The following is a 53904-nucleotide window of genomic DNA, read 5'->3' as shown; positions in this document are numbered from 1 at the left end:
GGTGCGGGTGTGCCAGTCGGTGTGCAACTGGTACTGGTGCGCCACATTGAGCAGGCGGCCTTCCTGGAAATACGGGGCGAGCAATTGCACGCCCACCGGCAGGCCATCGACGAAACCGGCAGGCATGGACAAGCCCGGCAGGCCCGCGAGGTTGGCGGTGATGGTGTACAAGTCTTCGAGGTACGCAGCCACCGGGTCGCCATTTTTGGCGCCGAGCTTCCAGGCCGGGTTCGGCGTGGTGGGGCCGAGGATCACGTCGACTTCATTAAAGGCAGCCATGAAGTCGTTCTTCACCAGGCGACGGATCTTTTGCGCCTTGAGGTAGTACGCGTCGTAGTAGCCGGCCGACAGGGCGTAGGCACCGACCATGATGCGGCGTTGTACTTCGGCACCGAAGCCTTCGCCACGGGAGCGTTTGTACAGGTCGGTCAAGTCTTTCGGGTTTTCACAGCGATAGCCGAAGCGCACGCCGTCGAAACGCGACAGGTTGGAAGAGGCTTCAGCCGGGGCGATCACATAGTAGGCAGGGATTGCGTGCTGATTGTTCGGCAGGCTGATTTCCTTGATCACCGCACCGAGCTTTTCCAGCTCCTTGACGCTGTTGTGCACCAGTTCGGCGATGCGTGGGTCGAGACCGGCGCTGAAGTACTCCTTCGGCACGCCGATGCGCAGGCCCTTGATCGACGTGTTGAGGCTGGCGCTGTAGTCCGGCACTGGCTCATCGATGCTGGTGGAGTCCTGTTGATCGAACCCGGCCATGCCTTGTAACAAAATCGCGCAGTCTTCGGCAGTGCGTGCCAACGGGCCGCCCTGATCGAGGCTGGAGGCGTAGGCGATCATGCCCCAGCGGGAAACGCGACCGTAGGTCGGCTTCAGGCCGGTGAGGTTGGTGAACGCCGCTGGCTGGCGGATCGAACCGCCGGTGTCGGTGGCGGTGGCCGCCGGCAGGAAGCGCGCGGCAACGGCTGCAGCCGAACCGCCGGACGAGCCGCCGGGCACGTGCTCCAGGTTCCACGGGTTTTTCACCGCGCCGTAGTAGCTCGATTCGTTGGCCGAACCCATGGCGAATTCATCCATGTTGGTCTTGCCCAGGGTCACGGCCCCGGCGGCAGCCAGCTTGGACACCACGGTGGCGTCATAGGGCGCTTTGAAGTTGTCGAGCATCTTCGAGCCGCAGCTGGTGCGAATACCCTGGGTGCAGAACAAGTCCTTGTGGGCGATTGGAGCGCCCAGCAGTGCGCCATTCTCACCGTTGGCGCGACGTGCGTCGGCGGCCTTGGCCTGGCTCAGGGCCAGCTCTTCGGTGAGGCTGATGAAGCTGTTGACCTGCGGGTCCAGTGCGGCGATACGCGCCAGCAGGGTCCTGGTCAGCTCTTCGGAAGAAAACTTTTTGTCGGCGAGACCGCGGGCGATCTCGGCCAGAGTCATGTGATGCATGAAAGGCTCTTTCCCTTTAGTCGATGACTTTCGGAACCAGATACAGGCCGTTTTCGACCGCTGGTGCGATGGACTGGTAGGCCTCGCGATTATTACGTTCGGTCACGACGTCTGCGCGCAGGCGCTGGCTGGCTTCCAGTGGGTGAGCCAGGGGCTCGATGCCGTCGGTATTCACGGCCTGCATTTGGTCAACCAGCCCGAGAATGCTGTTCAGGGCTGCGGTGGTTTGTGGAATTTCGCTTTCAACCAGGTCCAGGTGGGCCAGGTGAGCGATTTTTTCCACGTCGGAGCGTTCAAGCGCCATGGGATTCTCCAGTGGAAAGGCGTCCGTGTGTTAGATTGTCGGAACACTACCGCATTTCTACGGTCATATGGCCGCGATTGTGGGGGTTGGTGCGTAGAAAGTCGGCCAATTTAGCACATTGGCGCCTTGCCCAAAATCCCTGTCGTTGTTAGAGTTTGCCGCACTTTTTTACCCACGCGTTGCCTAGGGTCCTTTCCCCATGTTCAAGAAACTGCGTGGCATGTTTTCCAGCGATCTTTCCATTGACCTGGGCACTGCCAACACCCTTATTTACGTGCGCGAGCGCGGTATCGTTCTGAATGAGCCATCGGTTGTGGCCATTCGGACCCATGGTAATCAGAAAAGTGTCGTTGCCGTCGGCACCGAGGCCAAGCGCATGCTCGGCCGTACACCAGGCAATATTGCCGCCATCCGTCCGATGAAAGACGGCGTGATCGCCGACTTCAGCGTCTGCGAGAAGATGCTGCAGTACTTCATCAACAAGGTTCACGAAAACAGTTTCCTGCAGCCCAGCCCGCGTGTGCTGATCTGCGTTCCGTGCAAGTCCACCCAGGTGGAGCGTCGTGCCATCCGTGAATCGGCCCTTGGTGCCGGTGCTCGCGAAGTCTTCCTGATCGAAGAGCCAATGGCCGCTGCGATCGGTGCCGGCCTGCCGGTTGAAGAAGCCCGCGGTTCGATGGTGGTGGATATCGGTGGTGGTACTACCGAAATCGCCCTGATCTCCCTGAACGGTGTGGTGTATGCCGAATCCGTCCGCGTCGGCGGCGACCGCTTCGATGAAGCGATCATCACCTATGTGCGCCGTAACTACGGCAGCCTGATCGGTGAATCCACCGCAGAGCGCATCAAGCAGGAAATCGGCACCGCCTACCCGGGCGGCGAAGTGCGCGAAGTCGATGTTCGCGGTCGCAACCTGGCCGAAGGTGTTCCACGTGCCTTCACCCTGAACTCCAATGAAGTGCTGGAAGCTCTGCAAGAGTCCCTGGCCACCATCGTTCAGGCTGTGAAGAGCGCCCTGGAGCAATCGCCGCCGGAACTGGCTTCCGACATCGCCGAGCGTGGCCTGGTGCTGACCGGCGGTGGCGCCTTGCTGCGCGACCTGGACAAGTTGCTGGCCCAGGAAACCGGCCTGCCGGTGATCGTTGCCGAAGACCCGCTGACCTGCGTTGCCCGTGGCGGTGGTCGTGCACTGGAAATGATGGATAAACACACCATGGACCTGCTCTCCAGCGAATAAGCTTCGTTGGTCGGTTCATGCGTCGCCAACAGGCAGCACTTTGCAGTGCTGCCTGTTGGCGTTTATCTTCTTCAACCTGCATCCAGGCCGGTTAGATGCCGTATGAGTAAAGAGAACATTTGCCTGGGAGGAGCGGCCTATTAAACCGCTTTTCGCCAAAGGCCCCTCATTGGGCGTGCGCTTGTTGGTGCTGGTCGTGCTTTCGGTCGCGCTGATGGTGGTCGATGCCCGTTTCGCACTGCTCAAGCCCGTGCGCAGCCAGATGTCGCTGGTGTTGATGCAGACTTACTGGATCACCGACCTGCCGCAACGGCTGTTCCAGGGCGTGGCCAGCCAATTCGGCAGCCGCACCGAGCTGGTCGCCGAGAACGAAAAACTCAAGACTGAAAACCTGCTGCTGCAGGGGCGCATGCAAAAGCTGGCGGCCCTCACCGAGCAGAACGTTCGGCTGCGCGAGTTGCTCAACTCTTCCGCGCTGGTCAACGAGAAGGTCGAAGTCGCCGAGTTGATCGGCATGGACCCCAACCCCTTCACCCATCGCATCATCATCAACAAAGGTGAGCGCGACGGTGTGGTCCTCGGCCAACCGGTGCTCGATGCCCGTGGCTTGATGGGCCAGGTGGTCGAGTTGATGCCCTACACCTCGCGCGTACTGTTGCTGACGGACACGACCCATAGCATTCCGGTGCAGGTCAACCGCAACGGCCTGCGTGCGATTGCCAGCGGCACCGGCAACCCGGAACGCCTGGAATTGCGTCATGTGGCCGATACCGCCGACATCAAGGAAGGCGACCTGTTGGTCAGCTCCGGCCTGGGTCAACGGTTCCCGGCGGGTTATCCGGTGGCGACGGTCAAGGAAGTGATCCACGACTCCGGCCAGCCATTCGCCATCGTCCGTGCCGTGCCGACTGCCGCCTTGAACCGCAGCCGCTATCTGCTGCTGGTGTTCAGCGACAACCGCACCCCGGAAGAGCGCGCCAACGATGCCGCCCAAGCCCAGGAAGCCGAAGACAAGCAGAACGGCACCACGCCGATCGTCCCTGCGACGGTGCCCAAGCCTGCCGCTGCGCCATCGGCCACACCTGCGGCCGCTCCCGCTGCCGCGGCGCCGGTCGCAACGCCGGTCAAGCCAGCTGCGCACAACGCGCACGCGGTCAAGCCGGCGGCCACCAAACCACCTGCTTCGGCGCCCGCGACTGCCACGCCTGCGACCAAACCGCCTGCTGCAACGCCGGCTGCCCGTCCAGCGGCAACGGCCCCGGCAACCACGCGGCAGAGGGAGGAATAATGGCCGGTACTCATTCGCGCAATGGCTGGATCGTCTGGTTGACCTTCGCGGTCGGCTTGCTGCTCAGCGTTTCTCCGTTGCCGCAATTCATGGAAATCCTGCGTCCGCTCTGGCTGGCATTGCTGCTGGCCTTCTGGTCGCTGAACCTGCCGCACAAGATCGGCATGGTCACCGCGCTGTTCCTGGGCTTGGCGGAAGACGTGCTGTATGGCACCTTGCTGGGCCAGAACGCGCTGATCCTGACGCTGATCACGTTCCTGGTGCTGTCGTTGCAGCAGCGTTTGCGCATGTTTCCGATGTGGCAGCAGTGCCTGGTGATCCTGGTGATCTTCGGCCTGGCGCAGTTGGTGCAGCTATGGCTCAGTGCCCTGACGGGCAACCGCCAGCCGACGCTAGCGTTGGTATTGCCGGCGCTGGTCAGTGCGCTGCTGTGGCCCTGGATCAGCTTTGGCCTGCGTGGGTTACGTCGTCGCTATAAAATCAATTGAATGGATTGCGAGGCTCTGCCTGGTTATCGAGTCCTACAGGGAGAGTCTGCATGAATTCGCTTTATCTGGCCTCGGGCTCCCCGAGGCGACGTGAGTTGCTGACCCAGATCGGTGTGCCCTTCACCGTGGTCAGCGCCGCGATTGATGAAACTCCTCTTACCCACGAATCCGCCGTTTCCTACGTCGAGCGTCTGGCGCGCGGCAAGGCTGCGGCGGGTTTGGCTGCGCTTAAACACGCCTCGGGTGCCTGTGTGCTGGGGGCCGACACCGCCGTCATTGTCGACGGCCAGATCCTCGGCAAACCCGTGGATCAAGCCGATGCCCTGGCCATGTTGATGGCCCTGGCGGGGCGTGAACATGACGTGCTCACTGCCATTGCCGTTACCGATGGGCAGCGCTGCGAAACTGTTTGTGTAAGCAGTCGTGTACGGTTTCGCAGTATTTCTGTCGAGGAAGCTACAACCTACTGGCACAGTGGCGAACCCCAGGACAAGGCGGGCGGCTATGCTATTCAAGGGCTTGGATCGGTGTTTGTCGCCGGGCTCAATGGCAGTTATTCCGCCGTGGTAGGCCTGCCGGTGTGCGAAACCGCGCAACTGCTCGGTCAATTCGGCATACCCTGTTGGCAACACCTTACCGCGCGCTGAACGCCTAACCCCAGCGCCCAGCCCTAAGCGATCGGTCACTATTGTGAAAACGCCTGAACGAGACCCAGCCATGAGTGAAGAGATTCTGATCAATATCACGCCGATGGAATCACGCGTGGCGGTGGTAGAGAACGGTGTTCTGCAAGAAGTGCACGTCGAGCGCACCCAAAAGCGCGGGATCGTTGGCAATATCTATAAAGGCAAGGTGGTGCGTGTATTGCCGGGCATGCAGGCGGCATTCGTCGACATCGGCCTGGACCGTGCAGCGTTTATCCACGCATCGGAAATCTCCCTGCGCGAAGGCCCGGCGGTAGAGAGCATCAGCGCGCTGGTGCACGAAGGGCAGAGCCTGGTGGTGCAAGTCACCAAGGACCCCATCGGCTCCAAAGGCGCGCGCCTGACCACGCAGCTGTCGATTCCGTCGCGCTATCTGGTGTACATGCCGCGTACTGCCCACGTCGGCATTTCCCTGAAGATCGAAGATGAAGCCGAGCGTGAGCGCCTGAAGAAGGTGGTCAGCGACTGTGTGGCGGCCGAAGGCATCAAGGAGGCCGGTGGTTTCATCCTGCGCACTGCCGCCGAGGGTGCCGGTGCCGATGAAATCCTCATGGACATCCGTTACCTGCGGCGCCTGTGGGACCAGATCGGCGCACAGATCAAGACCATCGGCGCACCCAGTGTCATCTACGAAGACCTGGGCCTGGCCCTACGTACCCTGCGCGATCTGGTCAGCCCCAAGATTGAGAAAATTCGCATCGACTCGCGGGAAACCTTCCAGCGCACCACGCAATTTGTTGCCGAGCTGATGCCGGAAATTGCCGATCGCCTGGAGCACTATCCTGGCGAGCGGCCGATCTTTGACCTGTATGGCGTTGAAGATGAAATCCAGAAAGCCCTGGAACGCAAAGTGCCACTGAAGTCCGGTGGCTATCTGGTGGTGGACCCTGCGGAGGCCATGACCACCATCGACGTCAACACTGGCGCGTTCGTGGGGCATCGCAATCTCGAAGAAACCATCTTCAAGACCAACCTCGAAGCGGCCACTGCGATTGCCCGTCAACTGCGCCTGCGCAACCTGGGCGGGATCATCATCATCGACTTCATCGACATGGAAGATGAAGAGCACCAGCGCCAGGTGCTGCGCACCCTCGAGAAGCAACTGGAGCGTGACCACGCCAAGACGAACATTATCGGCATCACCGAGCTGGGCCTAGTGCAGATGACCCGCAAGCGCACCCGCGAAAGCCTTGAGCAAGTGCTGTGCGAGCCGTGCAGCAGTTGCCAGGGGCGCGGTAAATTGAAGACTCCGGAAACCGTTTGCTACGAGATTTTCCGGGAAATCCTACGAGAGGCGCGAGCTTACCAGGCCGAAGGTTATAGAGTGCTCGCCAACCAGAAAGTGGTCGACCGCCTGTTGGACGAAGAGTCGGGCAACGTCGCCGAATTGGAGGGGTTTATCGGGCGCACAATTCGTTTCCAGGTTGAAACCATGTATTCCCAGGAACAATACGACGTGGTGCTGCTCTGATCCCCATTCGCTTACTTTTGACTGTCTTGAGGGTCGCCTGACATGGAGCGTCTGACACGCTTTTTTGCCGCTTTGACCCGTTGGGGCCTGGGCCTTTGCGCGTTGCTGCTGGTACTGGCGGCGGTGTACGTGAGCCTGGGGCGCGAATTGACCCCGCTTGTGGCCGAATATCGCGCCGAAGTCGAGGCCAGGGCCCAGGCGGCGGTAGATATGCCGCTGCACATTGGCAGCCTTGAAGGCCGTTGGAGCGGCTTTGCGCCGATGCTGCTGGCCCACGACGTGATGCTGGGCGAGGGCAGCAGCGCCTTGCGCCTGGATCAGGTCGAAGTGGTGCCGGACATCTGGGCCAGCCTGATGGCGCGTGAAGTGCGCATCGCACATCTGGAAGTCAGTGGCCTGCAACTCAGCGTCAAGGAGGACAAGGACGGCCACTGGGCGCTGCAAGGCCTGCCGGCGCAGGATGACCAGCCGCTGGACCCACAGCAATTGCTACAGCGTATGCAGATGGTCAAGCGCGTGTCGCTGCTCGACAGCCAGGTGACCTTGCAACCCTTCGACCAGCCCCCGCTGACCCTGACATATGTCGGCCTGAGCTTGCACACCGGCATCACCCGCCAGCGCCTGGACGCGCGCCTGACCCTGCCTGACGGCCAGCCCCTGGCACTGAGCTTGCGCACGCGGATTCGTGCGAGCCAATGGCAAGACGCTGAAGCACAGGCCTACCTGAGCCTGCCCCAGAGCGACTGGGCCAAGTGGATTCCGGCCAAGTTGACGCAGCAATGGAAACTCACCCAATTCAAGGCCGGCGGCGAATTCTGGCTGACCTGGGCAAAGGGCACCGTGCAAAGCGCGGTGGTGCGCCTCAACTCGCCACAGATCAAGGGCAGCTACGCCGAGCGCAAGCCGGTGCACATTGAAAACCTGGCCCTCAACGCCTACCTGCAACGCAGTGATAGCGGTCTTACGGTGCTGTTCGACTCGCTGGCGATGAACCTGGGCGAGACCCGCTGGGAATCGCGCGTGCAATTGCAGCAAAGCCTGGCCACCGACAAGGACCAAGAGGTGTGGAAGCTTCAGGCGGACCGCCTGGACCTGACCCCCATCACACCGTTGCTCAATGCCCTGGCGCCGTTGCCCGAAGGTTTCGCCACGACCATCGAGCACCTGAAGGCGATTGGCCTGCTGCGCAATGTGCTGGTGGATTTCCGTCCTCAGGACACCACGGATCAAAAACTCAGTTTCGCCGCCAATCTCGAACGTGTGGGGTTTGACGCCTACTTCGGTGCCCCGGCTGCCCGTAACATTTCCGGCAGTATCAGCGGTGACCTTGGCCATGGCGAACTGCGCATGGACAGCAAGGACTTTTCCCTGCACCTGGATCCCATCTTTGCCAAACCCTGGCAGTACATCCAGGCCAATGCGCGCCTGACGTGGAAGCTGGATAAAGATGGCTTCACCCTGATCGCGCCGTATATCAAGGTGCTGGGCGAAGAGGGCAAAGTGGCTGCCGATTTCTTGATTCGCCTGAGTTTTGACCAAAGCCGCGAAGACTACATGGACCTGCGGGTGGGCATGGTCGATGGCGACGGGCGCTTCACCTCCAAATACCTGCCGGCGGTGTTGAGCCCGGCGCTGGATGAATGGCTGCGCACGGCGATTCTCAAAGGTGCGGTCGACGAGGGGTTCTTCCAATACCAGGGCTCGCTCAACCACGATGCGTTGCCCGCCTCGCGCAATATCAGCCTGTTCTTCAAGGTGCATGACGCCGAACTGGCGTTCCAGCCAGGCTGGCCGCATGTGAGCAAGGTCACGGGTGAGGTGTTCGTCGAAGAGAGCGGTGTGCGCATCCTGGCCAGCAAGGGGCAATTGCTCGACACCAAGGTCAACGACATCTACGTCAATATTCCCCATGCGCCGGCGGACAAGGACAGCCACCTGCTGCTCACCGGCGGTTTTGCCGGCGGCCTGGGAGATGGTCTGAAGATCCTTCAGGAAGCGCCGATCGGCACGGCTTCGACGTTTGCCGGCTGGAAGGGCGAGGGCGACCTGCAAGGCAGCCTGGATCTGGACATACCGCTGGCCAAGGGCGCCGAACCGAAAATCGTGGTGGACTTCAAGACCGACAAGTCCCGGCTGCAATTGGCCGAGCCCACCTTGGACCTGACCCAACTCAAGGGGGATTTCCGCTTCGACAGCGCCAAGGGCCTCAGTGGCCAGAACATCACGGCCCAGGCGTTCGACCGGCCGATCAGCGCGCAGATTGTTGCCGGCGGCAAGCCGGGCAATATCAGTACGCGCGTGACGGCCAAAGGGCAGGTCACGGTCAAGCGGCTGACGGACTGGTTGAAAATCAGCCAGCCGTTGCCGGTTTCCGGCGATATTCCATACCAGCTGCAACTGAACCTTGACGGTGCCGACAGTCAACTGATGGTCAGCTCCAACCTCAAGGGCGTGGCAGTGGATTTGCCGGCGCCCTTTGGCATGCCGGCCAGCCAGGGGCGTGACAGTGTGTTCCGCATGACCTTGCAGGGTAACGAGCGCCGCTACTGGTTCGATTATGGCGAGTTGGCGAATTTCACCTTCGCGGCGCCGCCGGACAAGTTCAATGACGGCCGGGGCGAGTTGTTCCTCGGTGATGGCGATGCGCTGTTGCCGACAGTCAAAGGCCTGCGCATTCGCGGAGTCTTGTCGGAACTGGATCTGGACCCGTGGAAGAAGCTCGTGGACCGTTATGCGGGCAACGACCCGGGCGGCAGCGCCAAGCAATTGCTCAGTGGGGCCGACTTCAAGGTCGGCAAGCTGACCGGCTTTGGCACCCAGTTCGATCAGGTCAAATTGCAGTTGGACCGCAAACCCGCGGCGTGGGGCCTGGAGCTCGACAGCCAGCAGGCCAAGGGCACGGTGAACCTGCCGGACGCCAAGGGCGCGCCGATTGCGATCAACCTGCAGTATGTGAAATTGCCGGCCGTGGACCCGAGCGTACAGGCCGATGAAAACGCCCCGGACCCTTTGGCCGACATCGACCCCAAGGATATTCCCGCGCTCGACATTGCCATCGACCAGCTGTTCCAAGGGCCGGACTTGATCGGCGCGTGGTCGTTGAAGATCCGCCCGACAACCAAGGGTTTGGCCTTCACCAATCTGGACCTTGGCCTCAAGGGCATGCAGCTCAAGGGTGATGGCGGCTGGGAAGGCACGCCGGGAAGCAGCGGCAGTTGGTACAAGGGGCGCCTGGACGGTAAGAATATCGGCGATGTACTCAAGGGCTGGGGTTATGCGCCGACCGTCACCAGCAAGGACTTCCATCTGGACGTGGACGGGCGCTGGCCGGGCTCGCCGGCCTATGTGGGGCCGAAACGTTTCTCCGGCAGCCTGGACGCATCCTTTCGCAGCGGTCAGTTCGTGGAAGTGGAAGGCGGCGCCCAAGCCCTGCGTGTGTTTGGCCTGCTCAATTTCAACTCCATTGGGCGCCGGTTGCGCCTGGACTTTTCCGACTTGCTCGGCAAGGGCTTGAGTTATGACCGGGTCAAAGGCCTGTTGGCTGCCAGTAACGGCGTGTTCGTTACCCGCGAGCCGATCACCATGACCGGGCCGTCGACCAACCTTGAGCTTAACGGCACCCTGGATCTGGTGGCCGACCGTGTCGACGCCAAGTTGCTGGTGACATTGCCGGTCACCAACAACCTGCCGATTGCCGCGTTGATCGTGGGGGCACCGGCGATTGGTGGGGCGTTGTTCCTGATCGACAAGCTGATCGGTGACCGCGTTTCGCGCTTCGCCAGCGTGCAATACAAAGTCGAGGGGCCGTGGAAGGATCCGAAAATCACCTTCGACAAGCCATTTGAAAAGCCAAACTGAGAGCCTGTGGAGTAGCATGGTCGCACGCCCATTACGGAGAGTCGGCCCATGTCCTTTGCGGTAATTCAAATGGTCAGCCAGAGCGATGTGCTGGCCAATCTTGCCCAGGCCCGGCGCCTGCTGGAGCAAGCGGCGGCAGGGGGGGCGAAGCTGGCGGTGCTGCCGGAAAACTTTGCCGCCATGGGCCGGCGTGATGTGGCCGATATCGGCCGGACCGAGGCATTGGGCGAAGGACCGATCCTGCCGTGGTTGAAACAGACCGCCCGCGACCTCACCTTATGGATAGTGGCTGGCACCTTGCCGTTGCCGCCCAGGGATCAGCCGTACGCCAAGTCCAACGCCTGTTCGCTGCTGGTCGATGACCAGGGCGAAATCGTTGCCCGATACGACAAGTTGCACCTGTTCGATGTGGACGTTGCCGACGCGCGTGGTCGTTATCGTGAATCCGACGACTATGCTTTCGGCAGCAACGTGGTGGTGGCGGACACGCCGGTGGGGCGATTGGGCCTGACGGTGTGTTACGACCTGCGCTTCCCCGAGCTGTACAGCGAGTTGCGTGCAGCAGGGGCTGAATTGATTACCGCGCCTTCGGCGTTTACCGCGGTGACCGGCGCGGCGCACTGGGACGTGCTGATTCGCGCACGCGCCATCGAAACCCAGTGTTACCTGCTGGCGGCCGCCCAGGGCGGCGTGCATCCGGGGCCGCGGGAAACCTATGGTCACGCGGCGATCGTCGACCCGTGGGGACGGGTGCTGGCGCAACAGGATCAAGGCGAAGCGGTGTTGTTGGCCGAGCGCGATAGCAGTGAACAAGCGTCGATACGGGCGCGTATGCCGGTGGTCAGCCACCGGCGTTTTTTCTCGCAGGGCGCACAGCGGCCTGCTTCGGAACGATGAATTTAAGGCCAAACCTATGAGCGAGTTGTTGTCCTCAGTCAGTGAACACCTCCTGGCACCTGGTGGCGTGACCATCGAAAGCTTGCAAACCGTGCTGGGCGATCTGGCCGGGCCGGGTATCGACGCGGCTGACCTGTATTTCCAGGGGCAGATCTCCGAGTCCTGGGCCCTTGAAGACGGCATCGTCAAGGAAGGCAGTTTCAACCTTGACCAAGGTGTAGGCGTGCGTGCGCAATCCGGAGAAAAAACCGGTTTTGCCTACAGCAACGCGATCACCCTGGAAGCCTTGGGCCTGGCGGCGCGTGCGGCGCGTTCGATCTCCCGTGCCGGGCAAAACGGTACGGTGCAGGCGTTCAGTACCCAGGACGTGGCGCAATTGTATGCCCCCGATAACCCCCTGGAAGTGATCAGCCGTGCGGAGAAGGTCGAGCTGCTCAAGCGTGTCGACGCGGCTACCCGCGCTCTTGACCCGCGTATCCAGCAGGTCACCGTGAGCATGGCCGGTGTGTGGGAGCGCATCCTGGTGGCCTCCACCGATGGCGGCCTGGCGGCGGATGTACGGCCGCTGGTGCGCTTCAACGTCAGTGTGATCGTCGAGCAGAATGGCCGCCGGGAGCGCGGCGGGCACGGCGGCGGCGGGCGTACCGACTACCGTTATTTCCTCACTGATGACCGCGCCATGGGGTATGCCCGTGAAGCGCTGCGTCAGGCGCTGGTGAACCTGGAGGCCATTCCGGCCCCGGCCGGTACCTTGCCGGTGGTGTTGGGCTCGGGTTGGTCCGGCGTATTGCTGCACGAGGCCGTGGGCCATGGTCTGGAAGGTGACTTCAACCGCAAGGGCAGCTCGGCCTACAGCGGGCGCATGGGCGAGATGGTTGCGTCCAAGCTGTGCACCATTGTCGATGACGGCACCTTGGCCGGGCGCCGTGGCTCGTTGAGTGTCGACGACGAAGGCACTCCAACCGAATGCACCACGCTGATCGAAAACGGCGTGCTCAAGGGCTATATGCAAGACAAACTCAACGCTCGTCTGATGGGCGTGGCACGTACCGGCAACGGTCGTCGCGAGTCCTATGCGCACCTGCCGATGCCACGCATGACCAACACCTACATGCTCGGTGGCGAAAGCGACCCGGCGGAAATCATCGCCTCGGTAAAACGCGGAATCTACTGCGCCAACCTGGGTGGCGGCCAGGTGGACATCACCAGTGGCAAGTTCGTGTTCTCCACCAGCGAGGCGTACCTGATCGAAGACGGCAAGATCACCGCGCCGGTCAAAGGCGCAACGTTGATTGGCAACGGGCCGGAAGCCATGAGCAAGGTGTCGATGGTCGGTAACGACCTGTCGCTGGACAGCGGCGTGGGCACATGCGGCAAGGATGGGCAGTCGGTGCCGGTGGGTGTCGGCCAGCCAACGCTGAAAATTGATGCGATCACCGTGGGAGGCACGGGCTCGTAGGAAGGGTGGAGCTTCGGGTGGCGAAGATCGCCACCCGGGGAAGAGGATCAGCGCAGACCGCGTTGAGTCTCGTCCAGCTCACGGATGTACTTGAAGATTTTACGGCTGGTGGCCGGCGCCTTGTTATGCGCCAGTTCGTGTTGGGCCTGGCGGATCAGGGAGCGCAATTGCTGGCGGTCCGCGTCCGGGTAGTCCAGCACGAATTTCTCCAGCACGGCGTCGTCGCCCGAGATCAGGCGGTCACGCCAACGTTCCAGGTTATGGAAACGTTCGTTGTACTGGCGAGTGGAGGCATCGGTTTGATCGAGCAAGGCCAGAATGGCGTCAGTGTCCTGATCGCGCATCAGCTTGCCGATAAACATGATGTGGCGTTTACGCGCGATATTCGCGGTGTGCTTGGGTGCGTCTGCAAGAGCCCGGCGCATTTCGTCGGTCAATGGCAGTTTTGCAATCAAGTCTTTCTTGAGCGTTGTAAGGCGCTCGCCCAGATCAACCAGAGCATGCAGCTCACGTTTGACCTGGGTTTTGCTTTTCTCCCCATCGAGGGAGTCGTCGTAAGAATCAACCATGGTGGCAGTCCGCAAAGAAACGCCGCCATGATAACCAGTCGGGGGCCGCTTGTCCGGCCCGGTCGCTCGATGGCCTTAACCGAAAGCAGAATTTGAGTGGAGAAAACCATGAGTGCAGCCCAAAGCGTCGGCCCGCAAGCGTTACCGGCACTGCAGGAACAAGTCGAGCAGATCCTTGCCGAGGCCAAGCGCCAGGGGGCCAGTGCCTGTGAGGTGGCGGTGTCGCTGGAGCAGGGGCTGTCGACATCGGTACGCCAGCGGGAAGTGGAAACCGTTGAGTTCAACCGCGACCAGGGTTTTGGCATCACCTTGTACGTAGGGCAGCGCAAAGGTTCGGCCAGTACGTCGGCGAGCGGCCCGGAGGCGATCCGCGAAACCGTCGCCGCCGCGTTGGCGATTGCCAAGCACACCTCCGAGGATGAAAGCTCGGGCCTGGCCGACAAAGCGCTGATGGCCAAGGACTTGAAAGACTTCGATCTGTTCCACGCCTGGGACATTACCCCGGAGCAGGCCATTGAACTGGCATTGACCTGCGAAGCCGCTGCGTTCGATGCAGATGCCCGCATCAAGAACGCCGATGGCACCACGTTGAGCACGCATCAGGGCTGTCGTGTCTACGGCAACAGCCATGGTTTTGTAGGGGGGTATGCCTCCACTCGCCATAGCCTGAGCTGCGTGATGATTGCTGAAGCCAACGGCCAGATGCAGCGTGATTACTGGTACGACGTAAGCCGCCAGGGCGAGTTGCTGGCGGACCCGGTCAGCATTGGCCAGCGCGCCGCACAACGTGCCGCCAGCCGCTTGGGCGCGCGTCCGGTGCCAACTTGCGAAGTGCCGGTGTTGTTTTCGGCGGAGTTGGCCGGTGGTTTGTTCAGCAGTTTCCTAGGCGCGATTTCCGGCGGCAACCTGTACCGCAAGTCGTCGTTCCTTGAGGGCGCTATCGGGCAAAAGCTGTTCCCGGAGTGGTTGACCCTTGATGAGCGCCCGCACCTGATGCGTGCCATGGGGAGCTCGGCGTTCGACGGCGATGGCCTGGCGACCTATGCCAAACCGTTCGTCGAAAACGGCGAGTTGGTGTCCTATGTGCTGGGGACATACTCCGGCCGCAAGCTCGGCCTGCCAAGCACGGCCAACGCCGGTGGCGTGCACAACCTGTTCGTTACCCATGGCGATGAAGACCAGGCGGCGTTGCTGCGTCGCATGGGACGTGGCCTGCTGGTGACTGAGTTGATGGGGCATGGCCTGAACATGGTGACCGGTGATTACTCCCGTGGTGCGGCGGGTTTCTGGGTGGAAAACGGCGAGATTCAGTTCGCGGTCCAGGAAGTGACCATCGCCGGCAACATGCGCGACATGTTCAAGCAAATCGTCGCGGTGGGTAACGACCTGGAACGGCGTAGCAACATTCACACAGGTTCGGTATTGATTGAGCGGATGACTGTCGCTGGCAGCTGACCCTCCCGACGCTTCAACAGAAAAGGCGCGCCATCATCACTGATGGCGCGCCTTTTTTGTGCTTGCGTGACAGGTGGATTGATTTGCTGCTCTTGTTTTGATTCTCAATATCATTTAATAATAAATATCATTACCGAATGAGTGTGGATCATGAGTTCTGTCCTGCATGAGGATCCTTACCTGGAGAGCTGGCGCTGGATGAGTCGTCAGATTCGCTGCGGCCTCAATCCCGACGAGCCGCGCCTGATCGAACATTACCTCAACGAGGGTCGATACCTGGCGTGCTGCACTGCGACCCATCCATGGACGATCGCTGAAACCTCATTCCATCTGTTGCTCGACACCGCCGGCGATATTGCGCTGCCCTGGCATTGGCGCACGACATGCCTGGACCAGGCCTGGCGCCCCCTGCGCGACCTGGAAAAACTTTCCCACTGCGCCTGCCGCCTCAAGCGCTGGCAGACCTTTGCCTGGCAATTGGCGACCTGCGAGTTGCTGCCTTCCCTTTCTGTGTCTGACCTTGTGCAAGGATCCTCCGATGAGTAACACCCGTATCGAACGCGACAGCATGGGCGAACTGCAAGTGCCGGCCGAGGCCTTGTATGGCGCACAAACCCAGCGCGCGGTGAACAACTTCCCGATCAGCCGTCAACGTATGCCCGCGCAATTCATTCGCGCGCTGATCCTGGCCAAGGCTGCCGCCGCCAAGGTCAACGTCGACCTCAAGCAAATCAGCGAAGGGCAGGGCAAGGCCATTGTCGATGCGGCCCGGGGCTTGCTCGAAGGCGATTTCATGCAGCACTTCCCGGTGGATGTTTTCCAGACCGGTTCCGGCACCAGCTCCAATATGAACGCCAACGAAGTGATTGCGACCCTCGCCACACGCTTGCTGGGCGAGGCGGTCAACCCCAATGACCACGTGAACTGCGGCCAAAGCAGCAATGACATCATTCCGACCACCATCCACGTCAGCGCCGCGTTGGTCTTGCATGAGCAAACCCTGCCGGCCCTGCTGCATCTGGTACAGGTGATCGAACGCAAGGCCGAAGAAGTCCACCCGTTCATCAAGACCGGCCGCACCCACCTGATGGACGCCATGCCGGTGCGCATGAGCCAGGTACTCAATGGCTGGGCGCAGCAACTCAAGGCCAATATCGGCCATCTGCAGGACCTGCTGCCAAGCCTGCAGGCCCTGGCCCAGGGCGGCACTGCGGTCGGCACCGGGATCAACGCGCATCCGGAATTCGCCGCACGTTTCAGCCAGCAACTGAGCAGGCTGACCGACGTCACATTCACGCCGGGCAAGAACCTGTTCGCGCTGATCGGCTCCCAGGACACCGCTGTCGCCGTTTCCGGTCAGTTGAAAGCCACCGCGGTATCGCTGATGAAGATCGCCAATGATCTGCGCTGGATGAACTCCGGGCCGCTCGCCGGTCTCGGTGAAATCGAGCTTGAGGGCCTGCAGCCGGGCTCCTCGATCATGCCGGGCAAGGTCAATCCGGTGATTCCGGAAGCCACTGCCATGGTCGCGGCCCAAGTGATCGGCAATGACACGGTGATCACCGTCGCAGGCCAGTCCGGCAACTTCGAGCTGAACGTAATGCTGCCGATCATCGCCCAGAACCTGCTCAGCAGCCTCGAATTGCTGGCCAACTCCAGCCGTCTGCTGGCGGACAAGGCGATTGGCAGCTTCAAGGTCAACGAAGCCAAGCTCAAGGAGGCGTTGTCGCGTAACCCGATCCTGGTCACTGCACTCAACCCGATCATCGGTTACCAGAAGGCTGCTGAAATCGCCAAGAAGGCTTATCAGCAGGGCCGTCCGGTGATTGATGTCGCCCTGGAGCACACCGACTTGGCCCGCAGCCAACTGGAAGTCCTGCTGGACCCGGAAAAGCTCACGGCCGGCGGCGTGTAATCACCGACACTGCTTTGGAGGCTCACCATGGAGCACTGGAAACGCACGATCGAACGGGCCAATCGCTGCTTTATGCAAGGCGAGTTGGTTGACGCTCGCGAGGCCTATTTGCAAGCCCTGGCCCTGGCCCAAGTGTTGTTCGAACGCTGGGCGGATGCCGACGAAGCGGTGGCGGCTTTTGTCATTTCCCATCACAACCTGGCGGACCTGCATCTGCGTCTGAACCAGCCGGAAGAAAGCGCGGAGTACCTCTGCGCCATTCACCAGCGCTTGTTGCATGCGATGCAGGACCCGCGCCTGACCCCGCAGTTACGCGAGGCGGCGCTACGCCAAAGCAGCAAGACCTACATTGAACTGTTGAATTTCATCAGCGATCACGGTGAGTACCCGCGTACCCATCGCCTGCTGGGCAGCACCGCGGCGCAACAGGATGCGTCGACTCGCAACAGTCCTTATTACGGAGCACATTGAGATGTCCTACACCTTGCCTGCCTTGCCTTACGCCTACGACGCCCTGGAGCCGCATATCGATGCGCAAACCATGGAGATTCACTACACCAAGCACCATCAGACCTACATCAATAACCTCAACGCTGCCGTCGAAGGCACCGAGTTCGCGGGCTGGCCGGTAGAGAAACTGGTGTCCAGTGTGCAGCAATTGCCGGAAACACTGCGCGCTGCGGTGATCAACCAAGGTGGCGGCCATGCCAACCACTCCTTGTTCTGGGCAGTGATGTCGCCACAAGGCGGAGGCAAGCCTGAGGGCGCGCTGGGCAAGGCTATCGACGAGCAAGTGGGCGGTTTCGAGAGCTTCAAGGAAGCCTTTACCAAAGCCGCACTGACCCGTTTCGGCAGCGGCTGGGCCTGGCTGAGCGTTACTCCACAAAAGACCCTGGTCGTCGAAAGCAGCGGTAATCAGGACAGCCCCCTGATGAATGGCAACACGCCAATCCTCGGCCTGGACGTGTGGGAGCATGCCTACTACCTGCGTTATCAGAACCGGCGTCCGGAATATATCAACGCGTTCTATAGCGTGATCAATTGGCCGGAAGTTGCCGCACGCTATCAGGCCGCCTTGGCCTGACATTCACCTCCATAACAAGATCTAAGGCCGACTATGGGCACTGAAACACTGGCGGTCAGCAGCGGGCGGATGTTTCGTTATGCGTTTGGCTCGCTGCTGCTATTGGCAGGGACTGCATTGCTGGTGGCCCATGGGCTGGACTGGCTGAACCTGGAGCCGCGAATCCTGCGCGCGCTGCAAGGCGGCGCAATCTGCGCACTGGGCACGGCACTCGGTGCGGTGCCGGTGCTGGTGATTCGGCGCATGCCGGTGGCGCTCAGTGACACCTTGCTGGGTTTTGGTGCCGGGGTCATGCTCGCGGCGACGGCATTTTCGCTGATCGTGCCGGGCATCGCCGCCGCCGAAGGCCTGGGGCTTTCGCCTTGGGGGGTCAGTGGCCTGATCAGCGTTGGCATCATGCTGGGGGCATTCGGGTTGTATCTGGTTGATCGCAAGGTCTCCGGTGCCAGCCCGGAAATGCTGGTAGGCACGCCCGATCACCCGGTGATCCCGCCGCGTATCTGGTTATTCGTGTTTGCCATCATTGCCCACAACATCCCCGAAGGCATGGCCGTGGGGGTTTCGGCGGGCGGCGCAATGCCCGATGCCGACAGCCTGGCCATGGGCATTGCCTTGCAGGATGTGCCCGAAGGCTTGGTGATTGCGTTGGTGTTGGCCGGGGCAGGGATGTCGCGGATCAAGGCGTTCTTGATCGGAGCTGCTTCAGGGTTGGTCGAGCCGGTGTTCGCGGTGCTCTGCGCCTGGTTGGTAAGCCTGGCTGAAGTGCTGTTGCCGCTTGGGCTGGCGCTCGCCGCGGGGGCCATGTTGTTGGTGGTGACTCACGAGGTCATCCCCGAGTCGCGGCGCAACGGTCACGAGATGCTCGCCAGCCTGGGGTTGTGCATCGGGTTTTGTTTGATGATGGTGATGGATACCGCATTGGGCTGAAGTCGTTGCGACTTCACGCCCGTCTTCAAGGGTGTCACTCACCCTCATCAAAGAAGTTGTTGATCAGCGCCACCAGGGCGTCCATGGCTTCCTGCTCTTGCTCGCCTTCCGTCTTCAAGTGAATCCGGGTGCCCTTGCCGGCGGCCAACATCATCATGGCCATAATGCTTTTGCCATCGACCATGGACTCTGGCGTACGCCCCGCGCGGATCTGGCAGGGGAACTGCCCGGCAACGCCGACGAACTTCGCGGAAGCCCGGGCATGCAGCCCCAGCTTGTTGATGATTTCAATTTCCAGAGCAGGCATCGCGGGGGTGTTCCTTTCAGCTAAGGTCGCGGTGGCGAACCTGGACGTTCTTGAGGGTTTGTTGCAGCAGTTGGCCCAGGCGTTCGGTCAGGTAGACCGAGCGGTGGTGGCCGCCGGTGCAGCCAATGGCAATGGTGACATACGCCCGATTGCTTGCAGCGAAGCGCGGCAGCCATTTGAGCAGGTAGCTGGAAATGTCCTGGAACATCTCCTCGACATCCGGTTGCGCCGCCAGGTATTCAGCCACAGGTTGGTCCAGCCCGGACTGATCACGCAGTTCCGGTTTCCAATAAGGGTTGGGCAGGCAGCGCACATCGAACACCAGGTCGGCGTCCACCGGCATGCCGCGCTTGAAGCCAAACGACTCGACGAGGAATGCCGTACCCGGCTCGGGCTGGTTCAGCAGACGCAGCTTGATGGCATCACGCAACTGGTACAGGTTGAGCCCGGTGGTGTTGATCTTGAGGTCGGCGAGGTCAATGATCGGCCCCAGCAACTTGGTTTCGTCCTCGATGGCTTCTGCCAGGGAGCGATGGGGGCTGCTGAGGGGGTGGCGTCGACGGGTTTCAGAGAAGCGCTTTAGCAGGGTCTCTTCGTCGGCGTCCAGGTACAGCACATCGCAATGAATGTGCTTGGCGCGAACTTCCTCGAGCAGTTGCGGGAACCGCTCAAGGTGGCTGGGCAGGTTGCGGGCATCGATCGATACGGCCACCAGCGGTTGCGCCAGCTCGGTGTGGATCAACGCGCGTTCCGCGAGCTCTGGCAGCAGGCCGGCGGGCAGGTTGTCGATGCAGTAGAAGCCACTGTCCTCAAGTACGTTGAGGGCGGTGCTTTTACCCGAGCCGGAACGGCCGCTGACGATGATCAAACGCATGATTACTGCCCGTTCTGTTCATCCAGGACTACCTGATACAGCGCCTCATTGCTGCTGGCACTGCGCAGTTTGTCGCGTACTTCCTTGCGGTCGAGCATGCTGGCGATCTGCCGGAGCAGTTCCAGGTGCGCATCGGTGGCGGCTTGCGGGACCAGCAGAACAAACAGCAGGTCGACCGGGGCGCCGTCGATGGCGTCGAAATCGATGGGAGCGTCCAGGTGCAGCAGGGCGCTGACAGGTGCCTCACAACTTTTGAGGCGGCAGTGGGGAATGGCGATGCCGTTGCCAAAACCGGTGGAGCCGAGTTTTTCACGGGCAATCAGAGCCTCGTAGACATCTTGCATCTCCAGGTCAGGCACTTCGCGGCTGATCAGGTTGGCAATTTGCTCAAGGGCTTTCTTTTTACTGCCACCCGGCGCGTTCACGAGGGAACGGCCGGGGGTCAGGATGGTTTCAAGTCGAATCATGGGTGGGGGGTGTTAGCGGCCTGTGCCCTGGAGGAGGCTCTGCTGCTTTTCCTTATGCTTTTTGATTTGGCGATCCAGCTTGTCGGTCAGGTCGTCAATGGCGGCATACATATCTGAATGCTCGGCATTGGCGACTACTTCCCCGCCGGGTATACGCAAGGTGGCTTCGATTTTCTGCTTCAGCTTTTCGACAGTCATGATGACTTGCACGTTGGTGATCTTGTCGAAATGCCCCTCAATTCTTTTGAGTTTTTCGCCGATATAGGCGCGCAGCGGTTCGGTCACTTCCAGTTGGTGTCCACTGATGTTGACTTGCATACAGCTTCTCCTTCGTTGCCAGTGCATAAAGCGGTGGGCAGGAATACCCACCACTGGAACGCTATGGCCCGCCCGTCACATCAAACGCTTACGCTCGCTGGAAGGCGCGATCCCGAGGGACTCGCGGTACTTGGCGACGGTTCGACGGGCGACCTGAATGCCTTGTGCCTCCAGTAAACCAGCGATCTTACTGTCACTCAATGGCTTTTTCTGATTTTCCGCGGCAACCAGTTTTTTGATGATCGCGCGGATCGCCGTGGACGAGCATTCGCCGCCTTCGGAGGTGCTGACGTGGCTGGAGAAAAAGTATTTCAGCTCATAAATACCCCGTGGGGTATGCATGAATTTCTGCGTGGTCACCCGTGAAATCGTCGATTCGTGCATGCCGACTGCTTCGGCGATGTCATGCAGCACCAACGGTTTCATCGCTTCGTCGCCGTATTCCAGGAAGCCGCGCTGGTGCTCGACGATCTGGGTGGCGACTTTCATCAGGGTTTCGTTGCGGCTTTGCAGGCTCTTGATGAACCAGCGGGCCTCCTGCAACTGGTTGCGCATGAAGGTGTTGTCGGCGCTGGTATCGGCGCGGCGCACAAAGCCGGCGTATTGCGGGTTGACCCGCAGGCGTGGCACCGACTCCTGGTTCAACTCCACCAGCCAGCGTTCGTTGTCCTTGCGCACGATGACGTCAGGCACCACGTATTCGGCTTCGCTGGACTCGATCTGCGAGCCCGGGCGCGGATTGAGGCTCTGTACCAGCTCGATCACCTGGCGCAGGTCGTCTTCCTTGAGTTTCATGCGGCGCATCAACTGGCTGTAGTCGCGGCTACCCAGCAAGTCGATGTAGTCGGTCACCAAGCGCTGGGCTTCAACGAGCCAAGGCGTCTTGGCAGGCAGTTGGCGCAATTGCAGCAACAGGCATTCGCTGAGGGTGCGGGCGCCGATGCCGGCGGGTTCGAACTGTTGGATGCGGTGCAGGACGGCTTCGATCTCGTCCAGTTCGATGTCCAGTTCCGGGTCGAACGCTTCGAGGATCTCCTCAAGCGTCTCGTCCAGGTAGCCCTGGTTGTTGATGCAGTCGATCAGGGTCACAGCGATCAGGCGATCGGTGTCCGACATCGGCGCGAGGTTCAATTGCCACAACAGATGGCTCTGCAGGCTTTCACCGGCGGAGGTGCGGGTGGTGAAGTCCCACTCATCATCATCGTTGCTGGGCAGGCTGCTGGCGCTGGTCTGGTAGACGTCTTCCCAGGCGGTATCCACGGGAAGTTCGTTAGGAATGCGTTCGTTCCATTCACCTTCTTCCAGGTTATCCACCGTTGGGGCGGTTTCCTGATAGGAAGGTTCCTGCACGTCGGAATTGGGTTTTTGCTCGATGTTGTCGGCCAGCGGGTCTGCGTTATCGAAGTCGTCGCCTTCTTCCTGGCGTTCGAGCATCGGGTTGGACTCCAGGGCCTCCTGGATTTCCTGTTGCAGGTCCAGGGTCGACAATTGGAGCAGGCGGATGGCCTGTTGCAGCTGCGGTGTCATCGTCAGCTGCTGGCCCATTCTCAGGACTAGCGATGGTTTCATGGCAGGGGCTTAACACCTTATTCGCCGGCGCAATGCGCCATCCACGACAGGGCGCGTGAGCGCCAAACATAAGCAAATTATATGCCTGATGTCGGGGGCTTTGCCTAGAGCACGGTAACAATAAAAATCCGGAGGTTTTCATTGACTCCCGCGCATCTTGGCAGCGGCCGTGACACCACGGTGTTTACAGGCGGAACTCGTGACCCAGGTAGACTTCCTTCACCAATTCGTTGGCCAGGATCGTGGCGGCGTCGCCTTCGGCAATCAGCTGGCCATCGTTGACGATATATGCGGTTTCGCAGATGTCGAGGGTTTCACGCACGTTGTGGTCGGTGATCAATACACCGATGCCCTTGGCTTTCAGGTGGTGGATGATTTGTTTGATGTCGCCGACCGAGATCGGGTCGACGCCGGCAAACGGTTCGTCCAGCAGGATGAATTTCGGCGCAGTGGCCAGGGCGCGGGCGATTTCCACGCGACGACGCTCGCCGCCGGACAGGCTCATGCCGAGGTTGTCGCGAATGTGGTTGATGTGGAATTCCTGCAGCAGGCTTTCCAGCTCCTTGCGACGGCCATCACGGTCGAGTTCCTTGCGGGTCTCGAGGATCGCCATGATGTTGTCGGCCACCGACAGTTTGCGGAAGATCGACGCTTCTTGCGGAAGATAGCCGATACCGGCCCGTGCACGACCGTGCATTGGCTGGTGGCTGACATCCAGGTCGTCGATCAGGACGCGACCCTGATCCGCCTGGACCAGGCCGACGATCATGTAGAAGCAGGTGGTCTTGCCGGCGCCGTTGGGGCCGAGCAGGCCGACGATCTGGCCGCTGTCGATCGACAGGCTGACGTCGCGCACGACCTGGCGGCTTTTATAGGCCTTGGCCAGATGCTGGGCTTTCAGGGTTGCCATTACTCGGCCTTCTTCTTCGGCTGGATAACCATGTCGATTCGCGGACGTGGCGCAGTCACCTTGGCACCATTGGCGCGGCCGGCGTTGGCGATCTGTTTCACGGTGTCATAGGTGATTTTCTCACCTTCCGTGGAGTTGCCGTCCGGGCTGAGGACCTTGGCCTGGTCGATCAGGACAATACGGTTCTGCTGGGCGTGATACTGGATGGTCTTGCCGTAGCCCTTCATCGGGCCGCTGTCGGTCGGCGACTGCTTCTGCTCGAAGTAAGCCAGGTTGCCCACCGAAGTCACCACGTCAATGTCGCCATTGGCGGTACGCGTCAAGGTCACCGTGTTGCCGGTGATCTTCATCGAGCCCTGGGTGATGATCACGCCGCCGGTGTAGGTGGCGACGCCTTGCTTGTCGTCCAGTTGCGCATCGTCAGCCGAAATGTGGATCGGTTGCTGGCTATCGTTCGGCAGAGCCCAGGCGCTCACGCTTCCCAGTGCTGCGCCCAGACTGAGCAAAATAGGGAGAGTTTTAACGAGCCTCATACTGTCCTCTTACGTTCGATAGCAGGTGTATCCTGCTTTCTTTCAAATACGCTTTCATTCCCTTGCCAGTCGATACCCCGCCAGCGCCGTCGATTCTAACGTCTTGCTCGGTCTGCGCATATTGCTTCTGCGGGAATACGGTCATACGACTGCTGGTAATCACGGTGTCACGGTTTTTATCGTCGGTACGCGCGACGCGCACCGAGTCGATCAGTTCCACTTCGGTGCCGTCCGGGTTGACCTCGCCACGCTTGCTGGTGACATGCCACGGAAACTCGGTGCCACGGTAGATGTTCATGTCCGGGTTGGTCAGCAGGGTGACTTCGGTGGCCTTCAAGTGCTCGACCTTGTCCGACGTCATCTCATACTGCACCTTGCCGTCGGGCAGGAACTGGATGCTGTAGGCATTGGTGGCGTAATAGTCGATAGCCCCTTCGTCAACCTGCGCAACAGGCTGGTCGAGAAAGCGCTCCGGGCTGATATTCCAGTAGCCCACCGCCAGGAACAGCGCGGCGATGACCCCGAATAACAGGAAGTTGCGAATCTTTTTGCTCAGCATAAAACGCTCTATAGGTAGGCGGCGTGGGCCGCTTCAAGGCTGCCTTGGGCGCGCAGGATCAGCTCGCAGAACTCGCGGGCGGCACCTTCGCCGCCGCGGGCGGTGGTGATGCCATGGGCGTGTTCGCGAACAAAGGCTGCCGCATTGGCGACGGCCATGCCCAGGCCGACTCGACGGATCACCGGCAAGTCAGGCAGGTCATCGCCCAAATAGGCGACCTGCTCATAGCTTAGGTTGAGTTGGCCAAGAAGCTCGTCCAAGACCACCAGTTTATCCTCGCGGCCCTGATACAGGTGAGGAATCCCCAGGTTTTGTGCGCGGCGTTCCACAACCGGGGTTTTTCTGCCGCTGATGATCGCCGTTTGCACGCCCGCTGCCATCAGCATCTTGATGCCTTGGCCGTCGAGGGTGTTGAAGGTCTTGAATTCGCTGCCGTCTTCGAGGAAATAGAGGCGGCCATCGGTCAGCACGCCGTCTACGTCGAAAATCGCCAGTTTGATGTTCTTGCCGCGTTGCAACAGGTCGCCTGTCATTTACATCACTCCCGCACGCAGCAAGTCGTGCATGTTCAGGGCGCCAATCGGGTGGTCTTGATGATCGACCACCACCAGCGCGCCGATCTTGTGGTCTTCCATGATTTTCAAGGCTTCAGCTGCCAGCATCTCGGGGCGGGCGGTCTTGCCGTGGGGCGTCATCACAGCATCTATGGTCGCGGTATGGATGTCGATGGTGCGGTCCAGGGTGCGACGCAAGTCGCCGTCGGTGAATACCCCGGCCAGTTTGCCGTCGGCTTCCAGGATCACCGTCATGCCCAGGCCCTTGCGGGTCATTTCCATCAGCGCGTCCTTCAGCAGCGTGCCGCGCTGGACGTGGGGCAATTCATCGCCCGAGTGCATGACGTTTTCCACTTTCAACAGCAGGCGACGGCCCAGGGCGCCCCCTGGGTGGGAGAACGCGAAGTCTTCGGCGGTAAACCCGCGCGCTTCCAGCAACGCCACGGCCAGCGCATCACCCATGACCAGGGCGGCGGTCGTGGAGGAGGTCGGTGCCAGGTTCAGCGGGCAGGCCTCATGGGCCACATGCACGTTGAGGTTCACTTCGGCGGCCTTGGCCAACGTCGATTCAGGGTTGCCGGTGATGCTGATCATCTTGATGCCCAGGCGCTTGATCAGCGGCAGCAGCGTCACGATTTCGTTGGTGGTGCCGGAGTTGGACAGTGCCAGGATGATGTCATCCTTGGTGATCATGCCCATGTCGCCGTGGCTGGCTTCGGCCGGGTGCACAAAAAATGCGGTGGTCCCAGTGCTGGCCAGAGTGGCGGCAATCTTGTTGCCGACGTGGCCGGATTTGCCCATGCCGACGACAACAACGCGGCCCTTGCTGGCCAGAATCATCTCGCATGCGCGTACGAAATCTGCGTCGATATGCGCCAACAAGCCTTCTACGGCTTCAAGCTCGAGGCGGATGGTGCGTTGTGCGGATTGAATAAGGTCGCTGGATTGGCTCATGTCTGAAATCGTATAGCCTGACGAAAAGTCGGCGATTATAGCGGTAATGAGCAATTCCCTCACGCAAGTTCGTCAGGGTTTGTTCGTGATGCGCGTGAGATTCATCTTAAGCAACGGTTTTTCCCTGTCTTCAGTCTGAACAAGCACAGTTCCGGCCTTGGGCGCGTTGTACCAGCAGTGATATAGTTCGCCGCCAGTTCGGTCCGCCCAGCCCATGTGGCTAACTATTGCACGAGCGTTGCAAACGTTTGGCGCAAACATGGTGTCTGAGTGAAAGGCTGCATCCCAAGGAGTTTAGATGAGTGCCGATAACGCCTACGCGGTCGAGCTGAAGGGTCTTACCTTCAAGCGCGGGACGCGCAGCATCTTCAATAACGTCGATATTCGCATTCCACGCGGCAAGGTCACGGGCATCATGGGGCCTTCCGGTTGCGGCAAGACCACCCTGTTGCGCCTGATGGGCATGCAATTGCGCCCGACTGCCGGCGAAGTGTGGGTCAACGGCCAGAACCTGCCGACGTTGTCGCGCAGCGACCTGTTCGACGCGCGCAAGCACATGGGCGTGTTGTTCCAGAGCGGCGCACTGTTTACCGATCTTGACGTTTTCGAGAACGTCGCCTTCCCGCTGCGGGTCCATACCCAACTGTCCGACGAGATGATTCGCGACATCGTGTTGCTGAAACTGCAGGCCGTAGGGCTGCGCGGTGCCATCGACCTGATGCCCGACGAGCTGTCGGGTGGCATGAAACGTCGTGTCGCCCTGGCGCGGGCTATCGCCCTCGATCCGCAGATCCTCATGTACGACGAACCTTTTGTCGGCCAGGACCCTATCGCCATGGGCGTGCTGGTGCGGTTGATCCGCCTGCTCAACGACGCGCTGGGCATTACCAGCATCGTGGTTTCCCATGACCTTGCAGAAACCGCGAGCATCGCCGATTACCTCTATGTCGTCGGCGATGGCCAAGTGTTGGGGCAGGGCACGCCTGAAGAGTTGATGAACGCCGACAACCCGCGCATTCGCCAATTCATGACCGGCGATCCCGACGGCCCGGTGCCATTTCATTTTCCGGCAGCGGACTACCGCTCTGATCTTCTGGGGAAGCGTTGATGCGCAAGACTTCACTTATCGAGAAGGTTCGCCTTTTCGGTCGCTCGGGCATCGACATCATCGAAGTGCTCGGCCGTTCGACGATTTTCCTGTTCCATGCCCTGTTGGGGCGCGGCGGCATTGGCGGCGGTTTTGGTCTGTTGATCAAGCAGTTGCATGCGGTGGGCGTGATGTCGCTGGTGATCATCGTGGTCTCCGGCGTGTTCATCGGCATGGTACTGGCGCTGCAAGGCTTCAATATTCTCTCCAGCTACGGTTCGGAGCAGGCCGTAGGGCAGATGGTTGCCCTGACACTGTTGCGTGAACTGGGGCCGGTGGTCACTGCGTTGTTGTTCGCCGGGCGCGCAGGTTCTGCGCTGACTGCCGAGATTGGCAACATGAAGTCCACCGAGCAGTTGTCCAGCCTGGAAATGATCGGCGTGGACCCGCTCAAGTACATTGTTGCCCCGCGTCTGTGGGCCGGCTTCATTTCCCTGCCACTGCTGGCGATGATCTTCAGCGTGGTGGGTATCTGGGGCGGTTCGTGGGTGGCGGTGGACTGGCTGGGGGTCTACGACGGCTCCTACTGGGCCAACATGCAAAACAGCGTGACCTTCAGCGGTGACGTGCTCAACGGCATCATAAAGAGCATCGTCTTCGCCTTTGTAGTGACCTGGATCGCCGTATTCCAAGGCTACGACTGTGAGCCCACTTCAGAAGGGATCAGTCGTGCCACCACCAAGACCGTTGTGTACGCCTCGCTGGCGGTACTGGGCCTTGACTTCATTTTGACCGCCTTGATGTTTGGAGATTTCTGATGCAAAACCGCACTGTGGAAATCGGTGTCGGCCTTTTCTTGCTGGCTGGCATCCTGGCTTTACTGTTGCTGGCGCTGCGAGTCAGCGGCCTGTCGGCCAGCCCCACCGCCGATACTTATAAACTTTACGCGTACTTCGACAATATCGCCGGTTTGACTGTCAGAGCTAAAGTGACCATGGCCGGTGTAACCATCGGCAAGGTCACGGCAATCGATCTGGATCGCGACAGCTTCACCGGTCGAGTGACGATGCAGTTGGACAAGAAGGTAGATAATCTGCCGACCGACTCCACTGCATCTATCCTCACTGCGGGTCTGCTGGGCGAGAAGTACATCGGTATCAGCGTGGGTGGGGAAACAGCCCTGCTCAAGGATGGCTCGACCATCCACGACACGCAGTCGTCGCTGGTACTTGAGGACCTGATCGGTAAATTCCTGCTCAATACGGTCAATAAAGACGCCAAATGAGGAATCTGTTCATGATCTCTACCTTGCGACGTGGCCTGCTGGTGCTGCTTGCAGCGTTGCCGTTGATGGCCAACGCGGCAGGTTCTGCCCACGAACTGGTGCAAGACACGACCAACAAGATGTTGGCCGACCTGAAGGCGAACAAAGAGCAGTACAAGCAAGACCCGACCAGGTTCTATGACGCGCTGAACACCATTGTCGGCCCGGTGGTCGATGCCGAAGGCATTTCCCGCAGCATCATGACGGTCAAGTATTCGCGCAAGGCTACTCCGGCGCAGATGCAGACGTTTCAGGAGAACTTCAAGAAAGGCCTGTTCCAGTTCTATGGCAACGCGTTGCTGGAGTACAACAACCAGGGCATTACCGTCGATCCCGCCAAGGATGAGTCCGGTGACCGCACCAGCGTTGGCATGACCGTCAAGGGTTCCAACGGTGCCGTCTACCCGGTGCAGTACACCCTGGAGAAGATCAACGGCGAGTGGAAACTGCGCAACGTGATCATCAACGGTATCAACATCGGCAAGCTGTTCCGTGATCAGTTCGCCGATGCCATGCAGCGCAATGGCAACGACCTGGACAAAACCATCAATGGTTGGGCCGGTGAAGTCGCCAAGGCCAAGGAAGAAACCGACAAGCAAGCTGCCGGGAAGCCTGCGCAATGACCGAATCGGCCGTTCGTCTCGGCGATGCCGGCGAGTTGTTCATCAGCGGCGTACTGGACTATCGCTCCGGGCCGGGCCTGCGCAAGCAGGGCCAGGCACTGATCAACAGCAGCAGCGCGCCTGCGTTGGTGGTGGATTGCTCGCAGGTGAGCAAGTCCAGCAGCGTGGGTTTGTCCTTGCTGCTGTGCTTCATGCGCGATGCCGAGGCAGCCAACAAAACGGTCAGCATCCGCGCCATGCCTGAAGACATGCGCGAAATTGCCGAGGTTTCGGGTTTGACCGAGCTGTTGGCACATCCTTAATACACACTATTAGAGAAGCCCCCCGTCAGAGTCCTGCTATGCGGGGTTCGCAGGCGCGGGGCTTTTTTGTATGATGTGCGACCCGTGCGCACTGGGCGCCGATAGAGGTTGAGCATGCAGGCCCTAGAAGTTAAGAGCTTTCTTGAAGGAAAGCTGCCGGAAACGACCGTAGAAGTTGAAGGCGAAGGCTGCAACTTCCAGCTGAACGTGATTAGCGATGAACTGGCGGCACTGAGCCCGGTCAAGCGTCAGCAGCAGATCTATGCCCATTTGAACCCGTGGATCACCGATGGCAGCATCCATGCGGTCACTATGAAATTTTTCAGCCGCGCGGCCTGGGCCGAGCGCACCTGAGCCCCCAAGGCGTCGAGATTCTTATGGATAAATTGATTATTACCGGCGGTGCCCGCCTTGATGGCGAGATTCGCATCTCCGGTGCAAAAAACTCCGCCTTGCCGATCCTGGCAGCGACCCTGCTGTGTGATGGCCCGGTCACCGTGGCCAACCTACCGCACTTGCACGACATCACCACCATGATCGAGCTGTTCGGTCGCATGGGCATCGAGCCTGTGATCGACGAAAAGCTGTCGGTCGAAATTGACCCGCGCACTATCAAGACCCTGATCGCCCCGTACGAATTGGTGAAAACCATGCGTGCATCGATCCTGGTGCTGGGCCCGATGGTTGCCCGTTTCGGCGAGGCCGAAGTGGCCCTGCCTGGCGGTTGCGCCATTGGCTCGCGTCCGGTGGACCTGCACATCCGTGGCCTTGAAGCCATGGGCGCAACCATCGACGTCGAAGGTGGCTACATCAAGGCCAAGGCGCCGGAAGGCGGTCTGCGTGGCGCCAGCTTCTTCTTTGATACCGTCAGCGTGACCGGTACCGAGAACATCATGATGGCCGCTGCCCTGGCCAACGGCCGCAGCGTCCTGCAGAACGCTGCGCGCGAGCCGGAAGTGGTCGACCTGGCCAACTTCCTGAACGCCATGGGCGCCAAGGTTTCCGGTGCTGGCACCGACACCATCACCATTGACGGTGTGGCGCGCCTGCACACGGCGACCTACAAGGTCATGCCCGACCGTATCGAAACCGGCACCTACCTGGTTGCCGCTGCCGTCACTGGCGGCCGCGTCAAGGTCAAGGACACCGATCCGACCATCCTGGAAGCGGTCCTCGAAAAACTGCGCGAAGCGGGTGCGGACATCACCACCGGCGAAGACTGGATCGAGCTGAACATGCACGGCAAGCGGCCTAAAGCCGTCAACGTGCGTACCGCTCCGTACCCGGCGTTCCCGACCGACATGCAGGCTCAGTTCATTTCCCTGAACGCGATTGCCGAAGGTACCGGTGCTGTGATCGAGACCATCTTCGAAAACCGCTTCATGCACGTGTACGAACTGCACCGCATGGGCGCGAAGATCCAGGTTGAAGGCAACACCGCCATCGTCACCGGTATCGACAAGCTCAAGGGCGCGCCAGTGATGGCCACCGACCTGCGTGCGTCGGCTAGCCTGGTGATTTCGGCACTGTGCGCCGACGGCGACACCCTGATCGACCGCATCTACCACATCGACCGTGGCTACGAGTGCATCGAAGAAAAACTGCAGATGCTCGGCGCGAAAATCCGCCGCGTACCGGGCTAGTCCCAAACGCTAGTGTAGTGAGTGGGCTTGCCCCGCGCTGGAGTGCGCAGCGCTCCCAAGATTTTTAGGGCTGCTTCGCAACCCCGCGCGGGGCAGGCCCGCTCACTACAGAAGCTTGCTGTGAATTTGTTTCAAGTCGAGGCTGTCATGGCCTCGATCTGTGTCCGGCGCCGTTTGCGACCGGACCGCAATAGCCTGATGAAGGACTGACGTTTCCCATGTTGACCATCGCACTGTCCAAGGGCCGCATCCTTGACGACACTTTGCCGCTTCTGGCTGAAGCGGGCATCGTGCCGACCGAGAATCCGGACAAGAGCCGCAAGCTGATCATCCCAACGACCCAGGACGACGTTCGCCTGTTGATCGTGCGGGCTACCGACGTGCCGACCTACGTTGAACATGGCGCGGCCGACCTGGGCGTCGCCGGTAAGGACGTGCTGATGGAATACGGCGGCCAGGGCCTGTACGAGCCCCTGGACCTGCGCATCGCCCTGTGCAAGCTGATGACCGCCGGCCGTGTCGGTGACGTCGAGCCCAAAGGCCGTCTGCGTGTGGCGACCAAGTTCGTCAACGTCGCCAAGCGCTACTACGCCGAGCAAGGCCGCCAGGTCGACATCATCAAGCTCTACGGCTCCATGGAGCTGGCTCCGCTGATTGGCCTGGCCGACAAGATCATCGATGTGGTCGACACCGGTAATACCCTGCGTGCCAACGGTCTTGAACCACAAGAATTCATTGCCGACATCAGCTCTCGCCTGATCGTCAACAAAGCATCGATGAAGATGCAGCACGCCCGTATCCAGGCGTTGATCGACACCCTGCGCAAGGCAGTGGAGTCGCGACACCGCGGTTGACCTACCCGCGTAGCTGAAAGGCTGCGCCCGTCTATCCGCCTCATAGCCAGAATTCTCAGGTGCCCAAGCGGAAACGACTGCTAGTTTAGGGCGCCTGAGTTTTTGCCAATTCTATTGAGGCCCTCGCTATGACCACGTCCACTGCAATTGCCCGACTCAACGCTGCCGACCCGGATTTCGCCCATCATCTGGATCATCTGCTGAGCTGGGAAAGTGTGTCCGACGAGTCGGTCAACGGGCGAGTACTCGACATCATCAAGGCCGTGCGCGAGCGCGGTGACGCGGCGCTGGTGGATTTCACCCGCCAGTTCGACGGCCTCGATGTGGCGTCGATGTCCGACCTGATCCTGCCCCGCGAACGCCTGGAGCTGGCCCTGACGCGCATCACCGCCGCGCAGCGTGAAGCGCTGGAAGTGGCGGCGACGCGGGTGCGCAGCTACCACGAAAAGCAGAAGCAGGATTCGTGGAGCTACACCGAGGCCGACGGCACCGTGCTGGGCCAGAAGGTCACGCCGCTGGACCGTGCCGGCCTGTACGTGCCGGGCGGCAAGGCGTCGTACCCGTCGTCGGTGTTGATGAATGCGATTCCGGCCAAGGTTGCCGGCGTGACCGAAGTGGTCATGGTCGTACCGACCCCGCGCGGCGAAATCAACGAACTGGTACTGGCCGCCGCGTGCATCGCCGGTGTCGACCGCGTGTTCACCATCGGTGGCGCCCAGGCTGTTGCGGCCCTGGCCTATGGCACCGAAAGCGTGCCGAAAGTCGACAAGGTGGTCGGCCCCGGCAACATCTACGTTGCCACTGCCAAGCGCCACGTGTTTGGTCAGGTCGGCATCGATATGATTGCAGGCCCGTCGGAAATCCTCGTGGTGTGTGACGGCCAGACCGACCCGGACTGGATCGCCATGGACCTGTTCTCCCAGGCCGAGCACGACGAAGACGCCCAGGCGATTCTGGTCAGCCCGGATGCCGAGTTCCTCGACAAGGTTGCCGCCAGCATCGACAAGCTGCTGCCGACCATGGACCGCGCCGAGATCATCGAGAAGTCGATCAATGGCCGTGGTGCATTGATCCTGGTACGCGACATGGAGCAGGCCATCGAAGTGGCCAACCGTATCGCGCCGGAGCACCTGGAGCTGTCTGTGGCCGACCCACAGGCCTGGCTGCCATCGATTCGCCACGCCGGTGCGATCTTCATGGGCCGCCACACCAGCGAAGCCCTAGGCGACTACTGCGCGGGCCCGAACCACGTGTTGCCGACGTCCGGCACCGCACGCTTTTCGTCGCCGCTGGGGGTTTATGACTTCCAGAAGCGTTCGTCGATCATTTTCTGCTCGCCACAAGGCGCGTCCGAGCTGGGCAAGACCGCCTCGGTGCTGGCCCGTGGTGAATCGCTGAGCGCACACGCACGTAGCGCCGAATATCGCATCGTCAAGGGAGAGTGAGGCATGAGCAAATTCTGGAGCCCCTTCGTCAAGGACCTCGTGCCTTACGTGCCGGGTGAACAACCGAAGCTGACCAAACTGGTCAAGCTCAACACCAACGAAAACCCCTACGGGCCATCGCCCAAGGCGTTGGCGGCAATGCAGGCCGAGTTGAACGATAACCTGCGCCTGTACCCGGACCCCAACAGCGACCTGCTCAAGCAGGCGGTGGCCAAGTACTACGGCGTGGATGCCGGCAAGGTATTCCTCGGCAACGGTTCCGATGAAGTCCTCGCGCACATCTTCCACGGCCTGTTCCAACACGACTTGCCGCTGCTGTTCCCGGACATCAGCTACAGCTTCTATCCGGTTTACTGCGGCCTGTATGGCATCACGTTCGAACCGGTGCCGCTGGACGAGCAGTTCCAGATCCGTGTGGCGGACTACGCCAGGCCCAACGGCGGGATCATCTTCCCCAACCCGAACGCGCCGACGGGCTGCGTGCTCGCGCTGGATGCGGTGGAGCAGATCGTCAAAGCCAGCCCGGATTCGGTGGTGGTGGTTGATGAGGCCTACATCGACTTCGGCGGTGAAAGCGCCATCAGCCTGGTGGATCGCTATCCGAACCTGCTGGTGACCCAGACCCTGTCCAAATCGCGCTCACTGGCCGGTTTGCGCGTGGGCCTGGCCGTGGGCCACCCGGACCTGATCGAGGCGCTGGAGCGGGTCAAGAACAGCTTCAACTCGTACCCCCTGGATCGCCTGGCGATTGTCGGCGCAGCGGCGGCATTTGAAGACCGTGAGTACTTCGAGAAGACCTGCCAGTTGGTGATCGACAGCCGCAACACCGTCGTCGCGCAGTTGGAAGGTAAAGGCTTTGAAGTATTGCCGTCGGCGGCCAACTTCATCTTTGCCCGTCACCCCAAGCACGACGCTGCCGGCCTGGCGGCCAAGTTGCGTGAGCAGGGTGTGATCGTGCGGCACTTCAAGCAGGAGCGGATTGCCCAGTTCCTGCGGATCAGCATCGGTACGCCGGAGCAGAACCAGGCGTTGATCGATGGGCTAGGCGAGCTTTAATTCTCGGTTGGCTTGACGGGCCCCATCGCGGGCAAGCCCGCTCCCACATTGGAATGCAGTTCCCTGTGGGAGCGGGCTTGCCCGCGATGAGGACATCAGCGACACCGTATGGTTAAAGCAATGGCTCATCCGGCTTCTTGTTCTTCCAGCCATCATTGCCCGGTAGCAGCAGGTTCAAGCCAATCGCTACCACCGCACACAGGGCGATGCCCTTCAGGCCGAAATCGTCCGGGCCGGTGCCGGTGCCGACCAGCACACCGCCAATCCCGAACACCAACGTCACCGAGACGATCACCAGGTTGCGCGCTTCGCCCAGGTCGATCTTGTGGCGGATCAACGTGTTCATCCCCACCGCTGCAATCGAACCGAACAGCAGGCACAGAATCCCGCCCATTACCGGCACCGGGATGCTTTGCAGCAGTGCGCCGAACTTGCCGATAAACGCCAGGCTGATGGCAAACACCGCCGCCCAAGTCATGATTTTCGGGTTGTAGTTCTTGGTCAGCATCACCGCGCCAGTCACTTCGGCGTAGGTGGTGTTCGGCGGGCCGCCAAACAGGCCGGCGGCGGTGGTGGCGATGCCGTCACCCAGCAGGGTGCGATGCAGACCGGGCTTCTTCAGGTAGTCGCGACCGGTCACGCTGCCCACCGCAATCACGCCGCCGATATGCTCGATCGCCGGGGCCAGGGCCACCGGGACGATGAACAGGATCGCCTGCCAGTTGAACTCCGGTGCGGTGAAGTGGGGCAGGGCGAACCAGGGGGCCGCGGCGATCTTCGCCGTGTCGACCACGCCAAAGTAGAACGACATGGCAAAGCCCACCAGCACGCCGGAGATGATCGGCACCAGACGGAAGATGCCTTTGCCGAACACCGCCACGATCAACGTGGTCAGCAGTGCCGGCATCGAGATCATCATCGCCGTCTGGTAGTGGATCAACTCGGCGCCATCGCCGGATTTACCCATCGCCATGTTCGCGGCAATCGGCGCCATGGCCAGGCCGATGGAGATAATCACCGGCCCGATCACGACTGGAGGCAGCAGACGGTCAATAAATCCGGTGCCCTTGATCTTCACGGCCAGGCCAAGGAAGGTGTAGACGAAACCGGCCGCCATCACGCCGCCCATGGTCGCTGCGAGGCCGAACTGGCCCTTGGCGAGAATGATCGGCGTGATAAACGCAAAGCTCGACGCCAGGAAGACCGGCACCTGCCGCCCTGTGACCACCTGGAACAACAAGGTGCCCAGGCCTGCGGTAAACAGTGCAACGTTTGGATCAAGACCTGTGATCAGCGGCATCAACACCAGCGCGCCAAATGCCACGAAGAGCATTTGTGCGCCAGACAGGATCTGGCGCCAAAGCGGGTCGTTGAATTCATCCTGCATGCTCACGCGTCCTTCTGCTTGGTGCCGAAGATCTTGTCGCCGGCGTCGCCCAGGCCCGGGATGATGTAGCCGTGTTCGTTCAGGCGCTCGTCGATGGACGCGGTGTAGATCTGCACGTCCGGGTGGGCCTTCTCGACCGCGGCGATACCTTCCGGCGCGGCGACCAGCACCATGGCGCGGATGTCTTTGCAGCCGGCTTTTTTCAGCAGGTCGATGGTGGCGACCATGGAGCTGCCGGTGGCGAGCATCGGGTCGATGATCATTGCCAGGCGCTCGTCGATTTCCGGGACAAGTTTTTCCAGGTAGGTGTGCGCCTCCAGCGTTTCTTCATTGCGGGCAACGCCCACGGCGCTGACCTTGGCGCCCGGGATCAGGCTGAGCACACCTTCGAGCATGCCGATACCGGCACGCAGGATCGGGACGACGGTGATTTTCTTACCGGCGATTTTCTCGACCTGGACGGGACCGGCCCAACCAGGAATCTCGTAGCTCTCCAGGGGCAAATCCTTGGTGGCTTCGTAAGTGAGCAGCGCTCCGACTTCCTGAGCAAGCTCACGGAAATTCTTCGTGCTAATGTCGGCGCGGCGCATAAGGCCGAGTTTGTGTCGGATCAGCGGGTGGCGGATCTCGCGAGTGGGCATGGGAAAGGCTCCGGCGGCGGGCAAAAAAACCGGCCTAGATTAATCTATCCGAGGGTGTTGTCCTATAGACATCTAGTACGTTAGTCCATTAGCGCTTGATCGGAGCGCACGAGAAGCGTACCTTCGCCCGCTTTTCTTGCCACAGCACCCCCTTGGAGAGCGCCATGTCCGCTGATCTCGAGCATATCCGTCAAATCATGCGCGAGGCTGACTGCCTGTACACCGAAGCGCAAGTCGAAGAGGCGATCGCCAAGGTCGGCGCGCACATCAGCCGCGAAATGGCCGACACCAACCCGGTGGTTTTCTGTGTGATGAACGGCGGCCTGATCTTTGCCGGCAAATTGCTCACCCACCTGCAATTCCCGCTGGAAGCGTCCTACCTGCACGCCACCCGTTATCGCAATGAAACCAGCGGCGGCGACCTGTTCTGGAAAGCCAAGCCGGAAGTCTCGTTCATCGACCGTGACGTGCTGATCATCGACGACATCCTCGACGAAGGTCACACCCTGGGCGCGATCATCGACTTCTGCAAACACGCAGGCGCGCGCAAAGTGCATACCGCCGTGCTGATCGACAAAGATCACGACCGCAAGGCCCGCCCAGAACTGAAAGCCGATTTCGTCGGCCTGCCATGCGTTGACCGCTACATCTTCGGTTACGGCATGGACTACAAGGGCTACTGGCGCAATGCCAATGGCATCTATGCCGTCAAAGGCATGTAAACGCGCTTCATCAGGTGCAGGGCCGGCATGCTAGAGTGCCTGGCCCTGCGTCTGGAGCTTTCCATGAGCCTGTTGATTCGCACCTGCGCCGTCCTGGCGCTGACCCTCAGCCTGCCCCTGGCTGCCGCCCCTGCACCGATGCATAGCCAATTCCTGCCGCCGGATGACCTGAGCCTGCGTGCCGGAACTCCCGACCAGCAGCAGTTGCTGCAAGTCACCGAGTATGCGGTGGTGGTGGGTAACCAGCGTCAGTCCACTCAGCAACCGATCCCGGTGACTTCGCCGTTGATGATCCGCCTCAAGGGCAAGTCCCTGAACAAAGGCGCGACCATCAATCAGGTGGTGCTCAATTTCGACGCTGAAAGCAAAAGCCTGAAAAAACCGGCGTACGACGATAAGAGCAAGACCCTGACCCTGTCCTATCCGGTGGCTCAGTACCGCGTAATCGTCGACTTGCTGCGTAACGACACCCTGTATGTGCAATTCCTCAGTTACGCCAACGGCCACATCTGGGCGGACTTACACACCGGTGCCGTTCGTACCAAATAGCCAGAACACTGAGGATCCAAATGTGGGAGCGGGCTTGCTCGCGAAAGCGGTGGGTCAGTCGATAAATGCTTCAACTGATATACCGCTTTCGCGAGCAAGCCCGCTCCCACATTGGACCTCCAGCGCTTTCGAAGGCGGCGTCTCGCAGGTAGACTTCCAGTCCCGTGTAAATGTCTGCAGGCTGGAGTCGGTAATGCGTAAAGATAAGAAACAGGTGATTGGTGACGAGATCGGTGATGATCAGATCAAGTTGTTCCTGGACTTCGAGCCGGTCGACGCGACTTCCCCGTCCCTGCACAAGCTGATCAAGGCTTACCGTGGCCTGCGCATCGACGACTTCGAGCGTTTCCTGGGTTTCTTCAAGGAAGCCGGCTTGGACCTCGATGGCAAGGATGAACATGGCCAGACCTTTGTCGACCTGGTCAAGGATCAGCGCAACGCCGATGAGTACATCGAACTGATCGAAAAAGCCCGCGGCTGATTTTCCGAGACATACAAAAACGCCCCGTCCTCATGCAGAGGGCGGGGCGTTTTTTATGGCTTCAAGGCCTCAAGCGTAGCTCTCGGTCTCGGCGGCAGGCTCCACCAGCTCCAGGCTGATGTTGTTCTGCGTGTTGATCTTGCGATACAGCTCGGCATCGGTCTCCAGGACTTTTTCCCGCGCGGGGAATATTTCCTGAAGCTTGGCAGCCCATTCACCGGCAGCTTTGCCGGGGAAGCATTTTTCGATCAGTTCCAGCATGATCGAAACGGTCACCGAAGCACCCGGGGATGCGCCCAGCAGTGCGGCCAGCGAGCCGTCCTTGGCCGCGACCAGCTCGGTGCCGAATTGCAGCACGCCGCCTTTCTTCGGGTCTTTCTTGATGATCTGCACCCGTTGGCCGGCCACTTCCAGGCGCCAGTCTTCGGCTTTCGCTTCAGGGTAGAAGCGACGCAGGGACTCCAGGCGCTGTTCCATGGACTGGCGCACTTCGCTGACCAGGTACTTGGTCAGGTCCATGTTGTCGCGGGCCACGGCCAGCATCGGGCCGATGTTGCCGGCGCGGATCGACAGTGGCAGGTCGAGGAACGAACCGTGCTTGAGGAACTTGGTGGTGAAGCCGGCGTAGGGCCCGAACAGCAGGGACTTCTTGCCATCGACCACACGGGTGTCCAGGTGTGGCACGGACATCGGCGGCGAACCCACGGCAGCCTGGCTGTAGACCTTGGCCTGGTGGTGCTTGACCACTTCCGGGTTGTCGCAACGCAGCCACTGGCCGCTGACCGGGAAACCGCCAAAGCCTTTGCTTTCTTCGATCCCCGAGGCTTGCAGCAGCGGCAGGGCCGCGCCACCGGCGCCGAGGAAGACGAACTTGGCGTCGACTTCACGGCTGTTGCCGCTGTTGACGTCCTTGATGCTCACGGTCCAGCCAGCGCCATTGCGCTTGAGGCCGGTGACGCGCTTGCAGTACTTGACCTGGGCATCCGGCGAGCTGGTCAGGTGACCCAGCAGCTGGTTGGTCAGGGCGCCGAAGTTGACGTCGGTGCCGTTGAGTACGCGGGTGGCGGCGATTTTTTCGTCGAGCGGGCGGCCCGGCATCATCAGCGGCATCCACTCGGCCATCTCGGCGCGGTCTTCGGTGTAGTGCATGTCCGAAAATGCGTGATGGCGGCTGAGGGAATCAAAGCGCTTCTTGAGGAACTCCACGCCTTTTTCGCCCTGTACGAAGCTCAGGTGTGGCACCGGGCTGATAAAGGACTTGGACGAGCCAAAGGTGCCCTTTTTGGTCAGGTACGCCCAGAACTGCTTCGACACCTCGAACTGGGTGTTGATGTGCACGGCTTTCTTGATGTCGATGGAGCCATCGGCGGCCTGCGGCGTGTAGTTCAGCTCACACAGCCCGGCGTGACCGGTGCCGGCGTTGTTCCACGGGTTGGAACTTTCCGCGGCACCCGAATCCATCAGCTCAACGACTTCCAGCTTGAGGCCGGGGTCGAGCTCTTTAAGCAGTACGGCCAGGGTGGCACTCATGATGCCGGCCCCTACCAGTACTACGTCGACTGCTTCGTTATGCGCCATTTAACGCGTCTCCAAAATCTGCAGCACCAAATTGACGGCATGGCTGCCAGGAGTGACGGGGCGGTTCACGTGTTGCCCCAGGATACTCATGGCCAGGATCGCCATGTCCGTTTCGCAATTCTTTGCAACTTCAGCACACGCTTCCTGCCCGGCCAATCCGCCTATGAACGCATTCATGGCCGCCTGTGGCAATTCGACTTATGGTCAAAGCGTGTGATTCGTGCAACCAATCCGTAGCGGACAGGCTCAAGCTCCGGTTTTTGAGGAGGGCTCGGTCCTGTGTGGTTGGGCTGTTAAAGACGCTGATGGTGCTTGTACACACGCCAAACTATTCATTTGCTCGCCACACTCTTGTGAAGTTGTGAAAACCCGTTTTTTTCACGCTCTTTTGAAGACGTGAACCTCAAAAAAGGGCTGCCTCAGCCTGGCACCTGGCCCGGATTGCTTGCCGACAGGCGGCAAAAACGGGCAAACAACTCAAGTGGCCGAGCGCAATGGCAGCTCTGGCAGATTCGATATAAAGAGGGGGTGGTTTGCAACGAAAGCAGCAAGCACGCCAGCTCTATTCGATCTGTGTGGGCGGCTCTCTGTGGGCGATTGGGGGGTTAATACCGAGGCATTAACGATGTTGCGGGGCCCGATCAGGAGACGTCCTTATAATCGGGGGGAGATTGTAGCGAAGAACGCCAAGGAAATGGGCGTGTTTTATGACTTTTATTAGGTGTTCGGTCAGGCGGCCAACGGCTGGTGCCGGGGCGACTGCGCCGCACGCGGGCTGACGCGGGCCCGGGCTGGCAGCGGGCGGTGCATCCAGCTCAGGCGGATCTCGTCGATTTCCACCCAGCCATTGCCCACCGGCGGCTGGTCGCACTCCTTGAATGCCTGGCAGCGGCCTTGTGCATCGAGCAGGGCAAACTGGCGAAGGGCGGGCTTGCGCACGAACAATGACCAGAGAAAATTCATGGTGATCAACCTCCTGAGATTGAGGCCAAGCTTGCCTGCGGGGGATGACGAGCGGATGTATCGGCTGTGACATATCGGTGACAGCGAACCGCCGCCGCCCTTGCGGGTCTCAGGTTGTAACTGATGCTAGTTCCGGGCAGTGGCGCACCGCTATACTGCCGGCCTGTCGGTACTTGATTTCTGGAGAGAAGCGCATGTTGCAACGCCTGTTGTTCGGTTTGATCACTGTGACCAGCTTGACCCTGGTTGGCTGCGCCAACAGCCCGCAACAACTCAGCCCGCAACCGAAGCTCACCACGCAGCTGGCGCCAGTGGGCCACGGCCAGCCGGTGTCGGTGCGTGTGGTGGACGGCCGTCCGTCGCCAACCCTGGGTTCCCGTGGTGGCTTGTACCCGGAGACTGCGCTGATTTCGGTCACCGGCCAGGACGTGCTGCCCAAGCTGCAAGCCCAGGCTGAAGCGGCCGTGCGCCTGCTGGGCTTCACGCCGAGCCCCAACGCGCCGGGCGCCCCGCAACTGACCATCACCCTGGCCGAGCTGAAATATCAGTCGCCCAAGGAAGGCCTGTACGTGACCGAAGCCTCCATCGGCGCCACCTTCAAGTCCGACGTCACCGCCGGCACCCGTCGCTACAGCGGCCGCTACGGCGCATCGTTGAACCAGCGTTTCGGTATGTCGCCGAACCAGGAAACCAACACCAAGCTGGTCAGCGACGTGTTGAGCGATGCCTTGACCCGCCTGTTCAAGGACCCAAGCATCGGTTCGTTGCTCAGTTCGCAATAACCGATCCAAAAAACCGGGCCCAGTGATGGGCCCGGTTTTTTTACGCCTTGAGTTTCACGCGGCGGTGTCGATACAGAAGTCCAGCAGGCTCACGCCGGTCAACAAGTCCGCTTCCGGCAAGTCCGCGTGCTGGTGCCCGCCAAGGGCGCAATACACCAGCCAATGACGATCCTGAACGTTGAATGCCAGGCCGCCGATCAGCGCCTCTTGTTCATCACTTTGGGTGATCAGATACAGCCGATCCTGGTTGTGTGCGTGCAGCATGACAAGCTCCCGAACGTTCGAAGGGCAACAGAGTGGCTTGTTAAGGTGACGTTCAGGTGACGCCGTAAATTACTGGCTACATTAGCCGTCCATGCTGGGAATGAAACATGAGTGGCGCAAGATGCCACTGCGTCCGGATAGGTATCCGAACTGATACCCAGGCACTGTTTTCCCGAGGTTTGCGATGGCGCTGCCCGCTCTATTGATCAATGTTGTTGCTTTGGCGGTGGCGCTCCCGGGTTCGGCGCTGCTGGCCATTACCCGCCTGCGCGAGCAACGCGCCATGGCCGACCTGACCGCACAAGGCGAAGATCGCGCTATCGACCAGCCGATGTTGTTTCTGGATGTACGCACCGAACGGGCGCATCGAGTGGCTTACCGCATAGGGTTCGCCTGCCTGGGCTTGGCGCTGGCTATTTCCTGGCTCAGCACCCACCTCTAAAACACACTACAAAACAAATGTGGGAGCGGGCTTGCTCGCGAATGCGGTGGGTCAGTAACAAATCTAGTGACTGAAACTCCGCATTCGCGAGCAAGCCCGCTCCCACACAAGCCCGCTCCCACATTTTCGTCTACAGCGGGATGCCAGCCTTGACCCGGTATTGGTTGCGCACCGGCGTGGCGTACTGCACCACCAGGAACGGCCGATGTTCAGCCGGGCATTCGTGCAAGCGTCGCTCCCACTCGGCCTTCGCCTTCGCCAGCTCATCGGCCGGGAATACCTCGGCGGCCGTCGGCACCTGCAACTGCGGATCAGCCTCGCTCCACTGCGCGTACGCCAGGTAGTGCACCGGGAACAACCGATAACCGCCGAGAATCTGCCGGTCCATTTCCATGGCCAGCACCTTGGTGTCTTCGAACCGCTCGGTGATCGGCGGCGCGAAGTTCACGTGCACCCGGCCCTTGTAGCCGGTGATGCCCAGGGCAATGCTCACGTCATCTTCGCCCGGTGCCTTGCTGTAGGTGCCGGTGGTGGCGCGGATGTACAGCTCGCGGGCCTTGGCTGAATCGCACGGGTCGTATTCGTAGCTGATGGACACCGGCGTCAGGTTCAGCGACTGGATCACCTCGGCAAACGGCTCATCCTTGCGGCTGACGTGGAACATCTTGAGGATCGCCGACTCGGTGCGATCATCCCCGTCCTTGGCTCGACCCTCGGCCTGGGCGATCCAGATCGACTCGCGGTCATTGCGGATCGAATGGTTGATGTAGGCCGACAGCAGGTTGAACGCCGCCATCTTCTCCTTTCGCCCACTGATCGAGCGGTGCACGATAAAGCTCTTGTTCAGGCGCATCAGGTCGCTGACAAACGGCTTTTGCAGCAGGTTGTCGCCGATGGCGATACGTGGCGTCGGCAGGCCGGCGTGGTATACGGCGTAGTTGACGAAGGCCGGGTCCATCACGATGTCGCGATGGTTGGCGAGGAACAGGTAGGCGGTGCCGGACTTGAGCTGCTCGACGCCGGTGTAGGTCACGCCGTCGGTCGCGCGGTCGATGGTATGGTCGACGTAGTACTCGACTTTGTCTTGCAGCGTGGCCACGGTGGTGACGCCGGCAAATTCACGGCGCAGCTTGCGGGCGATCATCGGCTTGAGCAGCCAGCCCAGGGCGCCGGCGAAGCGCGGGAAACGGAAGTGGGTCAGGATGTCCAGAAAGGCCTTGTCACTGAACAGCCGGTCCAGCACTGCCGGGACTTCGCTGTCGTTGTAAGGTCGGATGGTATCGAATTGGCCCATCATGCTCTCTTGTTAGAAACGGCTAGGGTAAGTAGAGGAAATACCAGGGTACGGTCCGGGTAATGGTCCCGGCCGAAAATAACCCTGTAAATAGACCGGCGATTATACGCACAAGTCACCTTGGAGGCCGCGATGGAAGAAGAGTCGTACGAATGTCCTTATTGTGGGGAGCTGGTCACGGCGCTGCTGGACCTGTCCGGGGGCGATCAGGAATATATAGAAGACTGCCCGGTGTGCTGCCGGCCGATCATTTTTGACCTGCAGGTGCACGGCGGCGAATGGATGCTGAACGTGCGCGGTGAAAACGAATAACAGGTGGGTCCATGCAGCGAATCTACGAGCCGGAAAACCTGATGGAAGGCGAGTTGTTGCAACAGATGCTCGCCAGCGAGGGCATCGAGGCGCATCTGGTTGGCCGGCATTTGCTCGGCGGCACGGGCGAGCTGCCGATCTTCGGCCTGCTGGGCCTGGAAGTGGATAACGACCAGGCCGCCAATGCCCGCGCGCTGATCACCGCCTATATCGGTGCACAGCCCGTGGCGGGCGATGAACCCGACAGTTTCCCCGACGTGTTGGTCTGTTAGGCTGTCGGTCGGTTTACCCAAGAGTCGTGTTGCCCCATGTGTGGACGTTATGCCCTGTTTCGCTGGAATCCCTCCTTTGCTGCCTTGCCGGGTTTTCCGGCCGATCAGCAGGCCCAGTGGAACATTTCTCCGAATGACTCGGTGCTGATCCAGCGCGCCGACGCCGGCCAGCGCACCCTGGCCCGTGCCCGTTGGGGGTTGACGCCGCCGTGGCTGACTGACCTTTCGCGTACCCCCGCCCACGCCCGCGCCGAGACCCTTGCCGAACAACCGATGTTTCGCGAGGCATTTCGCCAGCGCCGCTGCCTGCTACCGGCCAACGGGTTCTACGAATGGCGCGGAACCCAACGCAAGCGCCCGTACTGGCTGACGCCGGGGGAGGGCTCTACGCTGTTTTTTGCGGCGATCTGGGAAGCGTACCCTGTGCAGGAGCAAGTGTGGCTGAGCACGGCAGTGGTCACCCAGGCCGCGCAAAGCCAGCGGCGGCCGTTGATTCTGGATGCGGCAGGGCAGGAGGCGTGGCTCAATCCGGAGACGCCCTTGCACACGCTTCAGGCGTTGCTGGCCAGCGAGCCTGGTGCGTTGCGTGAGCGTGTATTGGCCAATATGGTCAATGATCCGAAGCTGAACGGGCCGGAGTGTTTGACGCCCGGTTGAGCGGCATGTGAGATGTATCTGAAATTATCCGGCTACACGTCTGTTGTATCTGGCGCCAATACAAATGACCGCCTACGATACGCGCCATGTTTTCAGGGAGAGTGTTCATGAAGAAATCATTGGCAATAAACGTACTGGCAGCGGCGCTATTGCTGGCCGGTTGCCAGTCGGTCAACACCACCAGCGGCGGCGCCGTCGGGGTTGAGCGCAAGCAATACATGTTCAGCATGCTGTCGAGTCAGGAAGTCGACCAGATGTATGCCCAGTCCTACCAGCAGACCTTGGGTGAAGCCAGCAGCAAGGGCCAGTTGGACAAGACCAGCACCAACGCCAAGCGCGTGCAGGCCATCGCCAACCGCTTGATCGCCCAAGCACCGACCTTCCGCCCCGATGCGGCGCAGTGGAAGTGGGAAGTGAACCTGATCAAGAGCGACGAAATGAACGCCAACTGCGGGCCTGGCGGCAAGATCTTTGTGTACAGCGCTTTGATCGACAACCTCAAGTTGACCGATGACGAGCTGGCGGCGGTGATGGGGCATGAAATCGCCCACGCCTTGCGCGAGCACGGTCGCGAAGCCATGTCCAAGGCGTATGGCATCGAGATGGCGAAGCAGGGCGCGGGCGCTTTGTTCGGCCTGGGCCAGGACAGCCTGGCATTGGCCGATACCGTGGCCAACTACGGCATGACTTTGCCCAACAGCCGAGCCAATGAAAACGAGGCAGACTTGATCGGCCTGGAGCTGTCGGCTCGCGCCGGTTACAACCCGAATGCGGCGATCACGCTGTGGAACAAAATGGCCAAGGCTTCGGAAGGTGCACCACCGGAGTTCATGAGCACTCACCCGGCGTCGGACAGCCGAATCGCCTCGTTGCAAGCGGCGATTCCAAAAGTGATGCCGCTGTATCAGCAGGCCAAGAAATCCTGATCTCCCAGTTCCTATAGCCCCCCAAATGTTGTGGGGGGCACCCCGTTAGCAAGGTGTCAGTTAATGAAGAAGGTACTGACACACTGCTATTGGGGGGGCTCTGAAAAAGCGCCATCGTCTTTTGCGCCAGGCCATTTGTATGGTGCCTTGATGAGCTAGTCTCCGTATCTTTGCCGCAGCGGCAACCCAAGCTCGTTGAGGAGCGCGTTTTCGTTGTAAGGCCAGGGATTGGTGTTGGTAGGCGGCGTCCGGGGATTGCGGTCAAAGTCAAAATAGCTCGATGTGGGGAGTCCTACCGCCTGGCGTTCATAATTCGCCTCCCATTCCAGACCACGGCCATTCCAGACTAGCGATGACCCCGGAAGAATCGTGCCCCGCCCCCCGTTGACCGCATGGGAAAGTTCATGTTGAAGAATAACCAGTGGAGGCCGCTGGTGCCCGGGAGCAATGAATGATCGGTCATACTCAACCGCTGGGTTTTGCGCCGGAGTGCCTGCAACACCGTTTTTTATTACGCCAGGCGTGCGCGCCAAACCCTGCTCCTGCGGGGTCATGCGACGCCCGCCCGGGTCGTCGTAATAATAGAAACTACCTGATACGCCTTCTTTCAGGGTCACAGGTGCATCAAGCGAATCTATGATTTTCAGGGTTTCCTGCCCGGCCCGAGTGCTTCTCAGGGACTCCAGGTCATCATTCACGCGCTGAGTGAACGAAGGACTACCCTGGATGTTAATGCCGCGCGCGCCGGCATCAGGGGAGGGTATTGTGTGCTCAAAGGACGACGACGGGTGGACGTGACTAAGATCGTCTGCTCTTTCCCCAATGACATGATCATTCCTGGAGTGTGTCTGCACCCAGTCGTTACCTTTGCCTGGAACAATAGTGCTGCTGTCACCCGCGTAGATGTAGTCATCTCCGTTCCCTCCAAACAACACGTTACGACCCCTCCCGCCATAGATGAGGTCCCTGCCGTCTCCCCCGTCCACGTAGTTGATTTTCGTATCTGGCCCTCCACCCGCACGTATCTCATCACTGCCAGGTCCACCGTAAATCGTTGCATGTCCTGAGCCACCAGTGATGAAGTCATCCCCATCACCGCCTTCAGCGTAGCCTTCGCCACTTCCCAGATTGATATTGTCCTGGCCAGGCCCTCCGTAGATTTTGGTCCTTCCAGATCCGGCGAACGCGCTATCATCGCCCCTTCCAAGGTCGATGTTGACGTCATGTGCGAGTCTGTTATCAATAACGACGGAATCGTTCCCATCGCCAGTCTTGACATCAATGGTCTGTTGATTCCGCCTGTTTGCCTCAAAAGGAATCTCGTAAGACCGCCCGTTTACCTGTGCAAGAACTCCGCCATTTCGCCCCTCGGTAACATAAACCGCATCATTTCCCTGGCCGGTTTCAATCGACAGCCTTTCGTGGATTGTATTTGAGCCATTCGGGCGCCCTGCGGAGTATTTAATTCGAACATTCCCATCATTGAGTCCGTTATTCAGGTCAACCTTGGTTGGCGCAGACGATGATTGAGGGCTGCCGTATTGAATCGGTCCTTCACGGCCTTGGGCCTCATAGCGGATTTGTTCTGGCGTGGGACCGCGCTGATAGCTGGAACCACCGCCGCCCCTTTGCTCAGGGTGACGGGACATACCGCCCGCGTCGCCTTGGGGAATCGAGCTAACGCTGATCGAGCGCTGCTCCGATGTGGAGGGTTCAGAGTTGTTGTTGTACGTAAATGGCACATTCGCCATGTAAGGCGCAGCGTTCGCCGCTTGATAGGCAGGGTCGCTCGCATTGTTATAGGCGGCTTGCTCTTTATTATCCTCGCTTGATTGTTTTCGTTGCACGGCGTTGGACGAAGAAACTGAATATGACGTGTCCATCGGTACCTCTCATTGCGTAGAAAGGGTTATGACACGTTTGTGGTATCCAGATCTGAAGTGTTCCTTCAGATAATTCCGCAAAGGCTCGCGCACTGGCTTACCCCTGTGTGTATTGCCGAAAGACGCGCCGTGGAGAATCCTGCCCTGACCCTTCGGCCAGGGCGCACACAGCGCGCCGTTGCAGGTTATGAACTGAACGAGTTTGCGCAGAAAGCCAAAAGCCCTCCCTCATTGGATTGGTGTTGGAGTCTTAGATCCAGCCGCTGCTCTGCATGGCCTTGTACACCGCAACCACCGCCAGTACGAAAAACGCCGTAGCCGCCAATCGCCGAATCAAGGTCAGCGGCAGCTTCTCCGCTGCAAAATTTCCCGCCAGAACCACCGGCACGTTGGCAATCAGCATGCCCAGCGTCGTGCCGATAATCACCAGCCACAACTCGGGATACTGTGCCGCCAGCATCACTGTGGCGATCTGGGTCTTGTCACCGATTTCGGCGAGGAAGAATGCGATCAGCGTGGTCAGGAACGGCCCGAACTTGCGGGTGGTGCTGGCTTCGTCGTCATCGAGTTTGTCCGGCACCAAGGTCCACAGCGCGGTGGCGCAGAAGCTCGCTGCGAGGATCCAGTGCAGCACCGCATCCGAGAAGAAGCTGCCAAACCACGCCCCCACGGCACCGGCGGCCGCATGGTTGGCCAGGGTCGCGGCGACGATGCCGGCGATGATCGGCCAGGGTTTGCGAAAGCGTGCGGCAAGGATGAGCGCGAGCAGTTGCGTCTTGTCGCCGATTTCGGCCAAGGCAACGATTGCGGTAGGAACGAGTAATGAATCCAGCATCAGGTAGGTTTCCAGGGGCGGGTCGACACGGCTATGACACGTACAGCCTTCCCGCCCCGGGTAAGGTGTGCGTGTCATAGGTCTTGTCAAACCCTGGTCCGTCTGTGCGGACACCTGGGTCGCATACGCCATGGCCTGTTGACCAAGTATGTTGACGTATGCCGGACGAGCATGGCGCTCGTGGGAGACTACTCCCCTAGGACGGAGCGGATTCTGCCTAGGCAGAATCCATTCGGCAAGCCTTCTTTTTCAAACGCCCGTCAGCCGCGCTTGGCGCGATAGATGCGGAAGCCATTGCCTTCGGCCTTGATTGCGCACACGCCTAGATGCTCTTCGATCAGTGGTTGGTACTTCAGGAAACTGTTGGCGACCAAGCGCAGTTCGCCGCCTTTTGCCAGATGTTTCGCCGCTTTTCGCAGCAGGTTTTCCGTGGCGAAGTAATCGGTGTGTACACCGACATGGAACGGCGGATTGCTCAGAATCGTGTTCAAACCCATCGGCGCAGCGTCGATTCCGTCGCCCGTCAGCACCTCGGCTTCCAGACCGTTGGCAGCGAGGGTCAAGCGACTGCTGGCCGCGGCGAACGCATCGACATCAAGCATCGTCACCGCGTTGTGCGGGTAGCGACGCTTGACCGCAGCACCGAGCACGCCCGCGCCACAACCGAAATCCAGGAGGTGACCGCTCGGCAGTTTATCCAGATGCTCCAGCAGCAGTTCCGTACCGCGATCCAGGCGACCATGGCTGAATACCCCCGGCAAACTCACGACCTTCAGCGGCCCTTCAGCCAGTGGCACTTCGAAAACCTGAGCCAGGCTTTCCAGTTCGATCGCTTGCGGTGCGTTGGTCACGGTGACTTGCCACAGCTGGCAGTGCCGCGCGTTATCCAGCTTGCGTGGTTTGCCAAAGGGGGTCATCTGCTTGGCGGCGCTTTCGATGCCGGCTTTTTTTTCCCCCACCAGGAACAGCTCCGCAGCGGGCAGACGAGCGGCCACGGCATTGAGCAGATAGTCGGTGAGATCCTTGGATTTGGGCAGGAAGATCACCGCCGCATCAAATGCCCGCTCGGGCACATTCACGCCGAACTGGCTGCGCTCGGGGAAGCGTGCATCGAGCGCCGCCTGGTCGCCGGCGTGCCAGCACCAGCCGTGGGCGTTGGGCAGGCGGCCCAGCAGATCATCGGCAGGCAAGCCGACGAGCAGCACGTTGCCTTGAAAAAGTTCGGCCTGACGAAGCAGTACTTCACTGCGCGGATCCATGGTCTGCTCCTTGAAAAGGGGCGCAGTTTATCAACTCACAACCCGCAGCGGGGCACCGCTGAAAAAGCCCCGGGCGTTTTCCGCCAGTTGGCCGACGATGCGCTGGCGTGCTTCGCGACTGCCCCAGGCATTGTGGGGCGTGACGATCAGTCGAGGGATGTCGCCGGCCAGCAGCGGATTGCCGTTGACCGGCGGCTCTACACTCAGCACATCGGTCGCCGCGCCGCCCAGATGGCCATTGCGCAGCGCGTCGGCCAGGGCCTGTTCATTGATCAAGCCACCGCGCGCAGTGTTGACGATAAAGGCGCCGGGCTTGAGCAGTGCCAGTTCGCGGGCGCCGATAAAGCCGCAGGTGTGTTCGTTCAGCGGGCAGTGCAAGGTCAGGGCGTCGACCTGCATCAGCAATTCGTCCAGCGGCACGCGGTCGGCGCGGGCAGGGCGCCCGGGAATCGCGCCGAGCAGCACGCGCATGCCAAACGCTTCGGCCAGGCGCGCGACGGCGCTGCCCAATTCACCGTGGCCAAGCAGGCCGAGGGTTTTGCCTTCCAGCTCGACAATCGGGTGATCCAGCAGGCAGAACTGCTTGGCTTGCTGCCATTTGCCGGCGCTGACATCCCGCTGGTAATCGTTCAAGCGCGTCGCCAGGTTGAGCAACAGCATGATCGTGTGCTGCGCCACCGACGGCGTGCCGTAGCCCTGGCAATTGCTCACGGTGATGCCATGGGCGCGGGCGGCTTCGAGGTCGATGTTGTTGGTGCCGGTGGCCGACACCAGGATCAACTTGAGCTCGGGGCAAGCGGCCAGGGTTTCGGGGTTGAGCGCAATCTTGTTACTGATCGCCACTTGGGCGCCTTGCAGGCGTTCGATCACGTTCTGCGGCGTGGTCTGCTCGAACAGCTGCAGTTCGCTGAAGCTGTTTCGCAGCTCGCTGAGGTCGAGGTCTCCCAAATCCAGTGAGGGATGATCGAGGAAGACGGCGCGGCGATTGTTCGTCATCAACTGTACCTTTTGCGACAGGGTTCGAAGGCGTAATCTCCCGAGCCTATCAGATGAAATAATCAGTTACTTGAATTGGAGTGAGCATGTACGTCGCCGAGTTTTTGACCGTGGCACTGATTCACTTGTTGGCAGTGGCCAGCCCCGGCCCGGATTTCGCCGTGGTGGTACGGGAAAGTGTTACCCACGGCCGCCGCGCCGGGACCTGGACTGCGCTGGGCGTCGGCTCGGCGATTTTCCTGCACGTGGGCTACTCGCTACTCGGCATTGGCTTGATCGTGTCCCAGTCCATCGTGTTGTTCAACGCCCTGAAGTGGGCGGCGGCGGCCTACCTGCTGTACATCGGCTTCAAGGCCCTGCGCGCACAGCCGGCCAAGCCTGCGGCCGAGGGTGAATTGCACGCTGAAGTCGGTGAACGCACCGCGCGCGGGGCGTTCACTGCCGGCTTCGTGACCAATGGCCTGAACCCCAAGGCGACGTTGTTCTTCCTGTCACTGTTCACCGTAGTGATCAACCCGCACACGCCGTTGGCGATCCAGGCGGGTTATGGCTTGTACCTGGCAGTGGCCACGGCGGTATGGTTCTGCCTGGTGGCCATGCTGTTTAGCCAACAGCGCGTGCGTGCAGGGTTTGCGCGGATGGGGCACTGGTTTGATCGGACGATGGGGGCGGTGTTGATTGCCATTGGGGTGAAGTTGGCGTTCACCAGCATGAAGTAAGGCTTGAACGGACACCATTGAAGTGTAGGAGGGACGGTGCTGCGATTTGACTGTCCCCTCCCACATTGGGTCGGAGTAAGGTTTGAGTGATTGCTCAATGCTATCGTTCATTGGCTCCTGCAAGTCATTCCTTTGGCTGCTTTGGCTGTCTCAATTTCTGCTTTTAGTTCGGCCCATGTACTCGAGCCAATACGTCGTATCAGGCACCTCTGCACCGCACATGCGCATTTGCCGATGACTCCCTGTCGAGCCCTTTTTCTTATCAGGGCCTCAATGTCTGAGGCTAATTGGTCTTCGTCGAAGTACCACCAAATGGGAGGGATGGGGGCGAGCATGTTGCTGATGCAAACAGGAGCTACTCTCTCAAATAAAGCGAATTCAATCTCTTCAATGGAGAAGTCTTTTAGTGCTTCTGCGATTTGCTTGTAATCGACTTTGGCGTCTACAAATAAATCAGAGAGCGCCGACCATAGCTTTCTTTGCTCTAGTTGATTTTCCACTTGGTAAACTCTTCTATCTCATCGTCCATGGAGTCAGCCAGCTTCGAGGCAACCCATCCAGATGTTACGCCAGCCGCCAGCATTAAACCGATTGCGCAAAACGGTGCGCCCGGGCCGCAGACGGTGGATACGGCCAGGCCCGCCAACGAAGTTCCGGCGGCTCCGCCGGCAATCGTAATACCCTGCTTGATAGCCTCTTTTGGCTTGTTGTCCGCGTTGATGATCTCATAAGTCGCGTAAGTGATAGTGACGACAATCAGCACCTTTCCTGAGACCCTTAGCGCCTTGTTAAGGGTGTTGAATCTTGCATCGGGTCTGGCTGATGACTCGACAATCTCGTAATACATTGAGGTCTTTTGTTCAGAATTCAGCTCAGTAAATATTTTTCCAAATTTCTTGGTGGACTTTTCATTCAGAAGCTTTTCTAGAGTGGGAGCAATGCTTTTTCTGCTCTGCGCAATAGCACGGCCTGGCACCGATGTACGCTTTCTGGTCTCCGCCATGATTTTGTTTCGCGCTTCATAGCAAAATTCTGCAGCCTCTTTTACCGAAACGTTTCCGGACTCTACTTGCGTTAGTACTTCCGCTCTGATCCTTTTGACGTTTTGGTTGTAGTTATCGCGCTGTTTTGCATCATTGATGAAGCCCGAAGAAAAGCTTAGCGCCGCTCCTTCAAAGCTTTGGAGTGCCGATTCGAGTGTGTTGTCATCAATTGGATATGCTTTCTGCGCTAAGTAGTCTCGGTAAAAAACGTCCATGTTATTTACTCCGATAGTTTTTTGAGCAGGTTTTCTGCGCCGCTTTGCTGGTCCGCCTGAAAGTCCAGGTTTTCCACTTCAAATTTGATGCAGTTTTTTGCTGCAAATGAGTAAAAGCTCGCTTTGTTTTCGCTATCAAATTCTCCTTGTAGAACCGTTCCATCACCCATCGTCGCAGTACACTTTATGCCTTCATACTTCAGTGCATTTGAAGGGAAAAAACTGATCCAGTTTTCGGACTCTGGCAGTTCAACTCTCAACGCCCCCGGCAAAAGCGTATGAACACTCATGGTCTTGCCGTCTTTATCGGTCACCCCGCTGAACACCTCCCCCTGCGCGGTGGTAATCCGGTAACGGCTAAAGCGCATGACCGCCTGGGTGGCGTCTTTCAACGTGTAGCCACCGGCATACCCTGTCGGCAACGGCGATGCAGGGGTATCGAGGCGAGTGCTGCCGCGTTTTTCTACGGCGGCGGCCTTCAGGTAGATATTGCCGGGAGCGCCGAGCTCTATATCACCGCCCTTGAGGCGGATGTAGGCGCCTGCGCAGTTGAAGACCAACTCTTGTGGGGCACTGATCTCGACACGACCTTCAAGGCTTTCGATCTTGATGTCGGTCTTCGCCAACGCGTGAAGGCTGTTGCCCCGGGCGTGTAATTCGACTTTGCCTTGATCCGCCTTGAGTTGCAGGTCGGCCTGTTGCGCGAACAGGCTGACACCGCCCTCGGCCGCTGCGGTGATGTTATGCCCAGCACTGATGTCGGTGTTGTGCGCCGCCATGATGCCTACGCTTTCTGCACCGGAAGCCACGCAGACAGCCTTGGGGCTGAGCACGCCGATGCCCTCTGGGGCGTGCAGCAAAACACAGGGCTGCGCCAGGCCTTTGAGACGCGCTTGCAAGCCTCGTTGGCTGTCGATGTCACCGGGGTTCACCTGAGCACTACTGGCCGCTTGAGCCATGGAGCGAGCCAGGGATAGCGCGCCCTCCAACTGCGCAATGGCTGCGGCCATATCGAGTTGCTGCCCCTGCGCCTTACCCTGCTCATCCGCACTGATAAACACCCTCTTCCCACCCCGGATCGCGCCCCACCCATCCGTGCGCAACTCGAACCCTTCACCACGCTGTTGCCTGTGCGCATCCACCAGATGCCCCAGGTTCAACTGGCTCTTGCCGCTGTGTTCCGTGCTCAGCTTGATGTGCTCCTGCCCCCGC

General features: G+C 60.1%; 60 protein-coding genes, 1 pseudogene and 1 riboswitch (1 of these 62 only partly in view). Of the genes and pseudogenes, 34 read left to right on the top strand and 27 right to left on the bottom strand.

Translation table 11 applies throughout. The features are described from left to right. Both gatA and gatC read right to left on the bottom strand, forming a co-directional pair. On the bottom strand, positions 1–1437 hold the 5' portion of the coding sequence (gene gatA, locus LIY36_RS17985; protein ID WP_192297687.1) for an Asp-tRNA(Asn)/Glu-tRNA(Gln) amidotransferase subunit GatA. It extends 15 nt beyond the left edge of the window; only the first 1437 of its 1452 coding nucleotides appear in the window; its start codon is at positions 1435–1437; its stop codon lies beyond the left edge, outside the window. 16 nt (positions 1438–1453) lie between these two features. Then, positions 1454–1741, bottom strand: coding sequence for an Asp-tRNA(Asn)/Glu-tRNA(Gln) amidotransferase subunit GatC (gene gatC / locus LIY36_RS17980; RefSeq protein WP_192297686.1), 288 nt, complete (start codon positions 1739–1741; stop codon positions 1454–1456). A gap of 199 nt (positions 1742–1940) precedes the next feature. On the opposite strand from gatC, the gene mreB reads away from it, so the two are divergent. The 8 genes from mreB to tldD all read left to right on the top strand — a co-directional run bounded on the left by mreB (position 1941) and on the right by tldD (position 13143). Then, positions 1941–2978 carry a rod shape-determining protein MreB gene (gene mreB / locus LIY36_RS17975; RefSeq protein WP_002555108.1) on the top strand — a complete coding sequence of 346 codons (1038 nt, stop codon included), beginning with the start codon at positions 1941–1943 and terminating at the stop codon, positions 2976–2978. A 139-nt stretch (positions 2979–3117) separates the two neighbouring features. Beyond that, positions 3118–4266 (top strand): rod shape-determining protein MreC, encoded by a 1149-nt coding sequence (gene mreC, locus LIY36_RS17970; protein WP_192297835.1) that lies wholly within the window; start codon positions 3118–3120, stop codon positions 4264–4266. Then, positions 4266–4754: a rod shape-determining protein MreD gene (gene mreD / locus LIY36_RS17965; protein ID WP_192297685.1), complete on the top strand. Its 489-nt coding sequence runs from the start codon at positions 4266–4268 to the stop codon at positions 4752–4754. Before mreC ends, mreD begins: the two co-directional genes overlap by 1 nt. 50 nt (positions 4755–4804) lie before the next feature. After that, a complete protein-coding gene (locus tag LIY36_RS17960; protein WP_226456474.1) occupies positions 4805–5401 on the top strand; it encodes a Maf family protein in 597 nt (198 codons plus the stop codon). A gap of 70 nt (positions 5402–5471) precedes the next feature. After that, a complete protein-coding gene (rng, locus tag LIY36_RS17955; protein WP_010213134.1) occupies positions 5472–6929 on the top strand; it encodes a ribonuclease G in 1458 nt (485 codons plus the stop codon). Positions 6930–6971: 42 nt separating this feature from the next. Further along, a complete protein-coding gene (locus LIY36_RS17950) occupies positions 6972–10787 on the top strand; it encodes a YhdP family protein (protein WP_226456473.1) in 3816 nt (1271 codons plus the stop codon). Between the two features lie 48 nt (positions 10788–10835). Continuing rightward, the gene (locus LIY36_RS17945; RefSeq protein WP_192297682.1) at positions 10836–11684 is read left to right on the top strand and encodes a carbon-nitrogen hydrolase family protein; all 849 of its coding nucleotides are present in this window, start codon (positions 10836–10838) and stop codon (positions 11682–11684) included. Between the two features lie 16 nt (positions 11685–11700). Further along, on the top strand, positions 11701–13143 hold the full coding sequence (gene tldD, locus LIY36_RS17940) for a metalloprotease TldD (protein ID WP_053131569.1): 1443 nt from the start codon (positions 11701–11703) through the stop codon (positions 13141–13143). 47 nt (positions 13144–13190) lie between these two features. On the opposite strand, the gene yjgA is transcribed toward tldD, so the two are convergent. After that, positions 13191–13712, bottom strand: a complete 522-nt coding sequence (gene yjgA / locus LIY36_RS17935; RefSeq protein ID WP_025856302.1) for a ribosome biogenesis factor YjgA — start codon at positions 13710–13712, stop codon at positions 13191–13193. A gap of 108 nt (positions 13713–13820) precedes the next feature. On the opposite strand from yjgA, the gene pmbA reads away from it, so the two are divergent. The 6 genes from pmbA to LIY36_RS17905 all read left to right on the top strand — a co-directional run bounded on the left by pmbA (position 13821) and on the right by LIY36_RS17905 (position 19093). After that, a complete protein-coding gene (gene pmbA / locus LIY36_RS17930; protein ID WP_192297681.1) occupies positions 13821–15167 on the top strand; it encodes a metalloprotease PmbA in 1347 nt (448 codons plus the stop codon). Between the two features lie 150 nt (positions 15168–15317). Further along, positions 15318–15713, top strand: coding sequence for a FagA protein (locus LIY36_RS17925; protein ID WP_192297680.1), 396 nt, complete (start codon positions 15318–15320; stop codon positions 15711–15713). After that, positions 15706–17082 (top strand): class II fumarate hydratase, encoded by a 1377-nt coding sequence (locus LIY36_RS17920; RefSeq protein WP_226456472.1) that lies wholly within the window; start codon positions 15706–15708, stop codon positions 17080–17082. Before LIY36_RS17925 ends, LIY36_RS17920 begins: the two co-directional genes overlap by 8 nt. Before the next feature lie 27 nt (positions 17083–17109). After that, on the top strand, positions 17110–17553 hold the full coding sequence (locus LIY36_RS17915; protein WP_192297678.1) for a hypothetical protein: 444 nt from the start codon (positions 17110–17112) through the stop codon (positions 17551–17553). A 1-nt stretch (position 17554) separates the two neighbouring features. After that, positions 17555–18166: a superoxide dismutase gene (locus LIY36_RS17910; protein WP_192297677.1), complete on the top strand. Its 612-nt coding sequence runs from the start codon at positions 17555–17557 to the stop codon at positions 18164–18166. Between the two features lie 33 nt (positions 18167–18199). Further along, entirely contained in the window at positions 18200–19093 is an 894-nt protein-coding gene (locus tag LIY36_RS17905; protein ID WP_226456471.1) for a ZIP family metal transporter, read from the top strand. A 34-nt stretch (positions 19094–19127) separates the two neighbouring features. On the opposite strand, the gene LIY36_RS17900 is transcribed toward LIY36_RS17905, so the two are convergent. The 10 genes from LIY36_RS17900 to LIY36_RS17855 all read right to left on the bottom strand — a co-directional run bounded on the left by LIY36_RS17900 (position 19128) and on the right by LIY36_RS17855 (position 26138). Further along, positions 19128–19400, bottom strand: coding sequence for an HPr family phosphocarrier protein (locus tag LIY36_RS17900; protein WP_017738759.1), 273 nt, complete (start codon positions 19398–19400; stop codon positions 19128–19130). 16 nt (positions 19401–19416) lie between these two features. Beyond that, positions 19417–20274 (bottom strand): RNase adapter RapZ, encoded by an 858-nt coding sequence (gene rapZ, locus LIY36_RS17895; protein WP_226456470.1) that lies wholly within the window; start codon positions 20272–20274, stop codon positions 19417–19419. 2 nt (positions 20275–20276) lie between these two features. Then, positions 20277–20741: a PTS IIA-like nitrogen regulatory protein PtsN gene (gene ptsN / locus LIY36_RS17890; RefSeq protein ID WP_017738757.1), complete on the bottom strand. Its 465-nt coding sequence runs from the start codon at positions 20739–20741 to the stop codon at positions 20277–20279. Between the two features lie 12 nt (positions 20742–20753). Further along, positions 20754–21059, bottom strand: a complete 306-nt coding sequence (gene hpf, locus LIY36_RS17885) for a ribosome hibernation-promoting factor, HPF/YfiA family (protein WP_010170586.1) — start codon at positions 21057–21059, stop codon at positions 20754–20756. A 75-nt stretch (positions 21060–21134) separates the two neighbouring features. Further along, positions 21135–22628 (bottom strand): RNA polymerase factor sigma-54, encoded by a 1494-nt coding sequence (locus LIY36_RS17880; RefSeq protein ID WP_226456469.1) that lies wholly within the window; start codon positions 22626–22628, stop codon positions 21135–21137. A 184-nt stretch (positions 22629–22812) separates the two neighbouring features. After that, positions 22813–23538 carry an LPS export ABC transporter ATP-binding protein gene (gene lptB / locus LIY36_RS17875; protein ID WP_192297672.1) on the bottom strand — a complete coding sequence of 242 codons (726 nt, stop codon included), beginning with the start codon at positions 23536–23538 and terminating at the stop codon, positions 22813–22815. Then, on the bottom strand, positions 23538–24071 hold the full coding sequence (gene lptA / locus LIY36_RS17870) for a lipopolysaccharide transport periplasmic protein LptA (RefSeq protein WP_192297671.1): 534 nt from the start codon (positions 24069–24071) through the stop codon (positions 23538–23540). The genes lptB and lptA overlap by 1 nt, the downstream gene beginning before the upstream one ends. After that, positions 24058–24630, bottom strand: coding sequence for an LPS export ABC transporter periplasmic protein LptC (lptC, locus tag LIY36_RS17865; protein ID WP_192297670.1), 573 nt, complete (start codon positions 24628–24630; stop codon positions 24058–24060). Before lptC ends, lptA begins: the two co-directional genes overlap by 14 nt. Before the next feature lie 8 nt (positions 24631–24638). Then, entirely contained in the window at positions 24639–25163 is a 525-nt protein-coding gene (locus tag LIY36_RS17860; protein ID WP_178922703.1) for a KdsC family phosphatase, read from the bottom strand. After that, on the bottom strand, positions 25164–26138 hold the full coding sequence (locus LIY36_RS17855; RefSeq protein ID WP_192297669.1) for a KpsF/GutQ family sugar-phosphate isomerase: 975 nt from the start codon (positions 26136–26138) through the stop codon (positions 25164–25166). Between the two features lie 298 nt (positions 26139–26436). Here LIY36_RS17855 and LIY36_RS17850 point away from each other — a divergent pair, with 298 nt between their 5' ends. From LIY36_RS17850 to hisC, 10 genes are all read left to right on the top strand, one after another. Next, positions 26437–27246, top strand: coding sequence for an ATP-binding cassette domain-containing protein (locus tag LIY36_RS17850; protein WP_017738751.1), 810 nt, complete (start codon positions 26437–26439; stop codon positions 27244–27246). Continuing rightward, a complete protein-coding gene (gene mlaE / locus LIY36_RS17845) occupies positions 27246–28043 on the top strand; it encodes a lipid asymmetry maintenance ABC transporter permease subunit MlaE (RefSeq protein WP_017738750.1) in 798 nt (265 codons plus the stop codon). Before LIY36_RS17850 ends, mlaE begins: the two co-directional genes overlap by 1 nt. After that, positions 28043–28510, top strand: a complete 468-nt coding sequence (gene mlaD / locus LIY36_RS17840) for an outer membrane lipid asymmetry maintenance protein MlaD (protein WP_017845975.1) — start codon at positions 28043–28045, stop codon at positions 28508–28510. The genes mlaE and mlaD overlap by 1 nt, the downstream gene beginning before the upstream one ends. 11 nt (positions 28511–28521) lie before the next feature. Continuing rightward, a complete protein-coding gene (locus tag LIY36_RS17835; RefSeq protein WP_226456468.1) occupies positions 28522–29172 on the top strand; it encodes an MlaC/ttg2D family ABC transporter substrate-binding protein in 651 nt (216 codons plus the stop codon). Then, a complete protein-coding gene (locus LIY36_RS17830; protein ID WP_226456467.1) occupies positions 29169–29474 on the top strand; it encodes an STAS domain-containing protein in 306 nt (101 codons plus the stop codon). Before LIY36_RS17835 ends, LIY36_RS17830 begins: the two co-directional genes overlap by 4 nt. A gap of 114 nt (positions 29475–29588) precedes the next feature. Next, entirely contained in the window at positions 29589–29828 is a 240-nt protein-coding gene (locus LIY36_RS17825; protein ID WP_003188597.1) for a BolA family protein, read from the top strand. Positions 29829–29851: 23 nt separating this feature from the next. Further along, complete coding sequence (murA, locus tag LIY36_RS17820) at positions 29852–31117, top strand: UDP-N-acetylglucosamine 1-carboxyvinyltransferase (protein WP_192297666.1); 1266 nt, start codon at positions 29852–29854, stop codon at positions 31115–31117. Between the two features lie 218 nt (positions 31118–31335). Then, positions 31336–31971 (top strand): ATP phosphoribosyltransferase, encoded by a 636-nt coding sequence (gene hisG, locus LIY36_RS17815; protein ID WP_010213102.1) that lies wholly within the window; start codon positions 31336–31338, stop codon positions 31969–31971. A 128-nt stretch (positions 31972–32099) separates the two neighbouring features. Next, the gene (gene hisD, locus LIY36_RS17810) at positions 32100–33416 is read left to right on the top strand and encodes a histidinol dehydrogenase (protein WP_192297665.1); all 1317 of its coding nucleotides are present in this window, start codon (positions 32100–32102) and stop codon (positions 33414–33416) included. A gap of 3 nt (positions 33417–33419) precedes the next feature. Continuing rightward, positions 33420–34472 carry a histidinol-phosphate transaminase gene (hisC, locus tag LIY36_RS17805; protein WP_192297664.1) on the top strand — a complete coding sequence of 351 codons (1053 nt, stop codon included), beginning with the start codon at positions 33420–33422 and terminating at the stop codon, positions 34470–34472. Between the two features lie 112 nt (positions 34473–34584). Here hisC and LIY36_RS17800 read toward each other — a convergent pair whose 3' ends face one another. Both LIY36_RS17800 and upp read right to left on the bottom strand, forming a co-directional pair. Further along, complete coding sequence (locus LIY36_RS17800) at positions 34585–35859, bottom strand: uracil-xanthine permease family protein (protein ID WP_192297663.1); 1275 nt, start codon at positions 35857–35859, stop codon at positions 34585–34587. A 2-nt stretch (positions 35860–35861) separates the two neighbouring features. Next, a complete protein-coding gene (gene upp / locus LIY36_RS17795) occupies positions 35862–36500 on the bottom strand; it encodes a uracil phosphoribosyltransferase (protein WP_192297662.1) in 639 nt (212 codons plus the stop codon). A gap of 164 nt (positions 36501–36664) precedes the next feature. On the opposite strand from upp, the gene LIY36_RS17790 reads away from it, so the two are divergent. From LIY36_RS17790 to LIY36_RS17780, 3 genes are all read left to right on the top strand, one after another. Then, the gene (locus LIY36_RS17790; RefSeq protein ID WP_017738742.1) at positions 36665–37222 is read left to right on the top strand and encodes a hypoxanthine-guanine phosphoribosyltransferase; all 558 of its coding nucleotides are present in this window, start codon (positions 36665–36667) and stop codon (positions 37220–37222) included. A 63-nt stretch (positions 37223–37285) separates the two neighbouring features. Beyond that, positions 37286–37771 (top strand): hypothetical protein, encoded by a 486-nt coding sequence (locus tag LIY36_RS17785; protein ID WP_192297661.1) that lies wholly within the window; start codon positions 37286–37288, stop codon positions 37769–37771. 193 nt (positions 37772–37964) lie between these two features. Next, positions 37965–38252, top strand: a complete 288-nt coding sequence (locus tag LIY36_RS17780; protein ID WP_192297660.1) for a PA4642 family protein — start codon at positions 37965–37967, stop codon at positions 38250–38252. A 69-nt stretch (positions 38253–38321) separates the two neighbouring features. On the opposite strand, the gene mqo is transcribed toward LIY36_RS17780, so the two are convergent. From mqo to LIY36_RS17765, 3 genes are all read right to left on the bottom strand, one after another. Next, positions 38322–39830 carry a malate dehydrogenase (quinone) gene (gene mqo, locus LIY36_RS17775; RefSeq protein ID WP_192297659.1) on the bottom strand — a complete coding sequence of 503 codons (1509 nt, stop codon included), beginning with the start codon at positions 39828–39830 and terminating at the stop codon, positions 38322–38324. Continuing rightward, positions 39831–40007: a hypothetical protein gene (locus tag LIY36_RS17770; protein ID WP_226456595.1), complete on the bottom strand. Its 177-nt coding sequence runs from the start codon at positions 40005–40007 to the stop codon at positions 39831–39833. It lies immediately after the preceding gene. A gap of 552 nt (positions 40008–40559) precedes the next feature. Next, positions 40560–40793 carry a hypothetical protein gene (locus LIY36_RS17765; protein WP_192297658.1) on the bottom strand — a complete coding sequence of 78 codons (234 nt, stop codon included), beginning with the start codon at positions 40791–40793 and terminating at the stop codon, positions 40560–40562. Between the two features lie 194 nt (positions 40794–40987). Here LIY36_RS17765 and LIY36_RS17760 point away from each other — a divergent pair, with 194 nt between their 5' ends. After that, positions 40988–41575: a YajG family lipoprotein gene (locus LIY36_RS17760; protein WP_192297657.1), complete on the top strand. Its 588-nt coding sequence runs from the start codon at positions 40988–40990 to the stop codon at positions 41573–41575. Between the two features lie 54 nt (positions 41576–41629). Here the strand turns inward: LIY36_RS17760 and LIY36_RS17755 are convergent, their stop codons facing one another. Next, complete coding sequence (locus tag LIY36_RS17755; protein ID WP_226456466.1) at positions 41630–41839, bottom strand: hypothetical protein; 210 nt, start codon at positions 41837–41839, stop codon at positions 41630–41632. 184 nt (positions 41840–42023) lie between these two features. Here LIY36_RS17755 and LIY36_RS17750 point away from each other — a divergent pair, with 184 nt between their 5' ends. Further along, a complete protein-coding gene (locus tag LIY36_RS17750; RefSeq protein WP_226456465.1) occupies positions 42024–42281 on the top strand; it encodes a hypothetical protein in 258 nt (85 codons plus the stop codon). Positions 42282–42411: 130 nt separating this feature from the next. On the opposite strand, the gene LIY36_RS17745 is transcribed toward LIY36_RS17750, so the two are convergent. Next, a complete protein-coding gene (locus LIY36_RS17745) occupies positions 42412–43575 on the bottom strand; it encodes a 1-acyl-sn-glycerol-3-phosphate acyltransferase (protein ID WP_226456464.1) in 1164 nt (387 codons plus the stop codon). 132 nt (positions 43576–43707) lie between these two features. On the opposite strand from LIY36_RS17745, the gene LIY36_RS17740 reads away from it, so the two are divergent. The 4 genes from LIY36_RS17740 to LIY36_RS17725 all read left to right on the top strand — a co-directional run bounded on the left by LIY36_RS17740 (position 43708) and on the right by LIY36_RS17725 (position 45742). Next, positions 43708–43887: a CPXCG motif-containing cysteine-rich protein gene (locus LIY36_RS17740; protein ID WP_192297653.1), complete on the top strand. Its 180-nt coding sequence runs from the start codon at positions 43708–43710 to the stop codon at positions 43885–43887. An 11-nt stretch (positions 43888–43898) separates the two neighbouring features. Next, positions 43899–44159 carry a putative signal transducing protein gene (locus LIY36_RS17735; protein ID WP_192297652.1) on the top strand — a complete coding sequence of 87 codons (261 nt, stop codon included), beginning with the start codon at positions 43899–43901 and terminating at the stop codon, positions 44157–44159. A 36-nt stretch (positions 44160–44195) separates the two neighbouring features. Further along, entirely contained in the window at positions 44196–44816 is a 621-nt protein-coding gene (locus LIY36_RS17730; RefSeq protein ID WP_192297651.1) for an SOS response-associated peptidase, read from the top strand. A gap of 107 nt (positions 44817–44923) precedes the next feature. Continuing rightward, positions 44924–45742 carry a M48 family metallopeptidase gene (locus LIY36_RS17725; protein WP_192297650.1) on the top strand — a complete coding sequence of 273 codons (819 nt, stop codon included), beginning with the start codon at positions 44924–44926 and terminating at the stop codon, positions 45740–45742. A gap of 155 nt (positions 45743–45897) precedes the next feature. Here LIY36_RS17725 and LIY36_RS17720 read toward each other — a convergent pair whose 3' ends face one another. The 4 genes from LIY36_RS17720 to LIY36_RS17705 form a co-directional block, all read right to left on the bottom strand. Next, positions 45898–47625, bottom strand: coding sequence for a M91 family zinc metallopeptidase (locus LIY36_RS17720; RefSeq protein ID WP_226456463.1), 1728 nt, complete (start codon positions 47623–47625; stop codon positions 45898–45900). 250 nt (positions 47626–47875) lie between these two features. Next, on the bottom strand, positions 47876–48460 hold the full coding sequence (locus LIY36_RS17715; RefSeq protein ID WP_016974259.1) for a TMEM165/GDT1 family protein: 585 nt from the start codon (positions 48458–48460) through the stop codon (positions 47876–47878). Between the two features lie 88 nt (positions 48461–48548). Next, positions 48549–48670, bottom strand: a riboswitch (yybP-ykoY riboswitch). Between the two features lie 50 nt (positions 48671–48720). Next, the gene (locus LIY36_RS17710; RefSeq protein ID WP_226456462.1) at positions 48721–49719 is read right to left on the bottom strand and encodes a class I SAM-dependent methyltransferase; all 999 of its coding nucleotides are present in this window, start codon (positions 49717–49719) and stop codon (positions 48721–48723) included. Positions 49720–49749: 30 nt separating this feature from the next. Next, positions 49750–50715: a 2-hydroxyacid dehydrogenase gene (locus tag LIY36_RS17705; protein WP_226456461.1), complete on the bottom strand. Its 966-nt coding sequence runs from the start codon at positions 50713–50715 to the stop codon at positions 49750–49752. 86 nt (positions 50716–50801) lie between these two features. On the opposite strand from LIY36_RS17705, the gene LIY36_RS17700 reads away from it, so the two are divergent. Continuing rightward, positions 50802–51434, top strand: coding sequence for a LysE family translocator (locus LIY36_RS17700; RefSeq protein ID WP_192297644.1), 633 nt, complete (start codon positions 50802–50804; stop codon positions 51432–51434). 107 nt (positions 51435–51541) lie between these two features. Here the strand turns inward: LIY36_RS17700 and LIY36_RS17695 are convergent, their stop codons facing one another. From LIY36_RS17695 to LIY36_RS17685, 3 genes and pseudogenes are all read right to left on the bottom strand, one after another. After that, on the bottom strand, positions 51542–51934 hold the full coding sequence (locus LIY36_RS17695) for a DUF7079 family protein (RefSeq protein WP_226456460.1): 393 nt from the start codon (positions 51932–51934) through the stop codon (positions 51542–51544). Next, complete coding sequence (locus tag LIY36_RS17690) at positions 51919–52692, bottom strand: hypothetical protein (RefSeq protein ID WP_226456459.1); 774 nt, start codon at positions 52690–52692, stop codon at positions 51919–51921. The genes LIY36_RS17695 and LIY36_RS17690 overlap by 16 nt, the downstream gene beginning before the upstream one ends. Before the next feature lie 238 nt (positions 52693–52930). Continuing rightward, positions 52931–53904: pseudogene (locus tag LIY36_RS17685) on the bottom strand (DUF2345 domain-containing protein); the annotation flags it as partial.

This window comes from Pseudomonas sp. AF03-9, assembly GCF_020515815.1.
GTDB lineage: Bacteria > Pseudomonadota > Gammaproteobacteria > Pseudomonadales > Pseudomonadaceae > Aquipseudomonas.
This window is presented reverse-complemented; position numbering and strand designations above follow the sequence as displayed.

What these genes read in the sequence shown, in the direction of transcription:
- gatC (WP_192297686.1), bottom strand. Translation starts at nt 1,741, where the DNA reads ATGGCGCTTGAACGCTCCGACGTGGAAAAAATCGCTCACCTGGCCCAC.
- mreB (WP_002555108.1), top strand. Translation starts at nt 1,941, where the DNA reads ATGTTCAAGAAACTGCGTGGCATGTTTTCCAGCGATCTTTCCATTGAC.
- mreD (WP_192297685.1), top strand. Translation starts at nt 4,266, where the DNA reads ATGGCCGGTACTCATTCGCGCAATGGCTGGATCGTCTGGTTGACCTTC.
- LIY36_RS17960 (WP_226456474.1), top strand. Translation starts at nt 4,805, where the DNA reads ATGAATTCGCTTTATCTGGCCTCGGGCTCCCCGAGGCGACGTGAGTTG.
- rng (WP_010213134.1), top strand. Translation starts at nt 5,472, where the DNA reads ATGAGTGAAGAGATTCTGATCAATATCACGCCGATGGAATCACGCGTG.
- LIY36_RS17950 (WP_226456473.1), top strand. Translation starts at nt 6,972, where the DNA reads ATGGAGCGTCTGACACGCTTTTTTGCCGCTTTGACCCGTTGGGGCCTG.
- LIY36_RS17945 (WP_192297682.1), top strand. Translation starts at nt 10,836, where the DNA reads ATGTCCTTTGCGGTAATTCAAATGGTCAGCCAGAGCGATGTGCTGGCC.
- tldD (WP_053131569.1), top strand. Translation starts at nt 11,701, where the DNA reads ATGAGCGAGTTGTTGTCCTCAGTCAGTGAACACCTCCTGGCACCTGGT.
- yjgA (WP_025856302.1), bottom strand. Translation starts at nt 13,712, where the DNA reads ATGGTTGATTCTTACGACGACTCCCTCGATGGGGAGAAAAGCAAAACC.
- pmbA (WP_192297681.1), top strand. Translation starts at nt 13,821, where the DNA reads ATGAGTGCAGCCCAAAGCGTCGGCCCGCAAGCGTTACCGGCACTGCAG.
- LIY36_RS17925 (WP_192297680.1), top strand. Translation starts at nt 15,318, where the DNA reads ATGAGTTCTGTCCTGCATGAGGATCCTTACCTGGAGAGCTGGCGCTGG.
- LIY36_RS17920 (WP_226456472.1), top strand. Translation starts at nt 15,706, where the DNA reads ATGAGTAACACCCGTATCGAACGCGACAGCATGGGCGAACTGCAAGTG.
- LIY36_RS17915 (WP_192297678.1), top strand. Translation starts at nt 17,110, where the DNA reads ATGGAGCACTGGAAACGCACGATCGAACGGGCCAATCGCTGCTTTATG.
- LIY36_RS17910 (WP_192297677.1), top strand. Translation starts at nt 17,555, where the DNA reads ATGTCCTACACCTTGCCTGCCTTGCCTTACGCCTACGACGCCCTGGAG.
- LIY36_RS17905 (WP_226456471.1), top strand. Translation starts at nt 18,200, where the DNA reads ATGGGCACTGAAACACTGGCGGTCAGCAGCGGGCGGATGTTTCGTTAT.
- LIY36_RS17900 (WP_017738759.1), bottom strand. Translation starts at nt 19,400, where the DNA reads ATGCCTGCTCTGGAAATTGAAATCATCAACAAGCTGGGGCTGCATGCC.
- rapZ (WP_226456470.1), bottom strand. Translation starts at nt 20,274, where the DNA reads ATGCGTTTGATCATCGTCAGCGGCCGTTCCGGCTCGGGTAAAAGCACC.
- ptsN (WP_017738757.1), bottom strand. Translation starts at nt 20,741, where the DNA reads ATGATTCGACTTGAAACCATCCTGACCCCCGGCCGTTCCCTCGTGAAC.
- hpf (WP_010170586.1), bottom strand. Translation starts at nt 21,059, where the DNA reads ATGCAAGTCAACATCAGTGGACACCAACTGGAAGTGACCGAACCGCTG.
- LIY36_RS17880 (WP_226456469.1), bottom strand. Translation starts at nt 22,628, where the DNA reads ATGAAACCATCGCTAGTCCTGAGAATGGGCCAGCAGCTGACGATGACA.
- lptB (WP_192297672.1), bottom strand. Translation starts at nt 23,538, where the DNA reads ATGGCAACCCTGAAAGCCCAGCATCTGGCCAAGGCCTATAAAAGCCGC.
- lptA (WP_192297671.1), bottom strand. Translation starts at nt 24,071, where the DNA reads ATGAGGCTCGTTAAAACTCTCCCTATTTTGCTCAGTCTGGGCGCAGCA.
- lptC (WP_192297670.1), bottom strand. Translation starts at nt 24,630, where the DNA reads ATGCTGAGCAAAAAGATTCGCAACTTCCTGTTATTCGGGGTCATCGCC.
- LIY36_RS17860 (WP_178922703.1), bottom strand. Translation starts at nt 25,163, where the DNA reads ATGACAGGCGACCTGTTGCAACGCGGCAAGAACATCAAACTGGCGATT.
- LIY36_RS17855 (WP_192297669.1), bottom strand. Translation starts at nt 26,138, where the DNA reads ATGAGCCAATCCAGCGACCTTATTCAATCCGCACAACGCACCATCCGC.
- LIY36_RS17850 (WP_017738751.1), top strand. Translation starts at nt 26,437, where the DNA reads ATGAGTGCCGATAACGCCTACGCGGTCGAGCTGAAGGGTCTTACCTTC.
- mlaE (WP_017738750.1), top strand. Translation starts at nt 27,246, where the DNA reads ATGCGCAAGACTTCACTTATCGAGAAGGTTCGCCTTTTCGGTCGCTCG.
- mlaD (WP_017845975.1), top strand. Translation starts at nt 28,043, where the DNA reads ATGCAAAACCGCACTGTGGAAATCGGTGTCGGCCTTTTCTTGCTGGCT.
- LIY36_RS17835 (WP_226456468.1), top strand. Translation starts at nt 28,522, where the DNA reads ATGATCTCTACCTTGCGACGTGGCCTGCTGGTGCTGCTTGCAGCGTTG.
- LIY36_RS17830 (WP_226456467.1), top strand. Translation starts at nt 29,169, where the DNA reads ATGACCGAATCGGCCGTTCGTCTCGGCGATGCCGGCGAGTTGTTCATC.
- LIY36_RS17825 (WP_003188597.1), top strand. Translation starts at nt 29,589, where the DNA reads ATGCAGGCCCTAGAAGTTAAGAGCTTTCTTGAAGGAAAGCTGCCGGAA.
- murA (WP_192297666.1), top strand. Translation starts at nt 29,852, where the DNA reads ATGGATAAATTGATTATTACCGGCGGTGCCCGCCTTGATGGCGAGATT.
- hisG (WP_010213102.1), top strand. Translation starts at nt 31,336, where the DNA reads ATGTTGACCATCGCACTGTCCAAGGGCCGCATCCTTGACGACACTTTG.
- hisD (WP_192297665.1), top strand. Translation starts at nt 32,100, where the DNA reads ATGACCACGTCCACTGCAATTGCCCGACTCAACGCTGCCGACCCGGAT.
- hisC (WP_192297664.1), top strand. Translation starts at nt 33,420, where the DNA reads ATGAGCAAATTCTGGAGCCCCTTCGTCAAGGACCTCGTGCCTTACGTG.
- LIY36_RS17800 (WP_192297663.1), bottom strand. Translation starts at nt 35,859, where the DNA reads ATGCAGGATGAATTCAACGACCCGCTTTGGCGCCAGATCCTGTCTGGC.
- upp (WP_192297662.1), bottom strand. Translation starts at nt 36,500, where the DNA reads ATGCCCACTCGCGAGATCCGCCACCCGCTGATCCGACACAAACTCGGC.
- LIY36_RS17790 (WP_017738742.1), top strand. Translation starts at nt 36,665, where the DNA reads ATGTCCGCTGATCTCGAGCATATCCGTCAAATCATGCGCGAGGCTGAC.
- LIY36_RS17785 (WP_192297661.1), top strand. Translation starts at nt 37,286, where the DNA reads ATGAGCCTGTTGATTCGCACCTGCGCCGTCCTGGCGCTGACCCTCAGC.
- LIY36_RS17780 (WP_192297660.1), top strand. Translation starts at nt 37,965, where the DNA reads ATGCGTAAAGATAAGAAACAGGTGATTGGTGACGAGATCGGTGATGAT.
- mqo (WP_192297659.1), bottom strand. Translation starts at nt 39,830, where the DNA reads ATGGCGCATAACGAAGCAGTCGACGTAGTACTGGTAGGGGCCGGCATC.
- LIY36_RS17770 (WP_226456595.1), bottom strand. Translation starts at nt 40,007, where the DNA reads ATGAATGCGTTCATAGGCGGATTGGCCGGGCAGGAAGCGTGTGCTGAA.
- LIY36_RS17765 (WP_192297658.1), bottom strand. Translation starts at nt 40,793, where the DNA reads ATGAATTTTCTCTGGTCATTGTTCGTGCGCAAGCCCGCCCTTCGCCAG.
- LIY36_RS17760 (WP_192297657.1), top strand. Translation starts at nt 40,988, where the DNA reads ATGTTGCAACGCCTGTTGTTCGGTTTGATCACTGTGACCAGCTTGACC.
- LIY36_RS17755 (WP_226456466.1), bottom strand. Translation starts at nt 41,839, where the DNA reads ATGCTGCACGCACACAACCAGGATCGGCTGTATCTGATCACCCAAAGT.
- LIY36_RS17750 (WP_226456465.1), top strand. Translation starts at nt 42,024, where the DNA reads ATGGCGCTGCCCGCTCTATTGATCAATGTTGTTGCTTTGGCGGTGGCG.
- LIY36_RS17745 (WP_226456464.1), bottom strand. Translation starts at nt 43,575, where the DNA reads ATGGGCCAATTCGATACCATCCGACCTTACAACGACAGCGAAGTCCCG.
- LIY36_RS17740 (WP_192297653.1), top strand. Translation starts at nt 43,708, where the DNA reads ATGGAAGAAGAGTCGTACGAATGTCCTTATTGTGGGGAGCTGGTCACG.
- LIY36_RS17735 (WP_192297652.1), top strand. Translation starts at nt 43,899, where the DNA reads ATGCAGCGAATCTACGAGCCGGAAAACCTGATGGAAGGCGAGTTGTTG.
- LIY36_RS17730 (WP_192297651.1), top strand. Translation starts at nt 44,196, where the DNA reads ATGTGTGGACGTTATGCCCTGTTTCGCTGGAATCCCTCCTTTGCTGCC.
- LIY36_RS17725 (WP_192297650.1), top strand. Translation starts at nt 44,924, where the DNA reads ATGAAGAAATCATTGGCAATAAACGTACTGGCAGCGGCGCTATTGCTG.
- LIY36_RS17720 (WP_226456463.1), bottom strand. Translation starts at nt 47,625, where the DNA reads ATGGACACGTCATATTCAGTTTCTTCGTCCAACGCCGTGCAACGAAAA.
- LIY36_RS17715 (WP_016974259.1), bottom strand. Translation starts at nt 48,460, where the DNA reads ATGCTGGATTCATTACTCGTTCCTACCGCAATCGTTGCCTTGGCCGAA.
- LIY36_RS17710 (WP_226456462.1), bottom strand. Translation starts at nt 49,719, where the DNA reads ATGGATCCGCGCAGTGAAGTACTGCTTCGTCAGGCCGAACTTTTTCAA.
- LIY36_RS17705 (WP_226456461.1), bottom strand. Translation starts at nt 50,715, where the DNA reads ATGACGAACAATCGCCGCGCCGTCTTCCTCGATCATCCCTCACTGGAT.
- LIY36_RS17700 (WP_192297644.1), top strand. Translation starts at nt 50,802, where the DNA reads ATGTACGTCGCCGAGTTTTTGACCGTGGCACTGATTCACTTGTTGGCA.
- LIY36_RS17690 (WP_226456459.1), bottom strand. Translation starts at nt 52,692, where the DNA reads ATGGACGTTTTTTACCGAGACTACTTAGCGCAGAAAGCATATCCAATT.